This window comes from Saccharopolyspora karakumensis, from assembly GCF_004349225.1.
In the GTDB taxonomy this organism is placed as follows: Bacteria; Actinomycetota; Actinomycetes; order Mycobacteriales; family Pseudonocardiaceae; genus Saccharopolyspora; species Saccharopolyspora endophytica.
Genome location: NZ_SMLA01000013.1, coordinates 1 through 57671 on the forward strand (window position 1 = coordinate 1; position 57671 = coordinate 57671).

Consider the following 57671-nt stretch of genomic DNA (forward strand, 5'->3'; position numbering starts at 1 on the left):
TCCCTGACACCGGCGGTAACAGCGGCTCAATCCGCGCCCACGCGCGATCCGTCAACTCACCACGACCCACCACAACCCAAGATCAAACCAGACCGCGCCGCTAGATCAATTACAGGACAGAACCTAGCCGCAACCCTCTTGATCGCCAGCAACGTCCCACTCGGCGTGGCCCCCAAGACCATGCGCCACTCAACCCTCTCGGTCACCGTCAACATCTACGGCCACCTCGCACGCCACACCGCACACGCAGCCGTCGACGCCATGGCCGACACACTCAACGCGGCCCAAGCCGCTTAGCCCGATCACACCAGAGCACGATCAAACAGGAGGCGACCACATTGCGACCACAACCCCACAAAACGAAACCAGCGGGGTCACCTATCGGTGAACCCGCTGGTCACAGCCGTCGGGACGGCGGGATTCGAACCCACGACCCCTTGACTCCCAGTCCCGCGCCGGTGTTTTCGCTGGTCAGGTGAGCATGAAGGTACAAGGGTTGTGGTTCCGCAAGCCTGACGCGGGGACCGTGCACACCGTGCGGCCCCCGTCTTGTCCCCGGACTCCTGCTCCGCACTGGGACAGGTACTGGCCGCTCGCGACGCGAGACTCGCTCTCTGTCAGCCGCTCTCCCGCTCCCGCTCCGCGACCAGCGTCAGCGCGATGTCGACGATCATGTCCTCCTGGCCACCCACCAGTCCTCGGCGACCCGATTCGAGCAGGAGCGTGCGGACATCGATCCCGTAGCGCGCGGACGCAGCTTCGGCATGACGCAGAAAGCTCGAGTACACCCCGGCGTAGCCCAGCGTGAGAGTCTCCCGGTCGACGCGCACTGGACGGTCCTGGAGCGGGCGGACGACATCGTCCGCGGCGTCCTGAAGGGCGTACAGGTCACATCCGTGGTCCCATCCGTAGATGTCGGCGACCGCGATGAACGCCTCGATGGGGCAGTTCCCAGCACCGGCACCGTGGCCCGCCAAGGACGCATCTACTCGGGTCACACCGTTCTCCACGGCCGTGACGGAGTTCGCCACGGAGAGCGACAGGTTCTCGTGAGCGTGGATGCCGATCTCGGTGCCCGGCCCGAGGACATCGCGGTAGGCCCGCACTCTTTCCGCAACGCCGGCCATGGTGAGCCGCCCGCCTGAATCGGTGATGTAAACGCAGTGCGCTCCGCACGACGCCATCATCTTGGCCTGCTGGGCCAACTCGGCGGCGGGCACCATGTGGCTCATCATCAGAAATCCCGACACATCCATGCCGATCTCACGCGCAGTCTCGATGTGCTGCGCGGCGACATCAGCCTCGGTGCAGTGCGTGGCGATCCGGACCGAGCGGACACCGAGGTCGTACGCCCGCTTGAGGTCGCGCACTGTTCCAACGCCGGGCAGCAGCAGCGTCGTGAGCCGCGCGCGTTCCATCACGTCGGCAGCGGCCTCGATCCATTCCCAGTCGGTGTGCGAGCCAGGACCGTAGTTGAGCGACCCGCCTGCTAGGCCGTCGCCGTGGGAGACCTCGATCGCGCTGACGCCCGCTGCGTCGAGCGAGGCCACGATTCGCTTGATGTCCGATGGCGCGATGCGGTGTCGCATCGCGTGCATCCCATCCCTGAGGGTCACGTCCTGGATGAAAAGCCTGTGCTGGTTCATCGGGCGGCTCCGTTGTGCCGGGCGATGCGCTCGGCGATCTGCAGGCCGGCGGAGGTCATGATGTCGAGGTTGCCTGCATAAGCGGGCAGGTAGTGCGCAGCTCCCTCGACCTCGAGGAAGACCGAGACCTGGTGCGTGGGCCGTGGCACGTCCGCGAACAGCGTCTCGACGGGCTGATCGGTCGGGATCTCGGTGATTTGGACCTGCTGCTTGAGCTGATACCCGGGTACGTACGCCGCGACGTCAGCGACCATCTCCTCAACCGACCGTCGGATGTCCTCGAGCGTCGCGGAGTCCGCAGCCGAGGCCAAGCAGAGGACCGTGTCCCGCATGACGAGCGGGGGTTCTGCGGGATTGAGGATGATGATCGCCTTGCCCCGGTGAGCTCCGCCTACCGACACGATCGCCTCAGAAGTGGTTTCCGTGAACTCGTCGATGTTGGCGCGGGTGCCCGGGCCTGCCGACTTCGATGCGATCGAGGCGATGATCTCCGCGTAGGCCACCGGCGCCACGCGCGATACCGCCGCGACCACAGGAATGGTCGCCTGGCCCCCGCACGTCACCATGTTCACATTGGGCGCGTCCAGATGCTCATCGGTGTTGACAGCCGGCACGACATACGGACCTACGGCCGCTGGTGTCAGATCAATGATGCGCTTGCCCAACGGTGCCAGGCGGGCGTTGTTCGCGACGTGGGCCTTGGCCGAAGTCGCGTCGAAGACGATCTCGATGTCGTCGAATTCCGGCATCTCGACGAGCCCGTCGATCCCCGCCGCGGTGGTGGGCACTCCCAAGCGCGCAGCTCTCGCCAACCCGTCCGACGCCGGGTCGATCCCCACCATCGCACCCATCTCGAGGTGTTCCGAACGGCGCAGCACCTTGATCATGAGGTCGGTGCCGATGTTGCCCGACCCGATGATCGCGACCTTGCACTTGTTCATGTTGTGGCTCCTCGCTCGAAACGGAAGGAGAGCGCTTCGAGTCCTGACACTGCGGCGGCGGCTGCTGCGATGCGTGGGTCGCTCACCGCGGTGATAATCGTGGTCTGGGACATGGCTCCCACTTTCGAGGCACACGCACGCCTCGAACCAGGCGTACGTCCCGCACAGCGGTACGCACATGAACGCCCGTGATCTCTCGGCATGTCCGCAGGATCGGCACGACCGAACGCCCGATCTGCGAAGGGCTTCAACCGCGGAGCGGGATCTGCATGAGATCCCTGCCGATCACCAACTCACCGGTGTAGCCCTCTTGCGCAGCGAGCAGCTTCTCATCGGGGCAATTGCCCGGGACGATGTGCGCGAGCACCAGTGTTCTCGCACCGCAGTCGGCAGCGACTCGGCCCACCTGATCGACGGGGGTGTGCGACTGCAGCAGGTGGTTCCTTCCCGCGGGTGACGATGCCCGGTTGATGTAGTCCCAGCTGATCACCTCGTGCACCAGCAGGTCGCAATCCCGAGCCAGCTCGATCAGGTTCTCGCTGCGGCACGTGTCCCCGGAGAAGACGACGGAGCCGCTGGGGGTGTCGAACCGGAATCCGAACGCGGGGAACATCGGACGGTGGTCGACCAGTGTCGCCGTGACCCGCACGTTCTCGTCCTCGTGCACGAGGAAGGGATCCATCGACGGCGCGGGAGTCTCATTCGGATCGAAGCCCTGCGGAAGCGGCGGATCGATGTCGTGGACGTGCACCAGGTCGCGCAGGTTCGGCTGGCCGCCGTCGCGCATGCGGTCGTTCACGTCAAGCGCGTACGCCTGATACAGGTACTCGGTCATGTCGACCGTTCCCGGTGTCGGGTTCTCCGGATTGATCACGGGCGGCTCAGATGCCTTCTTCCCCGGCGGCGTGAACACCGGTTCGAGCTCGCCACGCCGCCCGGGACCGTAGACGTCGACCGGTGACTCCACATCGCGGAGCCCGTTGAACCAGCCGTAGAGAAAGAGGTTGAAGTAGTCGATCGTGTGGTCGGAGTGCAAATGGGTCAGGAACACCCCTCGGAGTTGCTCCAATCCCCCGGACCGATCGGGCTTCTGCTTCTCCGGAGGCACGAGGTATGCCTGCTTCAGGCGCTCCCCCACTCCCGCGCCGCAATCAATCAGGTAGACCTTCTCGTTGGCGACCACTGCCGCGGCGAAGCCCCTGCGGTCGGTACCGGGCCACCAGATCGGTCCGCCGCCCGTGCCCAGCAACACCAGACGATCCCCTTGCGACCCTGGCGACGCGGGCGCGGTCCCGTCTTCCACCGCAGCACTCTCGGAACCGGTGTCGCAGGAGGCCGCCCAAGCGGATCCAGCGGCGGCGACGGCGATCGTGGAACTCTTGCCGAGCAAGGATCGTCTGCTCAACTTCGTCGAAGCAGAGGTGGTTTCGGACACGGGTCACTCCCTGAGTCATTGACGGTGCGCGGCTCGACGATCCAATCGCGGAGCCATTGCCGAACGGTTTGAGACGAAGAACGGCCCCGCAGAGAGCGGGAGTGGCTCATGCACCGGGTTGCGTCGGCGAGAGTCCTTCCGCGTCATCCACGTCCGACGGGCGGTGCGACGCCGGAATCGGTGGGTAGTTGTAGGGGCCCATCCGCAGAACCAACAAGCTCGAGACGACCAATCCCGCACCGGCGACCATGAAAGCGGCATCGTAGGAACCGGTGAGATCGTAGGACGCTGCGAAGGCGAACGGGCCGAAAGCGTAGCCGAACGCCAGCACGGCCATGAAGATGCCGTAGATCTGCCCGAAGAACCTGACTCCCATGTAACGGGAGGTCATGTAGGAGACCAAGTCGCCCTCACCACCGAGAGCCATCCCGACCAGCAGCGCACCGATCAAGGCGGGGACGAAATCACCGTTGGTGAGCAGGATGAATCCCAGAATGGGGGCTGAGAAGACGACTGCTGCCACTCTAGGAGCGTGCAGGTAGTCCAGGAGGAAGCCGCCGGCCAGGCGGCCGAACATCGTGGCGAGTCCCATCGCGGACACGATCACGATTGCCAGGTCCGTGGACAACCCCTGATCCGTCAGGAGGGGAACCATCTGCACAACCACTCCCGGGACCGCTGAGCCAACCAGCAGCACGGCCACGATGAGTTGCCAGAACTTCCGAGACCGCAACGCTTCTCCCAACTCCATCCCAGGAAGCTCACCGCTTTCGTGGTGAACCTTCAGCTGTGGGAGTTCGTGCCGGTACGGCTCGCGCAGCAGGAACGAGGCGATGGGCAATGTCACGACGACCAGCAGGATGCCGAGCCCGAGGAACGCCAACCGCCAGTTGAAGAGCTCGATGAGAGCTCCGACGTACTGGGGGACCAAGGCGCCGCCAACCGCCCCGCCGGTCCCGATGATCCCCAACGCCAAACCTCGTCGACCATCCAACCACTGAGAGGCGAGTTTGTAGTAGGGAACACCGTTCTGCGGGGTGGAAACGACACCGAGAACACCCATGATGAGGAACCACAGCGCGATCGACGGGGGCACCACCGCGAGCAACGCCAGCAGGATGCCGCTGATGAGCACCCCGGGAACGACCACCCTGCGGAACCCATAGCGGTCGAGCAGCCCACCCATCAGTGGCATCACCAGCGCCGCGGTCAAGGCGAAGAGGCTCAGAGCACCGGTGACGGTGGTGCGCGACCAGCCGAACTCGTCGCCAATGGGTTTGATCATGATTCCGTAGGGCGCCAAGACCAGTCCGTTGACCGAGAGCGTCATGGCCAAGGTGGAGAACCCGACCGTGAACCACGCGCGGCGTTTTCCGATGAGGGAAGGCATAAGCGCTCCTGTGGTAGGCGATGCGCCTCCGCAGTGTGGTCGGTGAGATTCCCCCGAGAGGAGTCCGGCGTTCCGGCAACCGGCACGACGAACCGACTTCCCGCACACCCCCGAGTGGCACCTTCTCAACGAGAACATCACGGTCCGAGGGGCGGAACCGCGAACTGGGCTCGTGCTCACGATCTGCCTAGCGTTGCTGCGTGCCCATGTTCACAACACGGTCAGGAGGTGATCATGTGACCGTCCCCGAAGAACGGACCGGTGTCGACCCGGCGGTGTTTCGCGAGGTCATCGGCCACTACCCCACTGGTGTCGCCGTGGCCACCGGGTTCGATGACGACGAACCGATCGGAATGGTCATCGGTACTTTCAGCGCGGTTTCGCTGGAGCCACCCCTGGTGTCGTTCATGCCGCAGAAGAGCTCACGAACGTATGCTCGGCTGGCCAAGGCTCCCACTCTGTGCATCAACGTCCTCGCTCACGACCAACTCTCGCTGTGCCGCACGATGGCGGTGCCGAGGGGCGACAAGTTCGACCAGGTCTCGTGGCACGTCTCGGATTGGCACGCCCCGGCCCTCGATGGTGCGGTCGCCCACATCCACTGCAGCACACACTCGACGGTGGAGGCCGGCGATCACTTGATCGTGCTCTGCTCGGTGGAGGCGATGGCCGTCAACCGGCCGGTCACCCCGCTGCTGTTCTTCCAAGGAGGTTTCGGCGGCTTCTCCCCCTGCGGGACGGCCACCAGAGGTGACGCCGAGCTGATCGGAGCGCTCCGGCACGCCGACTCGGCGCGAAACCACGTCGAGCGCCTGGCGCACGACCTGCGATGCGAGGCCGCTGCTCTTGTGGCAATCGGCGCCGAAGAGCTCACGACAGCGGTGAGCGCATGCGGCGGCACCGCATCGAGGGTCGCGGCGCTGGGCGAACGAGTACCGCTGACCCCGCCGATCGGTGAGGCCTACGTAGCCGGTGCACGGACAGAGGTGGTCGAACGGTGGCTGGCCAAAGTCTCGCCCGCTGAACCCGATCTGGTGGAGCACTACCGCAGTCGGCTGGCCAGCGTGGAGCGGCACGGTGCGGCTCTGTCCATAGTCGACCCCCAGGAACGCGCTGCCTACGACCGGCTTCTAGACGCACTCCGCGAGTACTCCTCGCGAGAACTGACACCAGCCCGCGAGCGGGCGGTCCGCGAAGCGCTGGCCCAGACGAGGCAGTTCTTCGAAGACGTCGAGTTGCACGAGGATGGGACCTACGACGTCGGCGCCATCGTGGTCCCGGTCCGCAGCCCGGACGGCGACATCTCGATGGTGGTGCGGGTGACTCAATTGCCTTCGGGCGTCGGCGGCCAGCAGGTCAAGGACTGGATCCGAACCGTCAAGGGGGCTGCTGCCGCGGCCGAGCACGACCTCGGGAGGAGCTGCGGTCCCGGAAGCCACAAGGCAGGCCTGCGCGACCAGCTGCTCTGGTACGAGAGCGACTTCCCCCTGTGACCTGGTCGGGCGCCGGTGGTAGCTGACGAAGAGCGCCCTGGAACTCCAGGGCGCTCTTCGCACGTTCGCTCAGACGGCGGCCGAGGCGGATTCGTCCGCTGCCAGATCCTGGGTCGCTCCAGTTTCGGCCGACAGCTGGTGCATGATGCCGGGCGGCCGTGCCTCCGCCCCGGGCTGCAACTGGTGGCCCCAGATCGCCGTCTTGCCGTAGACCCGCGGCACCCACTCGCCGGGCGTCACCTCGAGCCCATCGAATCCGTACTCGATGTGGAACGACGACGGCGTGCTGCAGTAGAAGCTGAACATCTTGTCGTTGGTGTGCCGCCCGAGTCCCAGGGTGAGGGGGACCCCCTTCTCCTCCGCCATGTCGTAGGCGGTGCCGACGTCGTCCATCGAGTTCACCTGCAACATCAGGTGGTTGAGGCCTGCGCTCCCCGGCTGGCACTGTCCCAGCGCGAGCGTGTGGTGGCGAGCATTCGCGTGGTAGAAACGAGCGTTCAGCCGACCCGGCACGATGATCTTGTCCGAGAGCTCGAACCCGAGGACGCCGCTGAAGAAGGCGTGTCCCGCCTCGATGTCAGGCATCATCAGCAGCACGTGGCCCAGGCCTTGGCTCCCGGTGACGAAGCCGGAGATCGGCCGACCCGGGTGGAAGCTCGCCGGGTCGGCGTGCTGGCCCCAGACGACCTCGTGCCGGAACCCCCACGGGTCCTCGAAGGTGATCAGCCGGTTGACGTTGCGCGCGTCGGCGTCCGCCTCTGAGCCGCGTTCGGCGGTGACGCCGGCCGCCGACAACTTCGCGGTGATCGCGTCCAGGTCCTCCTCGTAATCGACCGCCCAGCCGATGTAGGCCACGGCGTCGGCCTCAGCGGGGTGGATTTGGAGCCGCCAAGCCGCGTCATCGACCCGAAGGCGAACTGCGCCGTCGGGCCCTTTTTCGGCGAGTTGGGCACCGAGGAACTCGGTGCCGAAGGAACGCCAGTCGTCGTACCGCGGGGAATTGATCCCCAGGTAGGCGAGCGCCTTGATCATCCGTGCCTCCTTGAGTGGTTCGGTCAGGCGAAAACGGTCTGCGAGGGCTCGCCGCCGAGGTCGTCGGTAGCCCACGCGGCGTAGATGTTGTCCGCGATGTTGCAGATGTGGCTCAACCCTGCTTGCAGGTCACGCCAGTACCGCTGATTGGGGAAGTCGGTGCGGATCCCGCTCGCACCGCTGACCTTGTAGAGCCGGTCGATCGCGTCCACGGCTCGGCGAGACGCTCGCACCTGGTCGCGACGGAAGCTCAGCCGTTGGGTCCGGGAGATGTCGCCACCACTGGACACGTGGTCGAAGAGCTCCGCCATGGAGGCCAGCAGGTGCGATCGGCTGGCCGCGATGTCGGCGGCCGCATCGCCGTAGACCACCAGCTGGGTCGGATCGGTCTTGGCGATGATGCCGTCCGCGGAGACCCGCGAGCACATGTAGGCGTGGTACACGGCCAACGCTCCCTGGGCGATGCCCTGCGTACCTGCTGAGATCGCCGCTGAGAACACCAGCGGGAATTTCAACTTGTAGAGCGCTTTGCCCTGCTGACGGGACTCGTAATGACCGGACAGCATCGGCCCCGCCTCGACGACTCGGTAGTCGGGGACGAAGACGTCCGCCATCCCGACGTCCTTGGAACCGGTGCCCTCCAGGCCCATCACGTTCCAGGAGTCCTCCACGATTTCGTAGTCCTCGCGCGGAATCGCGAAGTGCCGGATGTCGGCGGGATTTCCCACGTCTCCAGCGGCATCGGTGACGATGCCGCCGAGCACCGCCCACTGGGCGTGATCAGTACCCGTGGAGTACGGCCATCGGCCGCTGAAGAGGAATCCGCCGTCGACGGGCTTGGCTCGGCCCATCGGCGCGTAGGGCGAAGCCACCCACGTGTCGGGGTCCTCGCCCCAGATCTCCTCTTGCAACCTAGGGTCCATCATCGCGATCTCCCACGGGTGGACTCCCACGACACCGGCCACCCAGCCGGCCGACGGCGATGCGGCGCCGACGGCCATGACCGCCTCGAGGAAGTCGTTCGGGTGGGCTTCGAAGCCGGAGTGCTCAACAGGCTGCAGCAACCGGATGAGCCCGGTCTCGCGCAGGGTGTTCGCAGCTCGGTCGGTGAGCCTGCACAGCTCATCGCTGGGAACAGCTTCTTCGCGAAAGGTGGTGGCTGCCTTGTGGGCCCTTTCGACGGCCTCGTGCATGGCGCCTTCTTTCCTTGGAGCAATCACTACGGAGACGAGTCAAGGAGAAGATGGGCTCCGGCACCACCTCTGCGTGCTGCGGAGCAGAACGTGTCAACCGTGCAACGGCAAGCCCCGCGCACGTTGGACGCCGAGGGTCCCTACCAGTTAGACATCGTCCTCGTGCGGTCGTCGTCCTGACGGCGAACCCCAAGCAGGGAGTTCCGCAAACATCCCCGCGAAATGCGTCTCAAGCCGCACGTTTAGCCAAGCGATTGCCCACTATCCAGCCCATCCCGAATGCGGAGAGCAGACCGCTGCCCGAGGAGTAGCCATCGGAATGCGGCCCTGCCAGGCCGCAGGCCGCACCACCTCCGGCATACAATCCTGGGATGGGGGCCCCCGCGTGATCCAACACGCGGCCCTGTGCATCGACCACCAAGCCCCCTTGCGTGGTGAGGACACCATGGGTGACCCAGGCGAGGTGGTACGGCGGGCGCAGAACGCGTCGCCCAGGACGGGGAGCGATCGCCGCGCTCGCACGGTTCTCGCTCGTTCCCATGACGTCGGCGAGCTCGGCCAAGGTGGTGAGGTCGCGGATCGCCCCCGCTGCCAGGCAGTCGCGCATCATCTCCGACTCCCGCGTCGCCGCCATCGCGGTTGCGTCGAAGACCATCGCCGCACGCTCACCAGGCTGCCTGCGCAGGATTCCGGCCAGAGCGGAATAGCCAATCGACTCCTCGTCAACGAACCGCTCGCCGCTGGCATTGACGAGCACCGCACCGTTGAACTGAAGCGCCGGGGACACACGAGTTCCGTGGTCGATCACGACCAGACCCGAGCGGAGTGCGGCGCCCATGTTGCGCAGCTGGGCGCCGAGGGGCGCGGTCCAGCGCAGAGCATCCCCAGTGCTGGTGGCCACGCCGGCGTAGAAGGGGTTGCCGAGGTCGCCGAGGTGTTCGGCCCTCAGCGTCGGGTCGGCGGCGAACCCATCGGTGGCCAGCACAACAGCGGCGGCGAGGAACTCCTGCCGCGAACCGTTTTGCTCGACCACGACACCGACGACCGACCCGTTGTCGACGAGCAGGTCCACGACCTTCGCCTCGTCGACGAGCGCGGCGTTGGGCGACCGATCGAGCAGGGCGCGGAGGTGCCGCACCAGCCGAGCACCGCAGAGGCGGCCGGTGTCCGCGTGCAGACGCGGCACGGACATTCCTGCGCGGGGCATGTCCACACCGAGCTCGATCGGGTAACCGGTGTCGGCGATCCACTCCACGAACTCGGGCGCTACCTTGCACAACGCCTCCACGACGGGGCGCAACTCCTCGTCGCCGCTGGCGGCCAGGATGTCGTTGGCGTGTCGCTGCGGGGAATCAACGATTCCAGCCGCGGCCTGGAACCGGGTACCGGCTGCGGCGAGGCTTCCGCTGGAGATGGCTGCGTTGCAACCCTCACGGCTGGACTTCTCCAGGACTGCGATGACGAGATCAGGGTCCGCAGCAGCGCGGAGCGCCGTCATCAGCCCGCAGGCACCACCGCCGACGATCGCGACGTCGACCCGCCGTTTCTCCTCCGGATCCGTTGTCATGGCAGGGTTTCCGGAAATCCGTAGAAATTTCGCGCCTCGTCGACCAGCGGGCGTGACGGTTGCGCACCGTAGAAGCCGGCACGCGACGGCAACAATCCGGTCGCAGCGTGCTGCGCCGCTCGCAACTCCGCCATGCGAACGCACGTGCCGAGCGAGTCGAGCACCGGCACATCGTCGACGCGGCTGATCCCCAGGTCTGCGAGGAACACGTTGAGCGGACCTTCACCTGGGACGATCACATTCGCCCCCCGATCGATGGCTCGGCGTGCCGCCTCGGTGAACGCGTCCACCAGCGGCTGCGGATCGGCGTAGGCCGCCATCACGTCGGTGAAACCCGCAACGACCTGGGTGATCGGACCTACCAACGCGTCGAGGCCGTAGTTGCGCATGTTGCGGCGCAGTTGGGGCTCCAGCTCGGCGATGAAGTTGACGATTCCGACTCGATCTCCGAGCTGGGCCGCCATCAGCACCGAGGTCTGTCCGAAGGCGACCACGGGGATGTCGAGGAGTGTGCGGACCTCTTCGTACGCCGTATCGGGGATGGTGGCGATGAGGAACGCGTCGTAACCCTCGTCCTGCGCTCGCAGAGCCGCCTGCACGAACTGCTCCTTGTGCAGGCCCGCGAGGTAGGTGTGGCCGATGTGCGTGCCCGGGTAGTCGGACGGATAGGTTCCGGGCTTCATCCCGTGCAAGTCGATCTCAGTGCCCGATGAGGCCTGCTCGTGCAGGTGCCGGGCCAGGGCATCGCGGTAGTGCGGAACGTCATCGAGAACCGTGAAGCTCTGGTGCCAGATGCGCATCTCAGGGCCGCCCCTCCGATCCGTCCTCTTCCGGGCTGAGTGCGCTCAGCGCAGCCGCCCGCCCGCCCGCGATCTTGCCGAACGTCGCTCCCCGCAGCACCGACGTCGAGCCGGTGTAGTTCGAGTAGTAGAGCCCGGTCACCTCACCGGCGGCGTAGAGGCCGACGATCGGCCGGCCGTCGCGGTCGACGACCTCGGCGGCTGCGGTGGTCTTGAGGCCACCGAAGGTGAACACTGCGGCAGCCATGATCGGGTAAGCCACGAATGGGCCTTTGACCAGCGGGCGAGCCCAGTTCGACTTGGCCGGTTCAAGCCCTCGCGTTGCCAGTCCATCCGGAACGGTGTGGTCGAACGGCCCGTCCTGGCAGGCGTCGTTGTAAGCGGCGACCGTAGCTTGCAGGCGGTCGACCGGGAGGCCCAGCTTTTCCGCGAGCGCCGCGACGGAGTCAGCACTGACCGGCGCGACTCCGGTGCGAACGCCGGACATGATGTTGGGCACCGCAAGGGACTGCTGGTCGAGCAGAACCCACGCGATGCCGCCGGTCTGGGCATGGATGTCGCGTGTGGTCCTCTCGTACCAGGCATCGATGGGTCCGCGCGCCTCGTCGACGAAACGCTCCCCTTCCTCGTTGACGAGGATCCCGTGGGGGAAGCAGAAGATCGCAGCCTCCGGCTCGCCTGATCTGGGGTCAACCGGTTCGGCGTGGAAGAGGGAGAAGTTGCCGGCCGTCGCGGCGCCCGCGGCCAGGGCCATCTCGATGCCTTCGCCCTTGTTGTAGTTGCCACCCCGGGCGACCGGACGCGTGGTCAAGGCCTTGTCACCGTGGTAGCGGGCCATCATCTCGGCGTTGCCCTGGTAGCCGCCCGAGGCCAGCACGACGCGCCCCCGGAACACGCGCCAGCCACCGGCCGTCTTCGCGGAGACACCGCGGACCTCACCGTCCTCGACGAGCAGCGATCGGGCCGTGGTCTCGAAGAGGAATTCCACGCCGAGACCGCGGGCCGCCTCGCCCATCACCTCGACGATCGCCAGCCCACCGCCGACTGGCGCCATCCGCGAGGTGGAGGTGGTGAGGAACGGTGTGGGCAGGAACTCGAACTTGACGCCGTGGCCCGTCATCCACGCCAACGTCGCAGGGGCGGACGTGCTGAACTCCGCGACGTAGTCGAGGTCGATCACGTGGTGCGCCTTCGAGAGCGAAGGCTGACGGGACTCCGACAGCAGTGCCGCGTCTTGGACGACGCCCGGGTCCGGATGCCCCATGAAATCTTCGACGAGGCTGTCCTCAAGTCCATCGGCGGTCTGCTCCACCGACTTCATGCGGAGGAAAGCCTCGGTGTAACGGGTGTTCCCACCGCTCTCGGACTCAACAGCGCGCTCGAGCAGCGCAACCCGAGCGCCGGCCTCAGCGGCAGCGCACGCCGCGGAGAGCCCGGCGACACCGCCTCCGACCACCACCACGTCGTAGCCGTCCACCTGCTGTCCCATCACATCGCTCCGATCAGCTCGTCGGCCGTCGTCACCGAGCCGAACATCGGCATCAGGTGCTGAATCGAGAATTCGTGCAGGTCCGGCCGGAAGGAGGCGCACATGTCCTCCACCACGGTGACCTGCAGCCCTGAATCGGAGGCGTGCCGAGCGGCCGATTCGACGACGAGGTTGGTCGCGACCCCACCGAGCACGACGTGCTGGACTCCCTCCGCAGCGAGAGCGAGGAGCAGCGGCGTGCCGACGAAGGGGTCCACGCAGCCCTTGTCCACCACGGGCTCCCCCTCAGCCGGCGCCAACGCCTCGACTATCTGCGCTTCGGGGGAATCGGCGAGCATGGCGCACTGGTCCGGGTAGGCGTCGAAGCGCACCAGCCGGTTGGTGCGCAGCACGTAGGTCGGGTCGAAGGCGAGTCGCACGTGGGCGACCAGCCAGTCGACCTCCCGCGCGGACGCCAGCACTTTCTCGGCGTGTGAGATCACCTCGCGCTCCCTGACCTGCTCGGCCAGGGGCGGCATCCGCAGGTGCGGGCCCTCTTCGCACAGCGCGACCTGGTAGTCGAGCAGCAGCAGGGCCGTGCGGCCGCCGGTCATCTGAACTCCCCTCGTTCGTTTCCTTCGATGGGTCGGTAGAACCGGATCACCAGGCGGACCAGCCGCCGTCGACGTAGAGGACCTGCCCGGTCACGTACGAGGACGCGCGACTCGCGAGCAGTAGCAGCGGGCCGGCGAAATCGCTGTCAGGATCACCCAGCCGACCGAGCATCGTGCGCTCGCCGAACCAGGCGAGCCGCTCCGGGTCCGCACCGAGCGCGGCGGTCATCTGCGTCGGGTAGAAGACTCCAGGCGCGAGGCAGTTCACCGTGATACCGCACGGCCCTAGCTCCGCCGCCAAGGAACGCGTCACGTTGGCCACTCCCGCCTTCGAGGCGTAGTACGCCGACTCCGGGACCGGTCCGACGCGTTCCGCGTAAACAGTGGTGAGATTGACGATCCGACCCGCCGTGCCGGACGCGGTCATCGTGATCCCGGCTTGTCGGCCGACGAGCCAGGCGCCCGTCAGGTTCACCCGGACCACGCGCTCGAACTCCTCCAGAGAGGTCTCGTCGTAGGACTTGCGCAGCATGACGCCGGCCGCGTTGACGACCACGTCGATTCGGCCGTGCAAGCTCTGGACCTCGGTGAACAGCGCGGCCACCGCGGTCTCGTCGGTGACGTCGACCGCATGACTCGTGGCACCGGTCGCCTCCGCGGTCCGGGCGAGATCCTCGTTGCGGCCGGCCATGTCGGCCACTGCGAGAGCCGCACCCCGACCCGCCAGCGCACGGGCGGCCCGCTCACCGAGGCCGCCGACGGCGGCTCCCACCACCAGGGCTACCTCTCCGTGCAAGTCGAAGGAACTCACCACTCCCGCTCACTCTCCTCAGCGGCAGCGTGCGTGCCCGCGAGACGACCGAAGATGGCCGCTTTGCCGATCGAGGTGCCGGTCATGTACCCGGCACCGTGGAAGCCGCCGATGACTTCACCGGCCGCGTAGAGCCGCTCGATCGGCTCGCCGAAGACGTCCACCACCTTCAGTCGCGCATCGACGGTGAGCCCGCAATAGGTGGCCAGCACGACCGTGCCCGACGGATGCGCGTAGAACGGCGGCTGTTCCAGGGCGAAGGGCGATCCCACGCCGCCGGAGAGGTGCCTGCGGCCGAGCGGGTCTCGCTCCCCGGCGACGATCCGGTCGTTGTAGTCGGTGACCGCGGCCACCAGCGAGCCCTCGGGAATGCCGAGCTTGGTCTCGAGCTCCGCGACAGTGTCGGCCTTGACGAGCATCCCAGCTCGGTCCCGACCTGCGAAGTCGTAGATCGCCACTTCATCGTTGGTGCGGGCAAGCACTCGCGCGTCGAAAACCTGGTAAGTGGTCGTACCTCCCTGCGCCAGTGCGGCGTCCCCGATCTCCTTGTAGGGCAGAGATTCGTCGACGAAGCGCCGACCTTCGCGATTGACAGCGATAGCGCCTTTGTAGACAGCGAGGACACCGGTGCCGTCCTCGTGCGGATGCGGCTCGAAGTAGTGGCCGTAGGTGCCTTTGATGTGCGGCGTGTCCACGATCCCGGCACCGAGCTGCCAGCCCATCAGCAGACCGTCGCCCGTGCAACCCGATCCGCCAGCTCGGAGCGCATCGTCCATCTGCGGCGCGAACCGGGTCAGTAGCTCGGAGTTCTGCGAGAAGCCGCCCGTTGCCACCACCACCGCGTCGGCGCTCACGCGGCGCAGGCCGTCCGGTGCCTCGACCTCCGCACCGACGATCCGACCGCCTTCGCGCAGCAGCCGGCAGGCCGGTGCCTCCATCACGAGGCGGGCGCCCAACCGCCCGGCGGCGCGGAGGAGGTGGACCAGCATCGCCGTGGTATCGGTCGGGTGCGAGCGGGGCACGGACTGGCCCGAGGCGGCGTGCACTTCCCCGTACCGCACCCCGTGCGATCGCAGCCACCGGTAGGTCTCCAGCTGGTGTTCGCAGTACAAGTCGACCAAGCGCTCGTCGGACAGGTGCCGACCGGTGTTCAGGAGGTCTCCGCGGAGCGACTCGACGGAGTCGGCGATGCCCTGTGCCGACTGCTCCTCGGTGCCGGCGAACGCCGAGAGCCCGGCGGACTTGACCGTGGAGCCCCCGATGTCGGAGGTCTTCTCGAGCATGACGGCGTACTGGCCGGCTTCAGCGGCTGCCAGCAGCGCCGCACAACCAGCGAGCCCAGAACCCAGGACGAGCACACCAACCCGTTCCGGCAACTGCTCCGCGTAGGGCAGGCCCGGGATCATGCCGACCCCCCGGCGCCCCAAGGCCTGTCGAGCAGGGCCTCGGCCTCGCTGAACTGGCGCAGGTGGAACAGCTCCTGCCGTTGCTCCCACGAGACCATCCGGCTCGCACGGCTCGCCGTTTCACCGTGCCTCCTCAGATGGGCGAGCGCCTCGGCGCCCGCCGCCATCATCGACCGCATCAAAAAATTCGCGAAGAGGACGAGTGAGAATCCCAGGTCGGCGTACTCCTTCAACTCCAGCTCCGGGGTCCTGCCACCCTCGACGACGTTGACCACCAGTGGCACACCGGCGAGCTCCCTGCCGACCCGAGCGAGCTCGTCGACGGTGCGAGGCGCCTCCACGAAGATCACGTCGGCACCGGCCTCGACGTAGGCGTGCGCACGCGCGATGGCCTCATCGATGTCGTGGACGCTGCGCGCATCTGTGCGGGCGATCAGCGCCAAGGCGTCGTCGCTGCGCGCCTCGAGCGCGGCCGCGATCTTGGTCTGCATGTGCTCGCGAGGAATGAGCGCATGCCCGTCGAAGTGCCCACAACGCTTCGGCATCTCCTGGTCTTCCAGCTGGATGGCGGCAGCACCGGCTCGTTCGAGCCGCCGAACCGTGCGCATGGCGGTCAGCGGCCCGCCAAATCCGGTGTCCGCGTCCACCACCAGCGGGATCCCCGAACCGCTCGTGAGGCTTCCAACGTGGTCGACGACCTCTGCGGACGAGACGAGCCCGATGTCGGGAAGCCCGTGCTGAGCGTTCGCCAAGCCGGCTCCGGTCGCGTACGCGGCGGGGAACCCCGCGCGCTCCACGAGCCGCATGCCGAGGACATCCGTGACGCCGGGCAAGACCAAGGGCGCGCTCTCGTCGAGCAGCGCGCGCAAGCGCAGCCGCAGTGCGTGCGCATCCTCGGACCAGCCCAGCTCGGGCAGGCCCAGTCCGCTGGGTCGCTCCTCCATCGATGACACCTGTGCCCTCTTTCCCCGCCACCGGGCGGCCACCACGCCAACTCCTCCACGAGGGTGTGGCGTTCTGCCCGTCTGCGGGAGAGACCTGTGCTGGTGGGCGGAACGTGCGCACGGACCACAGCGCTCAGGCCGCCCGCCCGCTCGAGTCCGGCCGCGTGGCCGAGAGCACGACCCGGAGAAGGCGAGCGGCTGAGCGTTCCGCTCTGCAGCACAGCGATGCGAAATTTCAGCAAGAAACACCAGGTGAACGGCACGTCTAACAACTGTGAACGATTCAGTCCCGCCGATTCCCTGTATCGACCACTACACTCCCCTTGGTGATTGGCATCACATCCATGGCAGGCATGTACCGAGGAAGGGGCTCCGCCTATGACCACCGGCACCAACGTGGATCATTCCTCCGCCCACGTCTCCCCCGCTGCGCCTGGGATGCCTCGGCCGGCCGCCTCCCGCGACAGCACCAGCACTTCGGTGACCAAGGCGCTGCAGCTGCTCGAGGCCTTCCGGCAAGGTGGCCCCAACCTGGGAGTCAGTGAACTCGCACGCCGAGCCGGTATCCCGAAGTCAACCGCGTTCCGGTTGCTGGCAGGGCTGGAGCACAGCGGTTACATCGAGCGAGTCGGAACCGACTACCGCATCAGCTCGCTGCTGTTCGAACTCGGCAATCGCGCGCACCACTGCCGACCGCAGGGGTTGCGTGACCTCGCCATGCCCTACCTCAGCGACCTCTACGTCAGCACCGGCAACGTGGTGCACCTGGCCATTCTGGATGGCGTCGACGTCGTCTACCTCGAGAAGATCCACGGCCATCACGCCGTCGAGACCCCCACCGCGGTGGGTGGCCGGATGCCGGCGGCCTGCGTCGGGCTGGGCAAAGCGATCGTTGCCTTCAGCGAGCGGTCGGTGGCACAGCGCGTGGTGACCGCAGGGCTGCAGCGAAGGACGCCGTACTCCATCGCAGAACCCTGGCGCTTCGTGAACGTTCTCGATCGCGTGCGCACCAACGGGATCGCGTTCGACCACGAGGAAGCCGCCCTCGGATTGACGTGCGTGGCCGCACCCATCCTGGTCGACGGCCGTGCGATCGCCGCCATTTCGATCTCCGGTGCGACGACCCGCTTCAACCACAGTGCCAACGCCGCACGCGTGCGTCGTGCCGCCGGGAGGATCTCGGCCGAGTACATCGCAGCGACCGCCCCGTGAACCCCTCGTCGGAGACCTTTGCCCGGCAGCCGGTTCTCCAGCGCAACCGCCTCTCCTTCTGCACCGGGCACGGCCGGGCCGAGGCACGGTGACCGCGAGCACTACCGTGCGCCGCATCGGCATGGGATCCGGCCGCGTTGAACCGGCACGAGGCGGACCACAACATCAAGAGGAGTCAATGCAGAGGAAAACCCAGCGCAGGCACCGCGGGGGCGACGAGTCGCGCCAGCGCATCCTCGATGCGGCCATGGCGATCGCCGTCGAGCGCGGATACTCCGGAACCAGCATCGGGCTGGTCACCGAACGAACGGGGCTTCCCGCGAGCTCCGTGTACTGGCACTTCAAGGACAAGGACGACCTGCTCGCTCAAGCCCTCGAACACAGCTTCCTGATGTGGCGCGCGACCGTGCCGAAATCGTCGCACGCCATCGATGCTGCTGATCGTCTGACGCAAATCCGCCGAAGGATGCGGTCCGTGGCCCACAGCTTCGTGGTGTCACCGGGGTTCTGGAAATTGGGCCTCATGCTGGCGCTGGAGAAGCGGGAACCAGAACCATCGGCCCGCATCCGCTTCCTCTCCGTTCGCCACGACACCCAAGCCGATCTCGCCGACTGGTGGCGGCACATCCTCCCGGCTGGCGTGACAACGCGGGACGCGTCGCTTCCGGCCAGGCTCGCCCGCTACCACCTCGCCGTGGTGGACGGCCTCTACATCGGACTGCAGACCGGTCAGGACTGGGACCACGAGATCCTCATCGAGATGCTCGCGACAGGGCTGAACGCCTTCGCCGAGAGGGCCATTCTCGGCGGCCCCCATCCGGCGCCCGCCGAGATCCGCACACCGTCCCGAAGGCGACAGGAGCCAGCCGATTCCCGGGGGTTGATCCTCGACGCCGCCGCACGCATCGCGGCCGAGTCCGGGTATGAGCCCACCACCATCTCGAAGATCACGAAGCGGTCTGGTCTGCCGGTCAGCTCGGTCTACTGGTACTTCAAGGACAAGGACGAGCTCCTGGCCGAGGTGGTCCGGCACAGCTTCGACGAGTGGCGCGCTCAGCAACCCGCCTTGGCGCCGCTGGCCGCGGGCGTTCCACTCACCGAGGGGCTCGCAGCGGTCCTCTCCACATCGGTGCGGAGCCTTCCCGCTGCACCGGACTTCCTGCGAATAGGCCACATGCTGACCCTGGAGAAACGAGAGACGGAGCCGGCGGCCCGCACGCTGTTCCTGCAGATCCGCGATTCGGTCGAGGGCAATCTCGCGGACTGGTTCGCCCGGGAACTCACTCCGAGCGTGCTCACCACCCGACCTCGGCTCCCCCAACACCTGGCCCAGCTCGTCATCGCCGCGACGGATGGCCTGTTCCTCGCCCACCAGATCCACGAGGCCTGGAACCCCGACGAGTTCGTGGCCCTCATCGTCGACATCGTGCACGCATCCATCGCGGCAACCGGATAACCCGACCAGAGAGCCGTCCTGGCCCAACGGGAACTCCCGGCCAGGACGGCCCGTCGAAGGTTACGGTCGAGGGGCAGAACCCATCACCGCGCGGAGACGAAATCGTCGACAAGCCGGTTGAACTCCTCGGCGTGCTCGAGCTGGAGCCAGTGCCCGCAGCGATTCATCAGCACCAACCGGGAATGCGGGATCAGCGACACCAGTTTCAACGAGTGCTCGTAGTGCACGACTCGGTCGTCACGGCCGTGGAAGAGCAGTGTCGGGAGCTGGATTCGCGCGATTTTCGCCAAGTCCATGAAGGGCAGTCCGCGATCCATCCCTGCGATGAAGTTGGCGAGGTGATCCGGACGGGCGCGGGCGGCGTCGGACCGTTGCCGGATGAGTTCCTCGCTGGCGGAACGCGAATCGAAGGTCATGACATCGACCAACTGACGCATCGTCTCCGGCGACGGGTCCTGATACCCCTTTCGGAGGATCTTCAAGCCCTCGGTCGGCCCGTCGCCGGCACCGAACAGCAGCGGTCCAGGGGAGCCGCTGCCCATCGTGATCAGATGCGACATCCGCTCCGGATGCTCGGTTGCGAACCGGAGCGCGGTCATCCCGCCCATCGAGTTCCCGACGAACGCGGCTTTCTCGATCTCCAGCGCATCGAGAAGCTGGAGCGTCGCCTCGACGTGATCGCGCTCGTCATAGGTGACCGCAGCGGACTCACCCCAGCCGGGCATGTCGGCCGCGATCACCCTGTATCGCGTGGAGAGCGCCTTCAGGTTCGGGCCGAAGTTGCTCCACCCTGTGGCACCGGGCCCACTTCCGTGCAGCATCAGGAGCGGATGCCCCTCGCCCGCCTCGTTGAAGTGGATCTTCCAATCGTTGGTCTGCACCGTCCGGCTGGTAGTCTCGAACGTCAGCTCTTGCGGCATTCGTCTCTCCTTCGAATCGTTTCCGTCGACCTCGCGGGGCCATCCGCCGAGCGCACCGCGGTGCGATCCATTGGTTCGTCCCAGCTTGTTCGAGTTCGATCCCGTGCTCAAAGCAGGTGGTTCCACTCCTCGGCACATGCCAGGAGCAGTGCGTGCACAGCGGAACTGCGACTGACGAACGCACGCGCTCAGGGCGACGCGCCTCGCCGGGGTCATCGTCCGCCCGCACAGGCGGTCACCAGAGGTAGCGTTCCGGCTCACCACCGAAGAGATTCGTGCCGTAGGCCTGGTAGATCGGGTCTGCCACATTGCACACGTGCACCAGGCCCGCGTGGCAGTCCCGCCAGAAGCGCTGCATCGGGCGACTCCGCTGCAACGACCCACCACCGGCCAGGGCGAACAACCGGTCCACCGCATCGATGGCCCGCCGCACCGCACGGACCTCGTTGCGGCGCGTCTCGAGCCGCAGCTCGTCGCTGAGGAACTCGCCGCGCTCCACCACATCCCAGATCCGTCTCCAGTCGTCCAGGAAGTGGGTGCGGCTGGCCGCGATGTCCGCTGCCGCATCACCCAACACCGACAAGTGGGCCGGGTCGGTCGACGTCGCGGTACCCCTCACCGTCACGCGGGCACGGGTGTAGTTGACGAACGCGGCCAACGCGCCCTCGGCCATCGCCAGCGTGCCGGCGTTGATCGCCGCCGGGAAGATCGCCCCGAACGGGATGGCGTAGAGCGGGTTGTCCCGCCCGACCTCCCGAGCCTGAACTCCGCGGTCGAACTTCTCCTGCACCTCCACCCGATATTCCGGGACGAACGCATCGTCGACCGAGACGTCCTTCGATCCGGTACCGCGCAGGCCCACCACCTCCCAGCTGTCGTGGTGGATCGTGTAGTCCTCGCGCGGCAGCACGAAGTGTCGCGGTCTGGGATCGGCGATCTCGCCGTCGTCATCGGTGACCAGGCCTCCGAGGATCGCCCAGTCGCAGTTGTCGGTACCCGAGGAGAACGGCCAGCGGCCACGAAACACGTAGCCACCATCCACCCGCCTCGCCCGTCCCATGGGCGCGTACGGAGAGGCGACCCAGGTATCCGGATCCTCACCCCACAGCTCTTCTTGCAACTTGAGCGGGAACTGACTCAACTGCCACGGATGCACTCCGACCACGCCCGCGATCCACCCCGCAGCGGCGTTGCGGGCACCGACCGCCATGACAGCCTCGAAGAACTCAGCAGGCGTCGACTCGAAACCACCGAAATCCTTAGCCTGCAGCATGCGAATCACACCGGTGTCCCTCAGCTTCTGCGCTGTCTTCCCGGACAACCGTCCTTCGTCTTCAGCTTCCGCCGCGTGGGCTTCAAGGTGGTCGGCGATCTCCTCGACGTGCCTCAGTACCTTGTGCATCGGTTCGTTCCTTCCTGCCAGGCACTTCGGTCGCGATGACCGACGCACCCGATCGTCGCCTCCAGGAAGCAACCGGCAAACGCCGAAGTGCCGCCTGCTGGAACGCACATCGCCGAGAACCCCGGCGTTTCACCGTCGCGGCACTTCCGTCCAGGTCAGAGCCGGGAATCCGGGCGACCACTGATACTCCACCAGCCTCGACCCGGGGTGTTCTCGCGAGCTCCCCGTCCTCTTGCTCCGGGCCACCTTCCAAAACTGCCCATCGTTCCGCTATGAGGAATGCGTGAATGCACGCTGACCGGGAGGTGCCGCGATGCTGCAACCATGCCCACAACGCACACAAGCGATCCCGCCGCGATCCGCTCCGCTGCCGCAGTGCTGCAACACGCGCAGGACACGTGCACGCCGTGTCCACCGGTGCGCGATCTGCTGCCCGACGGCACCACCGCCACCGGTTACGCCGTTCAGGACGTGCTCACCCTGGGCAAGGTCAACGCCGGGAAGCGGATCGTCGGGCGCAAGGTCGGCTTGACCTCATCAGCAGTGCAGGCACAGCTGGGCGTCGACCAACCCGACTTCGGCGTCCTGTTCGACGACATGGCCTGCGCGCAAGATCAGCCCGTCGACAGCGCCCGCCTGCTCCAGCCCAGGATCGAAGCCGAGATCGCCTTCATCCTCGCCGAGGACCTCGATCGTGACGACATCGACAACATCAGCTCCCGCGCCGCCATCGCCGCGGTGGTACCCGCGTTGGAGATCGTCGACAGCCGCATCGCGGGCTGGGACATCTCATTCGTCGACACCGTCGCCGACAACGCCTCCAGCGGGCTCTACGTCCTGGGCGACAACGCAACAGCCCTAGGCGACCGAGACCTCCGGGAACTCGAGATGCGCGTGGTCAACGGGGACGGCACCACCGTCAGCACCGGCACGGGCGCCGCATGCCTCGGGGACCCGATCAACGCGCTCACCTGGCTGGCCCGCACCGCCCGCGAGCACGGCAGGCCACTACGCGCCGGGGACCTCATCCTGTCCGGCGCCATCGGGCCCATGGTTCCCGCAGCGCCCGGCGACGCCTTCACCGCGCACCTGCGTGGAATCGGCAGCGTGCGGGCGGCTTTCAGCAGTTGACCCGGCCTCCCCCGTGAGCGTCGGGGTCCGCTCGATGTGATGTGCTGCTGGTTCCCGCGCCGTGATCTGTCCGGTTCCGCTCAACGCGCGTTCGGCATGACCTCGGGCGGGCCCAGCACGATGAGCACCCATCACCGGCAGTTCCGCTCTCACGACATCAGGGGACTTCCAGGTGGTCGAGCGCCAGGGTGAAGTGCTCAGCGAACAGCTGCGGGTTCTCGGCCATCGGGAAGTGCCCCAGGCGGGGCATCGGCCAGAAGACGGCACCGCGGATCTTGCGTGCCGTCGCCTGCGACATCGCGGGCGTGCACGAGTAGTCGTACTCGCCCGTCATCATGATGACCGGGCACCGTGCCGTATCGATCTCGCTGATCCGGTCACGCCCGTCCCAGTCGCCGCTGTAGAAGTCGATGTCACCGGCGAAGGTGCCGAATCCGCCCTGGGAATAACCCCACCACACCTTGCGCCGGTAGTGCTCGGTGCTGTGCGGAGCCATCAGCCCGTAGACCCATTCCGGGACGAACAGCGACTCGTTGACTAGCGGATGCTTCGCCCAGGGTACCTTTCGGCCGGGCACGTGGTCGCTTGCTTCGCACGCGATGACTCCACCGAGGACGTCCGGGGCTCGATACGCCATTTCCAGGCAGATCTCCCCGCCCATCGAGGAACCGCTGATGATGGGTGAGGCGAGTCCGAGAGCCTCGATGGCGGCGAGGATGGTCGTGGCGTACTGCTCAGTGGTCAGGCTGTGGCCACCGGGAACGATGCCGGGAAGCAGATCGGAACGGCCGTGGCCAGGCAGGTCGAACGCGATCAGCCGGCATCGCGAGGCCAACGCGGTATCGGCCATCAGGTCGCGGTACTGACGGCTGTCAGCTCCCGCGGTGTGCAGGAGCAGGACGTCGGGCCCCGTCCCCGCTGTCTCGTAGAACAGCTCGACCGGCTGGCCACCCACGCTGATGCGCGCGTAGCCCGAGTGCAGGTGCACCTTGCGCCGGACCGGTGGTGCCGCCAGGCCTTCCACGTGCCCCGAGATCGCCTGCCTGCCCAGTTCGAGCACCCGGCGGACGAGGTGCGCGTGCTGGGCCATGGCCAGTTCGCTGCCCTCGATCTGTGCGCTGGGCACTCGCATGCGCATGCCGAAGAAGTTCTGGTACGCCGGTGGCGGTACCGCCTGGAAGAACCTCCCCCAGTCGAGCGGTGCCGCGAACGGCACGAAATCGGTTGTCCCGGTGCTCTCGGTGAACCGTCCCTCGATGAAGCCGAACCGCGCTTCCTGTCCCCCGGAGCGGATTCCCAAGGTGACGGTTGCTGCGGCGGCGAGGGAAGCCAATTCTCCGTCGGTGAGGCATGCCTGCACCCACTGCTCGAGTTCGGTGTCGCGCCAGGTCGAGGTCATTTCTGCGATCCCTCCGCGTTCTGCTCCAGTCCGATCGAGCGCCGCCCCGGCTGGGTGGCGAAGAAGACGCAGATGAAGGTCAGCACGCTCACGACGATCAGGTACGGCGGCAGGGCGACAGCAGCGCCCGCACCGGTGGCCAGGAGCGAGGCCAAGATCAGTGGCGCGAACCCGCCGCCGGCGATCGCGCCGAGTTGGTAGCCCAGGGAGGCTGCGCTGTAGCGGACCTCGGGCGCGAACATCTCCGCGAACAGAGTGGCCATCGGCCCGTACATGAGCGGGTGGATCAGCGACAACCCGACCACAGCGGTGACGCCGAGCACCCAGCTCGAAGCTGCGGACTCGTTGATCAGGAAGAACGGGTAGGCGAACAGCGCGAAGAGCGCTGCCCCGGTGAGGAAGACCTTGCGCCGGCCGATGCGGTCGGACATGGCCGCCGCCAGCGGGATGGTGATGACCTCCAAGCCCGCCGCGATCGCGACGACGCTCAACACCGCCGGCCGTTCCAGCCCCAACGAGGAGGTGCCGTAGGTGAGGATGAACGTCGCGAAGAGGTAGAAGTTGACGAACGGCGCCAGGCAGCACCCCACGGCGAGCAGGATGTTGAGCGGGTGGTTCCTGACGGCGGCGACGATCGGCAGCTTCGACCGGGCACCGGTGCCCTTCACCTCTTGGAACTCAGGTGATTCGATGACGTTCAACCGGATGAACATGCCGACGATGACCAGACCGGCGCTGAGCAAGAACGGCACTCGCCAGCCCCAGCTCATGAACGCGTCTTCCGGGAGCATCGAAAAGGCACCGAACGCGAGGGTGGCCAGGATCAGGCCGGCGGGTGACCCGGCCTGGGTCCAACTCCCCGCCAGTCCCCGCTTGTGCTCCGCGGAATGCTCGACGGACATGAGCACCGCCCCGCCCCATTCTCCGCCGACCGAAAATCCTTGAACGAGACGGCACAGCACGAGCAAGATCGGTGCTAGCACACCGACCTGGGCGTAGGTCGGCAGCAACCCGATCGCGATGGTGGAGATCCCCATCCCGACGAGACTGTAGATGAGCATGGACTTGCGACCGATCCGGTCACCGAAGTGCCCGAACAGGACACCACCGATGGGCCGGGCGATGAACCCTGCGGCGAAGGCTCCGAAAGCGGCGATGGTGCCGGCGAGATCGGAGAACTGCGGGAAGAACAGCCGGTTGAAGACAAGGGCAGATGCGGTCCCGTAGAGAAAGAAGTCGTACCACTCCACGGTGGTGCCGATGAAGCTGGCGGCGCTGACCTTCCGAGCCATCGCGCTGGACCTGGCCGGTGGTGCTTGGATCGTGTTCGGCATCGAATCTCTCCGCGTGGGACGTGTGCAATGGGATGCGGGCCGGGCTGGTGGTTCACCTCGAGCCCGGCCGAGGGTTTCGGGCGGCCGGCTCGGTCCGGTCATCCCAGTCCGAGCACGACGAGCAGAAGCCAGGGGACGACGGATCCGGAGACCAGCATCGCGCCCGCATAGGCCACCAACTGGCGGAAGTAGACCTGCTTGTCGCGGTTGCGGACGTTGGCCATCAACATCGCACCGCTCGGCGAGGTGGGACTGACGTCGACAACGCTGGCCGCCACGCCGAAGCCGGCCACGGCGCCCGGAATGTGCGCGAACCCGGCAGCCTGCAGCGGTGGGATCAGGATGGGGAACGTCGCACCGAGCGTCGCGGTGGTGGAGGCGAACGCCGAGATGACACCACCGATCAGGAACGCCAGGAGTGTGGTCACCACCGGGTTGCCCAGGCTGCCGATGGCATCGGAGGCGTAGTCGATCGCGCCGACCTCCTTCGCGACGCCGACGAAGACGAACAGTCCAGAGGTCAGCAGGATGACGCTCCACGAGATGCCTCTGACCGCTCCGTCGGCCCGGTTCGGGAACAACACGGTGAGCAGCGCACCGAGGCCGAAGGCCGTGATCCCGACGTCCAGCCCGAAGCCCAGCGCCAACACCATCAGGGCAGCGATGGCCAGCAGGGTCACCTTCTGCTCGCCGGAGACCCTGCCGACCATTACCGCGGTGGTGTCGATCTCGTCGACCGCGGGTTCCTGACCGTGACCGTGCCGGATCAGGTGCAGGCCACCGAAGGTGAAGTACACGACCGTCATCAGCAGCGCGTACATCGCCAGGAACAGCGTGAACACCGTCCAGATCGACACGTCCGCCAACCCTGACTTGTCCAAGACGCTCTGCGTCACCGCGCCGTAGGAGTTCAGCGGCGACATCGCCGTCGCGTTGACCCCGTGCAGCACGATCAGACCCATCAGCAGCGGGCTGACGCGGTACTGCGCAGCGAAGGTCATCGCCAGCGGGGCCAGCAGAGCCAGCGCAGCGGAGGGGAACACGCCGAAGGCCACCAGCACGGCGGCGATGACCCCGAAGACCACGGGGATCAACGCGACCTTGCCCGCGACCAGCCGGACCCCCGTTCGAACGATCAGCTCGACCGTGCCGTTCTCCCGGGCGATCGCGAACAGGTAGGTGACGCCGGCGATGAGCACGAAGATGTCAGCGGGGAAGGATTCCAGCACCTGGTCCGCGGACAGTCCACCGACGGTGGCGACGACCAGCGCCGCGACGAACCCGAGCGCGCCGATGTTGACGTTGAAGGCGATCGCCAGGCCGAACATCAAGACCAGGCAACCGACGCTGGTCGCAATCGCAGCGGACATCGTTGTTCCTCTCTGCGGGGAAGGCGCCGAAACACTGGAAACACCTCTGTGCGCGAATGTATGCAGAAGAATACGTTCGGGAGTTTCCGCGTCAAGAGGGTTTTCGTCCTGGTTCTGGCTTAGTCGACGCGTTTACCGAGTGCACTTGACAGGCGATCCGAGACTGTGAGTACTCTTCTGTATACAGTGGCGTACCGCCTTGGATCCCAACCTCCTCCCCGCCCGGGCGGTCACGTCGACGACCACCACGCCTACGGAGTGCGCCGCATGACCAACCCCAGGTATCGGATGCTCATCGATGGGAAGCGCGCAGGGTCATCCACCGGGCAGGAACTGCCCGCGGTCAACCCCTTCACCACTGCCGAATTCGCCACCATCCCGGACGCCTCCGCGCAGGACATCGATGCAGCGGTCGCCGCAGCCCGCACCGCCTTCGACGGGTGCTGGTCGAGCACTCCTGGTGTCCGCCGCGCCGAACTGATGAACCGGCTCGCCGACCTGCTGGACGAGCACGCCGAGGAACTGGGGCGCTTGGAATCCACCGACAACGGCAAGCTCGTCCGCGAGACCACTGGCCAAGCACGTTTCGCCGCCCGCAACTACCGGTTCTTCGCCGGCTACGCCGACAAGCTCTACGGGCGCACCATCCCGCTGGACAACCCGGACGTCCTGGACTACACCGTTGCCGAGCCGATCGGTGTCGCCGCCCTGATCACCGCCTGGAACTCACCGATGCAGCTGTTGGCCAACAAGCTCGCTCCGGCGTTGGCCGCCGGGTGCTGCGTGGTGATCAAACCATCCGAGCACGCCTCTGCGACCACCTTGCGGATGGCAGACCTGGTCGAGCAGGCCGGATTCCCACCCGGCGTCATCAACATCGTTACCGGCGGCCCCCAGGCCGGGATCGCACTGACCGAACACCCCGGACTCGATCGAATCAGCTTCACCGGCAGCGTGCCGACCGGAACCGCGATCGCCACCGCGGCGGCGAAGAACCTGACCCCGGTCACGCTGGAACTGGGAGGGAAATCGCCGAACATCGTCTTCGCTGACGCCGATCTGGGCCGCGCGGTCACCGGCGCCGTCGCCGGGATCTTCGCCGCCGGCGGACAGACGTGCATCGCAGGCAGCAGGCTGCTGGTGCACGAATCGGTCTACGACGAAGTCGTCGCGGCGGTCGCGGCGCGCGCCGCCGAGATCCGCCTCGGCGATCCGATGGATCCCAAGACCCAGATGGGCCCGGTCGCGAACCAGCCGCAGCGCGACAGGATTCAGCACGCCATCGACGCCGGAATGCGATCCGGTGCTCGCGCCGTCGTCGGCGCCGAGCCGATCGACGATCCAGCCCTCGGCGCGGGGCTGTTCGTGCGACCAGCGGTGTTCGCCGACGTCGACAACACCTCGGTACTGGCCCGCGAGGAGATCTTCGGCCCGGTGCTCAGCGCGATCCCGTTCGCAGATGACGAGGACGCCATCGCGATCGCCAACGACAGCGACTTCGGCCTGGCTTCCGGGGTCTGGACCACCGATCTGACCCGTGCGCACCGCGTCGCCAAGCGCCTGCGCGCCGGCACGGTCTGGGTGAACACCTACCGAGCCAGCGCCGCGCAAGCCCCGTTCGGCGGCACCAGAAAATCCGGCTACGGCCGGGAACGCGGTGCCGAGGCACTGCAGGAATACCTCAACACGAAAAACGTGATGGTCGACCTCACCGGTCACACGCCGGACCCCTTCTCGATCCGCCTCTGACCTGCCCGATCGGTCCTCGTTCTGCGCAGCGCTACCGGCAGCGGAACCGCCGACTAGTGCTGATCCCCCAGCCCGACTCGGGCACTACCGGAGAGGAGAACGTCGGTGAGTGACACCGTCTCATTGTGCGGTTTGGGGAACATGGGCGGCGCAGTCGCCGGTCGCCTCGCCGCGCACCGCCCCCTACTGGCTTTCGACCTGGACGCCGAACGCGTCACGCAGGTCACCCAGGATCCCCGCATCACGGCCGCCGGCTCGGTAGCCGATCTGGCGGCGTCCGACATCGTTGTGCTGTCCCTGCCCTCACCGAAGGTCTCTCTGCAGGTGGTCGCCGAGCTCGCGCCGCGGATGCCCGCCGGTGGCGTGATCGTGGAGACCAGCACGGTCAATCCCACAGACATGCACGAGGAGCAAAAGCTCTGCACGGCTCACGGCATCGGCATCGTGGACGCCGCGATCCTTTCCGGCGTCTCGCAGATGGCAGGGGGCTCCGCGACGTTGCTGGTCGGCGGCGATGAGTCCGATGTGGACAAGGTGACCGGGGTGCTGGACGCGATCAGCGCAACCACCACCAGGTTCGGGCCCGTGGGCAGTGGAATGGCCGCGAAGGTGATCAACAACGCTGTCGCGCACGCGGTCATGGTGGTGCTCGCCGAGGCCGCCGCGCTGGCCGCCGCCACCGGAGTATCCGGTTCGGCGCTGGCAGCGCTGCTGTCCGGCCCGGAGGCCGGCCTCACCCGCCCGCTCACACATCGCTTCGTGGAGCGCATCTTGCGCGGCGATTACGACGGCGGGATGCCCACCGAAGCCGCCCGCAAGGACTCCACCCTGGCGCTGGCCATGGCCCAGGACACCGGTGTGCCGCTGTTCGGCATTCAGGGCGCGCACACCGTCTACGAGCTCGGTGTCGCCGAAGGGCTCGGCAGGCTCGACTACGCCTCGATCGCCACGCTCTGGGAGCGCTGGACATCGCGTCCCATGGCAGAAACCTCGAACGACAAGGGAGACGAACGATGACCGACCGGTTCGACGTGGTGGTGGTCGGCGGTGGCAACGCCGGCTTCTCGGCCGCGCACTCGGCCGTCGAGCAGGGCGCGAAGGTGCTGTTGCTGGAAAAGGCATCCGAAGGCGCCGCCGGGGGCAATTCGTTCTACACCGCCGGTGCGTTCCGGTTCGCCTTCGACAGCATCGATGACGTCGCCGACCTGCTCGAACCCGACAAGCGCCACACCAACTCCGTGGTGCCCGCCTACCCGGCGAGTGCCTTCACCGCCGACATGCACCGAGTCACCGGCGGCAAGTGCGACCCCGTGCTGACCGAGGTGCTCGTCTCGCGCTCCACCGACACGGTGCGCTGGCTGGCGACCAAGGGCATCAAGTGGCGGCTGATGTACGAGCGCCAGGCCTACCTCTCCGACGACGAGTGGGTCTTCTCCGGCGGCCTGTACGTCGGCACCGTTGATGGCGGCAAAGGCCTCATCGCCCAGCACACCAAGGCCGCACAGGACGAAGGCGTGGAAATCCGCTACGGGGCGGAGATCACCGCGCTGCACGTCGCCGACAGCAGCGAGCGGGGCGTCACCTACCGCGACACCGACGGTGCCGAACATCGGATCGTCGCCGGTGCAGTGGTGCTGTCAGCCGGCGGCTTCGAGTCCGACCCCCAGCGACGCACCGAGCACCTCGGCGAAGGCTGGGACCGGGCGCTGGTCCGCGGCACGCCCACCAACACCGGCGACGTGCTCGACCTCGCACTTGCCGCAGGCGCCGCCTCGCACGGCGACTGGGGATCCTGCCACAGCGTGGCCTGGGACGCCGACGGCAACCCGAACGGCGGCAACCGAGAGCTGACCAACCAGCTCACCCGGCAGAGCTACCCGATCGGGATCGTGGTCAACGTCGACGGGCAGCGATTCGTCGACGAGGGCGCGGACTTCCGCAACTACACCTACGCCAAGTACGGCCGGGAAATCCTGCGGCAGCCGCAAAGCCGCGGATTCCAACTCTTCGACGCCAAGACGCGCCCGCTGCTGCGCAAGGAGGAGTACGACTCACAGCCGATCGCGAGCGCGCAGGCCAACACGCTCGATGAGCTCGCCGCGAAGCTGGGAATCGACCCCGACGGCCTGCAGCGCACCGTCTCCGAGTTCAACAGCTCCATCGTGGACAAGCCGTTCGACCCCGCGATCAAGGACGGACGAGCCGCGCAGGTCGAGCCGCCGAAGTCGAACTGGGCCCAGGCCTTGGACACCGCGCCCTTCTACGGGTACGCGGTGGGTTGCGGGATCACGTTCACCTTCGGCGGCGTGCACGTCGATGAAACCGCCCAAGTACTCGACGCGACCGGTGCATCCATCAACGGCCTCTACGCAGCAGGCGAGATGGTCGGCGGGCTGTTCTCCGGCAACTACCCCGGAGGATCCGGTTTGACCTCGGGCGCGGTGTTCGGCCGCTTGGCCGGGGCAAGCGCCGGGAGGTGGGCACGCCATGGCTGAAGATTTCGAGGTCTACGCGATCAAGTTCGCCCAACGCGACGCCTCAGTACGTGGCGAGCACTTCTACGGACACGATCCGTGCGCGATGGAGGCCTGCCCGATCTCGTACTACGTGTGGCTGGCGGTGTCCGACAACCACAGCGTGCTCGTCGACGCCGGATACACTCCGGAAACGGCTGCGCGACGGGGAAACCGCGACTACCTGCAGTCCCCGATGGACACCATCCGCGCGCTGGGAGTGGACCCGGACCGCATCGACCACCTGGTGATCAGCCATCTGCACTACGACCACACCGGTCACGTTTCGGACTTCCCGCAGGCCGAGATCGTGTTGCAGGAATCTGAGATGGCGTTCTGGACATCCAGGCACGCGGGCCGAGAGCAGCTGGCGCACTTCGTGGAGCCGTCGGACGTCGCCTACCTGGTGGAGCAGAACTTCGCCGGCCGGGTGCGCATGGTCGACGGTGTCCACGAGGTGGTTCCAGGTGTGACCGCGCACCGGGTCGGTGGGCACACGCCGGGCCTTCAGGTGGTGCAAGTTCGCACTGCTGCGGGCCGGGTCGTGCTGGCCGCCGACGCGGCGCACTTCTACGAGAACGTGGAGCGGGAGAAGCCCTACGGGGTGGTCACCTACCTGCCGACCATGTACGACGCGTTCGACGCCCTGCGCGCGCTCTCCGACCGCCCGGAACTGATCGTCCCGGGACACGATCCGCTGGTGTTGCAGCGATTCCCGGCCGTGCCCGGCCTCGAGGGTTTGGCGATCCGCATCGCCTGAGCCAGCAATGCATACCGCTGTATACTATGTTCGGGCCAGGTAGGGGCACTTTCATCCCCACCTGGCCCGAACGAGAGGTGGGCCGAGGTCGGCATGCACGAGTACGTGGTGATTCTGCGTTAGAGGAGGCGGAGCTGTCCGAGGTGTACGACGAGCTGCGCGGCGACATCGTCGCGGGCACGTTCGAGACCGGGGCGCAACTGATCGAGTTGGCGCTGGCCGAGAAGTACGGCACAAGCCGCACACCTGTGCGCGAGGCGCTGCGCCAGCTGGAGCAAGACGGCCTGGTGGAACGCGGCGACCGCGGCATGCGGGTGCGCACCCGCAGCCCGGAAGAGATCCTGGAGATCTACGAGGTCCGCATCTCCCTGGAAGCCACTGCCGCGGCCGCGGCCGCTCAACGGCACAGCGACTTCGACCTGATCCGCATCCACCGCGCACAAACGGCCATGGACAACACTTCAACCGACGACCCACCCGCAATGGCGGCGGCCAATCGCGCTGTGCACGAGGCGATCTGGGTAGCCAGCCACAACGGAACCATCGTCGACCTGCTGACGCGGCTGAACAACCATCTCACACGCTACCCTGCAACCACCCTGAAGCTCCCCGGCCGCTGGTCGGAGGCCTTGGCTGAACACCACGCCCTCATCGATGCGATCGACCAACGCGACCCTGCCCGGGCCCAGGACATCGCCAGGAACCACATGACCAAAGCCCGCGACCTCCGCCTCCAGATCTACCGAGACGAACCCGCCGACTGACGGTCTCCACGCTTCTAGACCTTGCTCGTAGCTTCCCCAGCAAGCCGGGACCCGCGAGTGACCTCGAGAAGGTCACCAAAACGTACAATTCGGTCCCCGCCTGGTCCCCGCCCAATCGCAGTACACTGGCAGCACAGGGCTGAGATCCCGCAAGTTCCAGGTGTGGACCGTGCGTACCGGGAGGTCCTCCCCTGACCCCCGAAGGAAACGACCTAATCACCCCAGTCGCACCCTCGGGGGTCTTTCTGTGCCTGCAATCCCGACTCGCATTGTTATCGGCTGGCGTCCAGTCAGGAACGATGTGCGGCTACGCCGCCCGCCCGTGAACCCCGGCGAGCGCGCATTCGAGCACGTCGCGAACCTGCTACGGCGCGGCGTGTCAGGGCCCCTTTCGAAGGTGAGCGCCACCCACGAGCGGATCGTCAGCAGCCAATGTCGCGCGCTCGCTGGAGCGGACGTGGTCACGCATGGCGAACTCGGCGCCGAAGCCGTCCTTCGCCTTGATCATTTCCAGCACGTGCCGGTGTTCGGATAGCGAGGCACCGAGCCGTCCCGGGCGAGTCAGTGATGCCGACACCAACCGGTGGTAGGCGAGCTGGTTCATCAGCGTCCTGTAGTGCGTGTCCAGCTGGGTGCTGTCGGCGCCGCGCACCAACAGCTCGTGGAACTCGTGAACCAGACCTGCGTATCCTTCGGCGTCCTTCTTGGCGACCGCGCGGCCCGAACGTTCGATGTTGTCCTCAAGCTCGTCCAAGATCGGAACCGAGCCCCGGGATGCGAGCAGCCGAGCCGCCATCCCTTCGAGCATCTCCTTGAGTTCAAACAGTTCCACAATCTCGCGACGACTTGGCCGACGGACGAAAGTACCGACCCGCGGACGGATTTCAACCAAGCCCTCGATCTGCAGCTGCTTGAGCGCTTCACGAACCGGGGTCCGAGAGACGTCGTACTCGAAGGCCAGCGCCGTCTCCGACAGCGGCTCACCCGGCAGGTGACGACCTTCAATGATGCCGCTGCGAACTCCTGCGACAACGCGTTCCTGCGCTCCACCGCGGCCGGACCGAACACCCTGCTGTTGCATGCAAGAAACGCTAGGTCGACCGGGCTCAGTTTGCAACCGGAGGCTGCACCCTCGTTCAACTAAGAACCGATTAAGCGCAGGTCCAGGCCGAGTACTGCTCGCTCGGCCTCATCGATTGAGCGCAAATCTGGGTATTGACCGCCACTGCTGTTGCATGCAACGGTTCCTTCCAACACCCCTGCCTGACCCTGCTGGCACAACGCACTTCCACTGTTCTTTCAGGCCAGTTCACGGAGACAACGATGTCTGATTCACCCACCGCGTCGCCGGAACACCGGCGGCCCGGGCCCGTCCTGCTCGTCTCGCTCACCCTGGCTGTCGCGATCGCCGTGTGGGGCACCGCCGCCGGTGACTCTCTGTCCCGGGTGGGCTCGGCCGCGCTCGACGGCATCACCCGCAGCTTCGGCTGGGCGTACCTGCTGGTCTCGCTCGGGTTCCTGATCTTCCTGGTGTTCCTCGCCTGCAGCCGCTACGGCCGCCTGCGGCTCGGCCGCGACGACGAACGCCCCGCCTTCCGCAGAATCACCTGGTACGCGATGATCCTGTCCGCGGTGATGGGCATCGGCTTGATCTCCTACGGAGTCGCCGAGCCGATCACCCACCTCGCCGAACCACCGCACGGCATGGCCGCACCGATGACGCCGGCCGCCGCGGTGACGGCGATGCAGTTCTCGTTCTTCGACTGGGGCCTGCACGCCTGGGGCATCTTCGCCGTCGTCGGACTGGCCATGTCCTGGTCGATGTTCCGCCGCGGACGCCCCGGGCTGGTCAGCGCCCTGTTCCGGCCGCTGCTCGGCAAGCGCACCGAAGGGCCGGTGGGGGGCGCGATCGACGTGTTCGCGGTCTTGGCAACGCTGTTCGGCACCACCACCTCCCTCGGGCTCGGCGCCCTGCAGATCAACGGCGGGTTCACCGCGCTGTTCGGCATCCCCGACTCGCCGCCCGTGCAGTTCGCGATCATCGGGGTCATCACCCTGCTGTTCACCGCCTCGGCCCTGACCGGAGTGGCGCGCGGCATCCGGTTCCTGTCCGAGACGAGCATGGGTCTGGGCGCGCTGCTGTTCGTGTTCGTGCTCGTCGTCGGCCCCACCCTGTACCTGGTGGACCTCTACGTGCAGACCATCGGCCGCTACGTCAGCGAGCTGGTGTCGGCGAGCCTGATCACCCCGGCCAGCGGCGATCTGGACTTCATGCAGTCCTGGACCTACTTCATGCTCGCCTGGTGGTTGTCGTGGGCGGCGTTCGTGGGCGTGTTCCTGGCGCGCATCTCGCGCGGCCGCACGATCCGCGAGTTCGTCACCGGCGTGCTGGTCGTGCCCAGCGCGGTGTTCTCCATCTGGTTCACCGCCTTCGGCGGCACCGCGATCCACAGCGACCTCGCGGGCAGCACCCGCATCGCGGTGGCGGCCGCGGCCGATGAGAACTCGGCGTTCTTCGCCACCCTCCAGTCCCTCCCGCTGTCCACGCTGACCTCGATCGTCACGATCGTGCTCGTCGTGCTGTTCTTCGTCTCCGGCGCCGACGCCAACACATTCGTGCTCGGGATGCTCACCAGCCGGGGCACCGAAGAGCCTCCACAGTGGATCCTCGGGCTGTGGGGCCTGGTGACCGGCGCCGCCGCCATCGCCCTGCTCGCCGCAGGTGGCCTGGAATCCCTGCAGCAGACGGTGATCGTCAGCTCCGCCCCCTTCCTGCTCATCCTCATCGGCGTCGCCGTCGGCTTCTGGAGAGACCTCAGGACTGAATTCGTCCCACATGACACTCCCCTGATCGGGGACGGTGTGACACCCACAGCCACCGACAGCACAGTGGCGCTGCCTGCGTCGGCGAACTCCGGCGGCTCCAGCGACAGCGAGCAGCTCGACGACCCCATCCCCGCATCACTCCCGGCTGAACCGAGGACCTGACCCGCCCTCACGATGCCGGCGAGTTCCCGCACCTACCTATTTCGATTCACTACCAGGCGGCTCTGCCGGGCACGGCTCCAAGGCTGTGCCCGACAGAGCCGCGCCCGCCGATAGCAACATGCTTCGCTACGCGATAATTGTTGCGGCTCGGCAGCGGAGATCTGCCGATGTGAGATGCACCCCGTGGCGCAGGAGCTGCAATTTCGGGCGCCATTCGACTATTTTGGACGCATGAGCCCACACCTCGGACCAGCACGTTTTCCACGGGTCTCTCAACGCATTTCCGCAATCGGCGAGTCGGTCACTCTCGCGGTGGATGCCAAGGCGAAGGCGATGCGAGCTGCCGGAGAGTCGGTTGTGGTTTTCGGCGCTGGCGAACCGGATTTCCCCACTCCCGACTACATCGTCGAAGCCGCTGTTCGAGCGTGCCGCGAGCCGCGGTTTCACCGCTACTCCCCCGCGGCTGGACTTCCCGAGCTCCGCGAAGCGATCGCGGAAAAGACCAAGCGGGACTCGGGATTCCAGATAGACCCGTCTCAGGTCCTCGTCACCAATGGTGGGAAGCAAGCGATTTACGAGGCGTTTGCCGCTATCCTGGATCCCGGCGACGAAGTGATCGTCCCGACTCCCTATTGGACGACGTACCCGGAGTCGATCGCACTCGCCGGCGGTGTCCCGGTCAACGTGACCGCGGACGAGTCGACCGGATACCGCGTTTCCGTCGAACAAATCGAGGCTGCCCGAACGGAACGCACGAAGGTCTTGTTGTTCGTCTCTCCGAACAACCCCACGGGCTCGGTCTATACCCGTGAAGAAGTCGAGACTATCGGGCGCTGGGCCGCCGACCACGGGCTCTGGGTCGTGACAGACGAGATCTACGAGCACCTCGTCTACGGATCGGCCGAGTTCCACTCGCTGCCGGTGGTCGTCCCGGAGATCGCCCATCGGTGCATCGTCATCAACGGAGTGGCGAAGACCTTTGCCATGACGGGCTGGCGCGTGGGATGGATGGTCGGGCCCACCGATGTCGTCAAGGCGGCGTCGAACTTGCAGTCGCACACCACGTCCAACGTGTCCAACGTGGCGCAGGCCGCAGCACTGACCGCGGTATCCGGCGACCTGTCCGCGGTTGCTGAGATGAAGTCGGCCTTCGATACCCGCCGACAGACCATCGTGCGCATGCTGAATGAGATCGACGGCGTCGTGTGCCCCGAGCCGGAGGGGGCCTTCTACGCCTATCCTTCAGTGCAGTCCCTCCTGGGCAGGGACTTCGGGGGTGTCCGTCCGAGCACGACGGTCGAGCTCGCCGAACTACTGCTGGACAAGGCAGGGGTGGCAGTCGTCCCGGGAGAGGCCTTCGGGACTCCAGGGTATCTCCGCCTGTCGTACGCACTCGGACTCGACGAGCTCACCACGGGCGTTTCCCGCATGTCCGAGTTCGTCTCCGGCGCATAAGCGAGGACACCGGAAGCCTTGCGACGCAGCCAGTCGCAAGGCTTTCGGGTCTCAACTCACCTTTGCGCGCCCCACGCGGCGTCCAGCCCCAGCTGTGGGCCAGACAAGGCAAAGCCCGCATCCCGAACGAGATGCGGGCTCGACCATCAGCGGAGCGACACGCCTGCCTCACACGGCACCTGGGCGTGCCACGTCGCATTGGCGAGATACGTCCTGCCACTCGTCGTCCACTGTCGCGATCTGACCTTGCGTCTGGACGTCGGCCAGGATCCAGTCCGCTACGGGGGACAGATCGTTGGTGCGCGAGCCGCACGAGCGGGCCTCGCCGCGCAGGTACACCACTACGCCTTCGCCCTGTGAGGCGAATCGGCGCATCGCCTCGTTGAGCTCACGACCGCACCCGCACGCCTGGCTACGCAGGATGTCGCCTTCGAGGCATTCGTGGTGAACGTGCACCGGAGTGGTCGTGCTAACGCGGTGCTCGTCGCCCGCAATGAGCGCCAGGTGCTCGGCGTGATCTCGCCCCGAATAGCCAACAACGTGAAATGGTCCGTGCTCGGTGGGAAGCGAGGTCGACACCACTCGTTGCACGAGCGGTTCCGTGCTCTGCCGGTAGCGGACGAGATCATCGATGGACAGCACGACGAGGTCATGCTCTGCAGCGAAGCGCTCCAGTTCCGGGCCGCGCGCCATGGCGCGGATCTGTTCGGTGGAGACGATCTCGCAGAGCGCACCTGCCGGATGCAGGCCGGCCATGCGCGCGAGGTCGACTGCGGCTTCGGTATGTCCTCGACGGGCGAGCACGCCATCGTCCTGGGCGCACAGCGGAACGACGTGTCCTGGTCGCTGGAAATCGTCCGCGGCCATCGCCGGATCCGCCAGGCTCGCGATCGTCGCAGCGCGAGCCCTGGCGGATATTCCGGTGCCGTTGTCGCAGAGATCGACAGCGACGCGATAGGCCGTTCGATACGGATCGTCGTTGTCGTGGTGCATGGGTGGCAGGTGCAGCCGTGCGCAGTCCGAGCCGGTCAGGGCCACGCAGATGAACCCCGATGTGTGCCGCACCATGAACGCCAGGAGCTCCGGAGTCGCGTGCTCGGCAGCGAAGATGAGGTCGCCCTCGTTCTCGCGGTCGAAGTCATCGACCACGACGACCGGGCGTCTTTCGGCGATCGCCGACAATGCCGCCTGAACACGGGCAACGCTGCGATCAGTGAGAAACGACGTCATCAGAGGATCCATTCAGATTGCTGTGAGGCTCACCCGCTGGGCGAACTCGCGCATCGCCTGACGGTTGTCGGGCGATGCGTGGACGCGGTAGCGGCTCGCGTTATTGGAACGATGGCACCACTTCGTCGATGAAGCGCTTCAGGGAAGCGCGCTTGTCCTCGTGGGACATGCCGTTGTCGGTCCAGAAGCTGAACTCGTCAATGCCGAGCGCCTCGTACTCCTTGAGCCTGGTGATGACCTCCGCAGGAGTGCCGATCATCGCGGTGCGGTGCAGCGATTCCGGCTCGAACTCAGGGCGGTCGGCGAATTTCGACTTCGGACTAGGCTCGAGGAAACCGTTGGTGGGCGCGGTCTTGTTACCGAACCACGCGTCGAAGGTGCGGTAGAACTTCGAGAGCGCCTCAGCAGCGGGGCGCCAACCCTCGGGCTCATCCGGCGAGTGCACGTAGGTGTGGCGCAACACCATGATCTCCGGTGTGGCCACTTCCGGGTGGTTGGCGACGGCGGTGTCGAACTTCTCCTTGAGGGCGGCGACCTCCTCGTAGCCCTTCATCAGTGGGGTGACCATCACGTTGCATCCCTGCTCCACCGCGAAGTCATGCGATGCGGGGTCGCGCGCCGCGATCCACATCGGCGGCGTCGGCTGCTGGACCGGCTTCGGAACACTGGTCGCGGTGGGGAACTGCCAGATCTCGCCGTCGTGGGCGTAGTCGCCCTGCCACAGCGCTCGCACCGCGGGGACGAGTTCTCGGAGGTGGGTTGCGCCGTCGGTGGCTTTGGTGCCGGGTACCATGCGGTCGAACTCGACCTGGTAAGCACCGCGTGCCAGCCCGACCTCCGCCCGTCCATTGCTGATGACGTCGAGGAGCGCGGACTCCCCCGCCGCGCGAATGGGGTTCCAGAAGGGAGCGATCAGCGTTCCCGCTCCGAGGCGGATACTGCTGGTCTTGGCCGCGAGATAGGAGAGCACCGGGTAGGGGTTCGGCGAGATCGTGTATTCCATGGCGTGGTGTTCGCCGACCCAAACTGTGCCGAATCCGCCGGCCTCGGCCATGAGCGCCAGCTCGGCGAGGTTTTCGAACTGTTCGCGGTGGGTGGTCTGCTCGTCCCAGCGTTCCATGTGGACGAAGAGGGAAAACCTCATTGTTAATCCTCCGGTGGTGTTTCAAACATCTCCGCGATGGTGCGATCCCCCGTGGCCCAGTGCGTTCTGGGAACCTCACGCACGATGACGCGGATGTGTTCGGGGCGCGTGCCGACGGTGGCGAGCACCGCCTCGTGCACAGCGGTCATCATCGAGCGGATCTGCTCATCCGAACGTCCGTGTGCAAGAGTCACTTCGACGAGCGGCATCTCAGCTCCGCATCACGAACGGGTCCGGAACGGGACCCTCGTCGGTGTTGATCCAGACGCTCTTGAGCCTGGTGTATTCCTTGATGGTCTCAGCGCCGTGCTCGACCCCGACGCCGCTGCTCTTGAAGCCCTGGCGGGGCGACATAGGCGACATGGCCCGGTAGGTGTTGACCCAGACGGTGCCGGCGTCGAGCCGGTCGGCCATCCGGTGTGCGCGGGCGAGATTCGTGGTCCACACGCCCGCGGCGAGGCCGTAATCCGTGTCGTTGGCCAGCGCGACGACCTCGTCCTCGGTGTCGAAGGGCATGATCGCCGCGACTGGGCCGAAGATCTCCTCGCGCACGACCCGCATCCCGTTGTCGACGTCGACCAGGACGGTCGGCTCGTAGAAGAAGCCGCCCATGCCACCATCGCTGGACTGACCACCGGTGAGCACCCGCGCGCCTTCGCTGCGGCCGAGCTCGACATAGGACGCGACCTTGTCCCGCTGGTCCTCGAACGCGAGGGGGCCGAGTTCGGTGTCGTCGGCCAGCGGGTCGCCCATTCGGATGCTGCGGGCACGTTCGGCCACCCGCTCGAGCAATTCGTCGTAGACCGCCCGGTGAGCGAACACACGGCTACCCGCGATGCAGGTCTGACCGGCGGCCGCGAAGATCCCGGCTACCACCCCGGTGGCGGCGTTCGCAACGTTGGCGTCGTCGAACACGATGTTCGGCGACTTGCCGCCCAGTTCGAGCGTGGATCCGACGAACCGACCTGCCGTGGCGGCCGCGATCCGCGAACCGGTAGCGGTGCTGCCGGTGAAGGAGATCTTCGCCAGCCCAGGGTGGTCGACGAGGGGTTGTCCTGCCTCCGCGCCGTACCCGGTGACGACGTTGACCGCCCCCGGTGGGAATCCGGCCTCCAGGGCGAGTTCGGCCAGGCGCAGGACCGTGGCCGAGGTGTACTCGGACGGCTTGATCACGGCCGTGTTCCCGACGCACAACGCCGGGGCGAGCTTGCTGCTGGTGAGCGTGAGCGGGGAGTTCCACGGTGTGATGGCGCCGATCACGCCCAGCGGTTCACGCATCGTGTAGTTGATGACGCGACGATCGGACGTGGGGATGACGTCACCCTGGACCTTGTCCGCGAGACCGGCGTAATAGTAGTAGTACTCGGGCAGCGTCGCGAGCTGACCTCGCATCTCCCGCAACAGTTTTCCGTTGTCGAGGCTCTCAGAGCGGGCCAGTTCCTCAGCGTTCTCGCCGATCAGATCGCCGAGCCGGCGCAGCAAGTGGCCGCGGCGGGTCTGGCTGAGCGCCTGCCACCGAGGTCCCTCGAACGCCGCGCGCGCGGATCGGACGGCGGCCTCGACATCGCGGGCGTCGCCACGCGCCGCTTCGTACACGGTCTCGCCGGTGGCGGGGTTGGTGCTGGTGAAGTACTCCCCCGAGTGCGGTGGTGTCGGCTCACCGCCGATGAAGTGGTGGAGCCGTCGGATCTCAGACATGGGCATACCTTCTGAGGAAGTCGGACACGCTGGTGACGAGTTCGCGGGGTTTCTGGATAGGAAGCATGTGCCGGGCGCCCGGGATCACCTCCGCGGTGCAGTCCGGGATCGCCCGCACGAGACGGTGGGTCATCTCCGGCGTGGAGCCCGGATCGAGCTCACCGGTCACCGCCAGCGACGGAACGCGGATCTCGGGCAGGTGCGCAGCGATCTCAGCGTCTCCGGTCGCGAACACCCGGTAGCAGTGCACGAAGCTGTCCGGATCGTTGGCCAACAGGATTGCCTCGGTCGCATGGACCCACTCCTGCGATACGTCGGTGCCGTCGTACCAGCGGTGCAGGGAGGCCTCTGTGCTGGCCGCGAGATCCTGCGTGGCGGAGTCCAAACGGCGCAGCACCGCTGCGCGCTCCGCCTCGGTGCGCTGACAGACGGAGCTGACCGAGGTCAAGGTGGCAACCAGCTCAGGGCGATGCACCGCCAGGTGCTGCGCCACGAGCGCACCGAGAGAGAAGCCCACCAGGTGCGAGCCGGGCGGGATCTCCTCGGCGACCCCGTCTGCCAGACCAGCTAGGGTCGTGCCGGCCAGCGCCGGCGGCCGAGTGCCGTGACCTGGAAGGTCAGGCGCGACGATCCGGAAGTCGGCCCGGAGCAGCCCGGCGACGGGCTCCCACACGGTGTGGTCGAGCCCCACCCCGTGCAGGAGGACGAGTGTCGGCGCCGCCATGGGTGACTACTGCTCGGTCTTCAGCGAGGCGAGACGCTGCTGCGGGCGCCCCTGCGAGGCAGCGGCGAGCGCCACGACGATCTCATCGGCATGCGGTGCATCGGCGATGCGAACCTCGATGGTCTGGTGGTGCGAGCGGATCGTCGCGTCGGTGATGTGCTTGAGCGGAATGTCGAAGACGACCCCGGCGGGGGCCCGCTTCTCCACCGCGGGCAGCAGGGTCGTGGCGTCGGCCGCCTTGCGGAAGTGGTCGCCGAACTTCAGCGTGTGGATCAGCGCCGAGCCGTGCTCGACCTCGCCGTCCAACCCCACGATGGCCGCCTTGCCATAGGCTTCAGCCGGTTCTCCCAGCGCGTCCAGCACGCGGGGTGCCAGCAGGGCTCCCAGGTCCGAGGCGTTCGCATCGATACCGGGCGCGAGGTCCTCGACGAAGCCCTGGCCGTTCCACGGGTTCTCGATGATGGCGGCCACGACAGCCACGCGGGCCGCGGGCTCGACCGGACGGCCACCCTCCGCCTGGGTCTCCTCGACCACGGTGACGATCTTGCGCAGGTTCATGACAGGGAACTCTCCAGCTTCTGTGCGGTGACGGCGGGGTCGGTGGTGCGATCCCCGATTCGAGGATGCGGGCGGGGCCCGGTCGAGGCAGCGGCGATGATGACCAGCTCGTCGGACCGCGGCGCATCAGGGATGCGAGCGGTCACGGTCTGGTAGTGGCTCCTGGTCGCCGCGTGGGTCTTGTGCCACAGCGGAACGACCAACGTCGTGCCCGCCTCCGCGCGGGCGTCGGCGAAGCAGATGATCGACTCGCCGTCGAGGAACTCGCGCATCAAATTGCCGAAGTACGGGGTGTGGATCAATGCACCCCCGTGTTCGATCTCGCCGGCATTGCCCACCACCGCGGCCTTCCCGAAGGCCTCGATGGCATCGACGCTGCCGAGGGTCTCGATCAGGTGGCCTGTAAGGACTCGCGCCAGGCCCGGTGCAACGCGGAGCACCTCGGGCGAGAGGTCTCGCGACGGGCACGTACCCAGCCACGGATTCCGCAGCACCGCCGCGACGCTTGCCTGAGCAGCAGGGGCCGCCGGCCGCTCGCCGGCTTCTGTGAGGACCTCCTCCCGGTAGACGACCACCTTGCGTAGATCGAGTTCGTCGACCTTCAATGCCTCTTGCATGCCACAGAAGGTAGCTTCGGTCAGCCCAGTGGTCAATAAGAGGAAGCGTCACCAGACGCCCACGGAGTCGCCTGGAGGCAGATTGAGCGGCCCATTTTGCACTAAAATACCAGCTAGATCGCCCGCCACAGGTGTTCAGCCATGAGGCCGTTGGGTCTTTAGCCGGCCCATCATCAGCCAATCCGTTGACATACAAGCGTCGCCCGGCCTACGTTCTCTTGCATGCCACAGGCGTGGTCTAGAAGGCGGTGTCCGAGTACCCGACGACCCCTTGCCCTGCCATGCCACGGGCCACGACGACGTCGAGCCTCCGAAGAACGAGCACGGCCTCGCCCGCACCGACGCAATCGCCTGACTGAAAGGAGACATCGCATGTCCGACTCCGACGCGCGACGGGAACGGATCCAGCGCGCCTGGGAAGCCGCATGGGACCGTGGCGACGTCAACTTTCTCGACGATCTGCTCAGCCCCGACTACCGTCGGCTCGAGAGTGCCGGGGCGGTGCGCAGCCTCGACCAGTTCAAGGCCTCCATCTTGTCGACCCGATCCGCGTTCCCAGACCTGAGGACCGTCATCGACGAGATCGTCGCCGAGGACGACCGCGTCGCCATCCGCTGGCACAGCACCGGTACGCACGCACACCCGTTTCTCGACGTGCCGGCAACCCGCCGTTCTGTCGCGGCCAACGGAGTCAACTTCGCCCGCTTCGACGGCGAGCTGATCGTCGAGGAGTCCGTGACCTGGGATCCGCGCGCCCTGCTGACCGCGCTCGGCATCATCTCCGTCGGCCAGGACGGGTGAGCACCATGACCATCAGCACGAGGACCACCGCGATGACCATTCCCGACCTGGACCTGATGAAGCAGGTCAACCGCCAGTTCGTCAGCGGCGTCACCGTCGTCACCGCGCTCGATGACGACACGCCCCGCGGACTCGCGGTGAACGCCTTCTCCAGCATCTCGCTCGAGCCGCCGACGGTCATGGTCGCCGTCCAACACACGTCCTCCACGCACGACTGCCTGTTCCGGACCGACCACCTCGCGATCAACATCCTCTCCACGGCGCAGCTCGACGTGGTGAAGACCTTCGCCACCAAATCCGCCGACAAGTTCGCCGGCCTGGACTGGAGCCCCGGCCCCCACGGCAGCCCTCTGATCGAGCGCAGCGCTGCACAGATGGAGGTGGAGATCCGCGAGCGCCTGCGAGCCAGCACGCACACCGTGTTCATCTGTCGCGTGGAGCACGCCACCGTCACGGACTTCCCTCCGATGGTCTACAGCGCGGGTAAGTTCTTCGACGGAAGTGCGCTCGACCCCCTCGCATGACCCCGGGGCTTCGGTCCGAGTCGGCAGGCTTGAAGAGGAGACGTGCAGTGGGCGGGAACGACGGTGCGAGCACAGGCTCGATCCAGGCCCGGCTGATCGCCGAGATTCGACGCCGGATCATCGACGGCGAGGTGCAGCCTGGGATGAGCTTGTCCGAGCTGGCGCTCGCGGAGGAGTTCGACGTCAGCCGGACTCCCGTGCGCGAAACGTTCAAGCAGCTCCAGACCGAGGGCCTCGTCGAGATCCGGCCCAGAGTGGGCACCTTCGTGACCGCCCCTTCACGGCGCGAGATCACCGAACTGTTCGAGATGAAGGAGCTCCTCGAAGGCGCTGCCGCCAGGCTGCTCGCTCAACGCGGACGCGTGCCCGAGCTGGACCAGCTGGAAGAGAACCTCAAGCAGGCCGACATCGCCGTCGCGGCAGACGACCGGAAACGCTACGCCGAGCTCGTCGAAGAATTCCACGAACTCATCATCGTGGGCGCCGACAACCGAAAACTCGAAGGCCACTACCGCACCCTGATGAACCAGCTGGCCTATTCCCGCCTCGTCACCACCTCACTGAGCCAACCCGGCCGCCCCAGCCAATCAGACCGCGAACATCACAACGTCGTCGAGCTGATCATGGCCAAGGACGGCGACAGCGCCGAGCAAGTCATGCGAGAACACGTACGAGCCAGCCGACGAGCACTCCTCGCAGGACTCAGGACCTGACTTCTCGAGGAAGGGGCGCGGGCTGGCCCGAACTAGCCTGCCACACGAATCAGAGCCCGCGTCTGTGCGTATCGCGGAAAAGCCCCCTGCGACCCACCTGGAGTCGTCGATTCTCGTGGTCGCCGAACAGCACGACGAACCGAGCAAGATCCTGGATGGGTTCCCGTTCGGAGGGACTAGCACGAATCGCGTAGCGGCGTCGCCACTGGAACGATGATGCACGCAGCGGCCTGTTCGACGCGCCGAACCTCGACGCGGGTACGGCAGACGGGCTATTCCTCGGTGTTCCTCGGCGCGTCGCTGGCCTCGGGACTACGTGATGTACGAAATTCGACACGGCCAACTCCCTCGGCGAGGAGATAGTCGATCCCAGACGCACCACCCCTCCCGTCACCCTCCGGGCATTTCGTCCCGCGCATTCCGGCGGGATCGCCGCTGGGCATCGCTCAGTCGTGTTTCGGCGACGTTCCGGGTGCCTCCCCCGCTTCGTTCACCGTGCGCGGCAGCCCGAGCGGGTTCGCGTCGCGCAGTGCGGCCGGAAGCAGCGCTTCCGGGCAGTTCTGGTAGCTGACCGGCCGCAGGAAGCGATCGATCGCCGCCGTTCCGACGGAGGTGTGCGACACCGCGGTCGTGGCCGGGTACGGGCCACCGTGCTGCTGGGCCGGCGTGACGGCCACCCCGGTCGGCCACTGGTTGAAGATGACCCGTCCCGCGCGCTTGCCTGCGAGGGCGACGAGGTTTGCCAACCGGTCCTGTTCGGCGGGACCGGGTTCTCCGGAAGTCTGGAGGGTGACGGTCAAGGAGCCCTCGACGGCCGACAAGGCCCGGTGCAGGTCGCCCTCGGACTCGTACTCCGCGATCACCGCGGCCGGCCCGAAGGTCTCCTCGAGCAGTGCTGCCCGGTGTTCGAGGAGGTTCGCGACCGAACCGGCGTGCAGCACGGTGGGGGTGAAAGCGGGGACATCACCGTCGGCGGCGTGCTCGGTGCCGGTGGTGATGACCTCGACGCCGGGAAGCTCCGAGACCTCCGCGATGCGCTCCCGATACCCGTCGGCGATCTTCGCGGTGAGCATGCGAGCGGCAGAGACCTCGCCGGCGAGTTCAGCGATCTGCTTGGGCAGTTCGGAGCCGCCAGGCAGCAGCAGGACACCGGGCTTGGTGCAGAACTGCCCTGCCCCGAGGGTGAACGAACCGACGAAACCGGCGGCGACGTCCTCTTCCCGCTCATGATCGGCCTCGCTGGTAACGACGGCGGGGTTGATGCTTCCGAGCTCGCCGAAGAACGGGATCGGGTTCGGCCGCGCGGCGGCGATGTCGAACAGCGCCCGGCCCCCGGAGACCGAGCCGGTGAACGCTCCGGCCGTGATCCGCGGATCTTGCAATGCGCGGATGCCGGCCTGCCGTCCCGCGATGGCTGCGAAGGTCCCTTCCGGTGCGCCTGCGCGGGTCAGCGCAGACCGCACGATCTCGACCGTTCTGCGGGAGGTTTCGGGGTGTCCGGGGTGGGTTTTGAGGACCACCGGGCATCCTGCTGCCAGCGCGGAGGCGGTGTCGCCGCCGGCGACGGAGAAGGCGAACGGGAAGTTGCTGGCGGCGTAGACCACCACCGGCCCGGTGGGCGTCAGCCAGCGCCGCAGGTCCGGCCGGGCGCCCAGGACGAAGTCCGGGTCCTGCCGGTCGATGACGATGCGCAGGTAGGAGCCATCGCGGAGCAGGTCGGCGAACATGCGCAGCTGCACGGTGGTTCGCTTCACCTCACCGGTGAGTCGACCTTCGGACAGCCCCGTCTCCGCAGCGGCCTGCTCGACGAGCGCGGAGGTTTCGTCATCGAGCGCGTCGGCAACGGTCTCGAGTGCGGCGGCCCGCTCCTTCGGTGCGAGGTCGCCCCAGCTCTCCGCCGCATCGGCAGCGGCCTGCAGGCAGCGGTCGAGCTCCTCCTCTGTCGTTTCGGAGATTTCGGTGTTGAGCGTGGTCATGCGGAGTGTGCTCCTGTTCGAGGTGATCTCGTGGGGGCTCAGGCGGCTTGGCGGTACGCGCCGAGGCGGCCGCGGTGGAAGATCAGCGGTTGCCCCGTGCCCGCATGCAGGCGGAGGACTTCAGCGATGACGATGACGTGGTCGCCGCCTTCGAGTTCGTGGACTGTCTTGCAGTCGATCCAGGCGTGGGCACCGGTGATCTGCGGGCTACCCTCGGCCGATTCAGACCAGTCGAGTCCGGCGAACTTGTCGGATTGTTTGCTCGAGAGGGCCTGGCAGACGTGGGACTGGTCATCGGCCAGCACGCTGGCGCTGAAGTGGGTGGCGGGGCGAATCTTGGGCCAGCTGCTGGAAGTGGTGGCAACGCTGAAGGTGACCAGCGGCGGTTCCAGCGACAGCGATTGGAAGGTGCCCACCACCAGGCCGGCGGGGGCACCGGTGGCGGGTTCGCGGCCGGCCACGACCGTGACGCCGGTGGGCAGGTGACCGATGACGTCGCGGAAGTAGCGGGGCTCGATCGTCGGGGTCGACAGTGTCATGATCGCGTTCCCTCCCAGTCAGATGCCGACTGTCGTTGGTGTCAGGTCAGGTCGGTGGTGATCTCGCGGGCCACGCGGTGGCCGCTCTCGATGGCGCCGTCGATGAAGCCCGCCCAGACGTTGGCGTAGTCGCTGCCGGCGAAGTGCAGGACGCCTTCGGCCCGCTGCTGCGCGGCGAAGTAGCGGGTGAGCTGGTGGGGCTGCTGCATCAGCCAGGTCTCGCGCGAGTAGGGGTCGGCCATCCAGTCGTGCCCGGTGACCTCCAGGACCTCCAGGTCGTCGCGCCACACCCGCAGCGCCTCGGCCACGGCGTCGCGGTCGTTCGAGGAGATCCGGCGGGAATCGGCGCCGAAGGACACCAGCACCGCGTCATCGTCGCCGAGGAACTCGGTGCGCACCACCGACAACGGATGCGAGGCAGAGGAGTAGGCGAAGAAGGGCTTGATCGGGCCACGCACCCGGATCCAGACCTTCACTCCCTTCGAGGCGGTGCCCTCCTTGGTCGCGGCCCGCTTCTCCGAGCACAGCCCGGGCGAGACGTCCAGGTCGCCGAGGAGGTTCTGCGGCAGCGTCAGCACTACCCGCTTCGTGTGGATCTGGTCACCGGCCGTGGTGGTGACAACGGCGCCGTCGGTGTCATGCTCGACCCTGGCCGCCTCCGTGGAGGTGCGGATGTCGGCGTCGGTGTCGGCCACGATCGCCCTGACCAGCGACCGCGTACCCGAAGCGAGCCGGAAGACCGCCGACGCCTCGTGCATCAGGTGCCAGGAACCGGCGGTGGCGGAGGTCCAGCGCAGCGCGCTGGCGAACGCCCCGTCCTCCAGCGGGGCGTTGAAGTGCCCGACCCAAGCGGCCTCGTTCGCGCGGTACTCCTCGACCGGCAGGTCGAGCTCGTCGAGCTTGTCCTGCACGCTGAATCCGTCCACTGAAGACAACTCGGGATTGGACAACGGCTTGTCCGGGCGCGGAATCCACTCCATCGTGCCCTCTAGCAGGCGGCGCATGCCCGGGTCGATGAGCTCCATGAACCCGTCCAGCGTCCCGGTGCGGACCTCGTCGCCGGCCAGCCAGTACGCCTCCTCCGGGCGCGGTCCGCGGGTGACCTCCAAGCCGTAGCGGGTCACCTCGGCCCACGCGTGCGGCTGGACCCAGTGCAGCCACGTCCCGCCGATCTCCAGGTCCCGGCCCAACCGGTGATCGGTCCACACCCGGCCCCCGAGCCGGTCCCGCGCCTCCAGCACCGTCACCCGCAATCCCTTGCGGCCGAGCTCGCGGGCGGTGATCAGGCCCGCGACCCCACCGCCGACGATGACGACATCGGTTTCCTCAGACACAGCGTCCCTCCTAGGTATTCGTCTTCTCCGTCGATTCGCAGCGGTCAGGCGAAGGCCGGCACCGCGAGCGCGCCGGCGCCTTCACGCGCGGTGGTGGCCGGGTGGCCGGGCAGCGTCAACCGGCTGCCCGATCCGTAGAACTTCTCCCGAAGCGTGGCGGCACTGCCGTCGTAACCGTCCTGGGCGAGTCCCTGGCGGCGGAGCTCGGGCAGCGCGAGGTCGATGAATTCCTGCCAGCTGGTCGGTTTGCTGGTGTAGCTGAGGTTGAACCCGTCGATGTCGGCCACGTCCCGCCAGCGGCGCAGCTCCCGGGCGACGGTTTGCGGGGAGCCGACGACGACTGCGCCGGTCCCTCCGATGCCGAGGAACTCGGCGATCTGACGCGGGGTCCACGCCCGGTCCGGGTCGGCCTTGGAGAACATCTCGACGATCGAGCGCACACCTTCGGTCTCGGCGTAGCGCAACGGCATGTCGGGGTCGTAGCCGGACAGGTCGATGCCGGTCCACCCGGCGAAGCGCGCCAGGGCGCCCTCGTAGCTCACCGACCGCAGGTAGGCCTCGTACTTGTCCTGCGCCTGCTCGTCGGTCGGAGCCACCACGACCGTGATCAGCGCCAGGACCTGCACACTGCGGGGATCACGCCCGGCGTCCGCAGCCGCCTGGCGCACCTTCGCCACGCTGCGCTGGGAGAGCTCGGGGGTCATGGTGTTGATGAACACCGCCTCGGCGTGCGACCCCGCGAAGGACACCCCGCGCGAGGAGGCTCCGGCCTGGAACAGCACCGGCGTGCGCTGCGGCGAGGGCTCGCAGAGGTGGAAGCCCGGGACCTGGAAGTACCGCCCGCTGTGGTTGATCTCCCGGATCCGGCTCGGCTCGATGTAGGTCGCCGAATCGCGGTCGCGCACCACCGCATCGTCCCGCCAGGAGTGCTCCCACAGCTTGTAGCAGACCTCCATGTACTCCTCGGCCAGGTCGTAGCGCTGGTCGTGCGGCATCTGCTTGCCCATGCCGAAGTTGCGCGCCGCGGACTCGGAGTAGGAGGTGACGATGTTCCAGCCCACCCGGCCACCGGTGAGGTGGTCCAGGGTGCTGAACTTGCGCGCCATCGAGTAGGGCTGCTCGTAGGTCAGCGAGCTGGTGACGCCGAAGCCCAGGTGCTCGGTGACCGCGGCCATCCCCGACACCAGCAGAGCCGGGTCGTTGATCGGGAACTGCGCGGCGTCCCGCATCGCCGCCTCCGGCCCACCCGCGTACACGTCGTGGTAGCCGACGGTGTCGGCGAGGAAGAGCCCGTCGAAGCACGCCTCTTCGAGCAGCTTCGCCGTGTCGGTCCAGTAGGTCAGCTCCGTGTAGCGGCTCCCCTGGTCGTCCTCGTTGCGCCACGAACCGGCGGTCAGGTGCGCCGGCGCCTGCACATCGAAAGCGAACAGCTTGAACGGACGGTCGCCCATCACGCCTCCTTTGGCGGTGATCCGCCTCCATGGCGGCTCAAAAATGAATAGCTCATTCACATATTGGATGCAGTGGAGCTGAGTGTGGCGACGGATACAACGCTGCGTCAAGGGCCGAATTGGGCCGATTGTGGTCAACTTCCCGCGTTGAAGCCATGTTCGACCGGTCGGACGAGCCCGGCGCGGCTTCCCCCTTGACAAGGGAGGTGACCGCTGCCACCGTCCATTTTTTTAAATAAGCAGTCCAGTTAGTGAATAACCGGTTTGCTTGCTCTCAGGCTCCGCAGCGGCGGCGACCGCTGAACGGCCCAGTCCCTTCAGGAGAAGATCGATGCCAGTCTCGAAGATCACCGAAGCTCTCGACGCGCTCGCCGGTGGCGGCATGGTCCTCGTCATGGACGACGAGGACCGGGAGAACGAAGGCGACCTGATCATGGCCGCCGAGCACGCCACCACCGACCAGGTCGCGTTCTTCCTCGAGCACACCTCGGGCTTCCTGTGCGTGGCGATCGACGACTACCGCGCGGCCTCGCTCGATCTCGATCTGATGGTCTCCACCAACACCGAGTGCCAGGGCACGGCCTTCCTGGTCAGCGTCGACCACAAGCACGGCTCGACCACAGGCATCAGCGCCGCGGACCGGGCGGCCACCACACGCGCGCTCGCCGATCCGCGCACCCTGCCGCAGGATCTGGCCCGCCCCGGGCACATCATGCCGCTGCGAGCCAAGAGCGGCGGCGTGCTGGCACGAGCGGGCCACACCGAGGCAGGGGTCGACCTGTGCCGCATGGCGGGCTTGAGCGGCGCTGCCCTGCTCTGCGAAATCGTGACCCCGGACCGGCGCGCGATGATGCGCCGGCCCGAGCTGGAGAAGTTCGCCGCGCGCCAGGGCATTCCGATGATCACGATCCGCGATCTCATCGAGTGGGTGCGGCCGGCGCCGGCGGCACCGAGGCGCACCGGACGAGCCACGATCCCCACCGACCTCGGCATCTTCGAGGCGATCAGCTACGCCTCCGGGGACACCGAGCACCTGGTGCTGACGATGGGCGAGCTCGACGGCCAGCAGGAACCGCTGGTCCGCCTGCACAGCGAGTGCCTCACCGGAGACCTGGCCGGTTCACTGCGCTGCGATTGCGGAGCGCAGCTGCGCATGGCCATGAGCGCGATCGCGGAGGAGGGCCGCGGCGCGCTGGTCTACTTGCGCAAGCACGAAGGACGGGGCATCGGGTTGGGTCCCAAGCTGCAGGCCTACGAGCTCCAGCAGCTCCGCGGGATGGACACGATCGAGGCCAACGTGGAGCTCGGACTTCCGGTGGACGGGCGCGACTACGCCGATGCCGCGCACATCCTCGCCGACCTCGGGGTCGTCTGGGCGCGGCTGATGACCAACAACCCCGACAAGTGCAGCGCTCTCGCCGAACGCGGCATCACCGTCACCGAACGCATCGCCCTCGAGGTACCGGCCACCGAGCACAACCTCGCCTACTTGACGACCAAGCGCGACCGCATGGGCCACCTCTTCGAGCGGTCGTCCTGAGCCTCACCACCACTGACCGCGACAACGGTCGCGGCTTTCCCGGCTGCCCGCGGCCGACTCGCGGGTCTGATCACGAACGCACCACGCGGAGAGGAGAACTGCGTCCCGTTGCTCTGAACTCGACCAGCACGAAAGGCTTCACAGCATGACAACGTCCACCCCTGCACAGCGCGAGGACGTCAACGTAGTCGACCCCCGGCAGGTGAAGCGGGCGATCACGGCCGCCACGATCGGCAACCTCACCGAGTGGTACGACTTCGGCGTCTACGCCTATCTGGCGACCACGATCGGGAAGGTGTTCTTCCCGAGTTCCAGCACGACGACACAACTGCTGGCCACGTTCGGCACCTTCGCGGTGGCGTTCCTCGTCCGGCCGCTGGGAGGCATGTTCTTCGGTCCACTCGGCGATCGAGTGGGGCGCACGAAGGTGCTCGCCGCGACGATGATCATGATGGCGATCGGGACCTTCTGCATCGGTATCATTCCCAGCTACGAGACGATCGGCATTGCCGCACCCGCTCTGCTGCTGCTGGCCCGCCTGGTTCAGGGCTTCTCCACCGGTGGCGAGTACGGCGGTGCCATGACCTTCATCGCGGAGTACACGCCGGACAGACGACGCGGTTTTTTCGGCAGCTTCCTGGAATTCGGCACGCTCGTCGGTTTCATCCTGGGTGCGGGCACCGTCGCCCTGCTGACCGCGGCGCTGTCCGAGCAGGACATGCTCTCCTGGGGCTGGCGCATCCCCTTCCTGGTCGCGCTCCCGATGGGCCTGATCGGCCTGTACCTGCGGCTCAAGCTCGGCGAGACCCCGGCCTTCGCCAAGCACTCCGAGGAACGCGCCCAGGACGAGAAGCGGACGAAGCGGGAGGAGTTCCGCTTCATCTTCGTCGAGAACTGGCGGGCGATGGTCGCCTGCGTCGGGCTGGTGCTCACCTACAACGTGGCCTGCTACATGTTCTTCTCCTACATGCCCACCTACATGTCCGTGGAGCTCAAGAGCGACATCAGCGATACCGAGTCGAACCTGCTGCAGGTCGGGGTCATGTCGGCGATGCTGCTGGTCATCACGTTCATCGGCAGGCTCTCCGACCGGGTGGGCCGCCGTCCTGTGCTCCTGGCCGGTGCGGGCTCGATGGTCGTGCTGGCCTTCCCGGCGCTGCTGCTGATCCAGGTCGGCACCACGGCTTCGGCCTTCGCCGGACTGCTGCTGATGGGGCTCATGGTGGTCTTCTTCGCCGCCACGATGACGTCGGCGCTGCCGGCGCTGTTCCCCACCGAGGTGCGCCAGGGCGCCCTGTCGATCTCGTTCAACGTGTCGGTCTCGTTGTTCGGCGGCACCACGGCCTCGGTCATGACTGCGTTGATCGCGGTCAGCGGGGACCTCATGTGGCCCGCCTACTACCTGGTGGCAGCAGGTGTGATCGGGGGCCTCGCCGTCTGGCGGATCGCCGAGTCGGCGAACAAGCCCCTCAAGGGCGCGCCACCGGCGGTTGAAATGGGAGAGGAGCCGGCCAGCGAGCGCTGACGTGGGAAGTGCTGGGCCGAGCACGCCTCCGGCGCCCGGCCCAGCACCGCCGACGTCGGCACCGCTCAGGTCGAGGCGTCCGGTTCGCTCCAGAGGAGCTCGGTGATCCGCCCGGCGGTCTTCTCCATGCTCTGCAGGGCCCCCGGGATCCGGTCCCGTCCGAAGCGGTAGCGCGGGCCGTCGACGGTCAGCACCGCAGCCAGCGTGCCCGCCTCATCGCGCACCGGGCGGGACAGGGACAGCAGTTCCTCTTCGAGCTCGTTGTCGAGGACCGAGTAACCCTGTTCGCGCACTTCCTCCAGCTCCCGCAGCAGGACCGTGCGGTCGACGATCGTGCGGGAGGTGAACGCCTCCAGCTTCTCGGGGAGCAGCTCCCGGACCCGATCGGACGGAAGCTCCGCCAGCAGGATTTTGCCGGTCGAGCTCGCGTGCAACGGGAAGCGCTTGCCCACGACGTTGCGCACGGCGGCACCGACCACGTGCGGGCCGATGGCCTCCGCGATCACGTCGAAGTCGTGGCGCGAGTTCGGAACCGCCAGCGTCACGGTCTCGCTCAGCTCGGCGGCCAGCTCGTCCAGCGCGGGCTGCACGCGCGAGACCAGCCCCCCGTAGGGGTCGGCGAGCCTGCCCAGCCGCGCCATCTCCCAGCCGAGCAGGTAGTTGTTGTCGGTGCGGTCGACCAGGCCCTCCTGCTCGAGCGTCGCCAACAAGCGGAACGCGGTCGGCTGCGGAATTCCGGCCTCGGCCGCGATCGCCGACGCCGACGCCCCACCGCTGTGACGTCCGAGGATCCGAAGCAACCGCGCAGCCTTGACCACCGATTTGTTGGTCAAGGGCGCCGGATCGCTCGGCTCGCCCATCATCCACTCCTCACCCCTGGCCGCTGCGAAACGAGCGGCTCGTGCGTTACCCCATGGTAGGGAATCAGCTGAACCGATCCCTGTCCGACCCGCGACCTCGGCAAATTCCCCGGCCGAGCTCGTTCCAGCTGCGGCCGAATCCACCTCTCCAGCGATGCGGTCGGTCCGCGTTTTCGATCAGGAAGCGGATTTGCACGGTTTTACTCAGGAACGTTTGCTTTTGCGCAACGGTCGGTTCAGCCAAGCTGTGGACGTGTTGCCGAGAGAGCTCTCCCCTGACCGCGGCGCCGGTGTGTCCGGCGAGTGCTCCGCGCGACGGCGGGACCGCGCACGGCGACCTACCTGCTGATGGCGCTCACGGTCGGAGCACGTCCCCGTCTGCTCCGCGGCCCTCGACCTCGGCACCGATAGCGCGGGCCGCGGCACGTGCAACCACGTCAGCAGTCGCCCACCGCACTCCCAGCTGCCGGGTCGACTGACCGTGAGGCGCCCTGAACACCCACCGAGCTGGGTCTACCGGTTACCGACGGCCGGATCCGGCGTGCGCGCGAAGTGGCCGAGCACGCGGTTCCGACCTTGTCGCTACCGACATCGAGAACGAAAGGAGGGGCGCCGCTCCACGGCGCCGCAACCTGTGTCGAACAAACCTGGACACAAGCAATTCGCACCACTAGCAGAGGGAGGAGGAGCCCACGCCGCCTACCAGCTGTTCTTCGACGCCGGTCGCTGCCCCCACCGTCGTCGGCCCGTTGATCCACGTTCGGATTCGCGCTGAGAACCAGGCTTCCGGTGCTCAGCGACCGACCGATCCTCGACCTCAGCGCGAGGCAAGCCGTAGTGGCCGGCGGAGCGGGGTGGTAACCGGTGCGCCGCTGTTGGCGCTTCGAGACCCATCGAAGCCCGCGTTCGCGCCGAGCGACGAGTGGTACGAATTCCGATGCCCGATGGATTCACGCCACGAGCCCGAAAAGGCCGTCCCCAGATCGCCGAGGACTGCGGGCCCGGCAGCGCCGTGACGACGCGCCGGACCTTCTTGGCCATGTTCGAGGTCGCCCCCTCGCGAAACCCCGACGCCCCACGCGGACGCGAACTGTTCGACCCGGCGCTGGGACTTCCCCGTTGCTCCCAGATCGCCCTTAGTCGCTGCTCTTGGGGATCGGACGGTCCCACTCGGTGATCTCGACTCGCACGGCGGTGCGCGGGCGGCGGATGCGGTAGCGGTCCCCGGTGTGCACCGCGGACATGCGGTCGACGAGTTCGAGGTCGGCGTCGTCGAAGAACTCGACCGCTCTGCCCTGGACGGTGACGGCGTCGTACCAGCTCTTGCGGCCCAGCGCGGTGATCGAGATGAGCGGGTGGGCGCGCAGGTGGGCCAACCGATCGCCTCGGGCGTTGGTGGCGTCGATGCTCAGCAGCAGGTGCCGGTCGTCCTCGACGAGGTACCAGGTCGGGACGGTGACCGGCTGGCCGTCGGGTCGGACCGTGGCGATCACGGCGTGGACCGGTTCGGCGAGCGCGGCCTGAACTTGGGGCGTCAACGGCGGATTCGGCATCAGTTCTCCTCGCTGAGCGGCAGGGTCAGGCGGACGTCACCGAGTCCCCGGGCGATCAGCAGCTCGGTGTTCGGCAGCGGGCTCCAGGCCCGCGTGTCGGGATCCCATCGGCGTTGAGTTCGCTGGTCGCAGGGCACGGCGACGGTCGCGGTCCGTCCGGGCTCGACAATGGCTCCAGCCCAGCCGACGAGTCGGATCGGTTCGTCGGGATCGGCGGGACGGGCGTAGACCTGGACGATCTCGCGGGAGGTGCGGTCGCCGGTGTTGGTGACCTGGACCCGCGCGTTGGTCGCAATGCCGTGTTCGGCCACGGGTTCGACGGTCTCGTAGCGCCAGGTGCCGTAGCCCAGTCCGTGGCCGAACCAGAACAGCGGGTCCCGGCCGCGCCAGCCCCGGTAGCCGACCGCGCCTCCTTCGGCGTAGGTCAGCACGCCGTCGGTGGGCGTGGTGTTCCAGCCCGGGCCGTCACGATCCGCGGCGGGGAACGTGGTGACCAGGCGGCCTGCCGGTTCGACCTCGCCGAGCAGTGCGGCGGCCACGGCATCGCCCGCCTCCTGGCCCGGTAGCCCGGCCCACAGCACGGCGTCGACCTCGTCGATCCACGGCATGAGCGCCGGTGTCGCCGCGTTGACCACGACCACGGTGCGCTCGGCCACTGCTACCACGGCGAGCACCAGTTCGTCCTGGCGTCCCGGCAGCGCGAGCGTGGTCTTGTCGACGCCCTCGGTCTCCTGTTCCTGGGTGTAGCCGACGACGACCACCGCCACCTCGGACTCGCGTGCCGCGGCGGTGGCAGCCTGGATCGCCTCGTCGTCGGTGGGCGGGGCCGGGGCGGCGACCAGGCCGATGATCCGCATGCCCGAATCCGCTCGCGTGACAGCGCTGATCCGCGCACCCGATGACTGCTCGACGTCGAAACCGCGCGCAGGTGGGCGGTGCAGCCCGCCACCGGGCCCGGGTGCCCGGTGCAGCTCCAGCTCCTCGCGCAGGCCGGGTGCGGTGAGTTCCCACCGCCCGGGGCCGCGCACGCCGATGCGCGTGCGCGCGGGCTCGTCGAGGACGAGTTCGGCGGACAGCTCGATGCTCGCGGCGGAGCCGAGCCAGCCGTCTTCGACGGCCTCGATCTCGGTGCCGTCGACGTGCCGGGACTCCAGCACCGCACCGGCGGCGTCCCAGGCCGTCACGCGCATGCCGCTCTCCCCCGTGTGCGGGTCGCGCACGGCACCGGGTTCGGCCGCGAGGGGACGGGTCCGCACCTCGACGCCGTCCACAGCGGACACCCGCTCAGTGCCCAGGGCACCGGTGAGCCCGTCGGCGATGCTGACCACGTGCGGCGGGCGGATCTGCGCGGACCCGCCGCCCTGCGCGACGGTGTCGAACGCGTGCCGCCCGATCACCGCGACCCGACCGCCCGAGGTGGCCAGCGGGAGGGTGTTGTCCCGGTTGACCAGGACCGTCATCCCGCCCGCCGCCAGGTGGCGCAGGCGTTCTCGGGTCTGCGGGCTGTCCGGGCTCGCGCTCGTGGTCTTCGACGCGGGTTCGCCCGGGAAGCAGCCGACGCGGGCGGCGAAGCGCAGCAGGCGCCGGAGGTGCTCGTCGATCGTCTCTTCAGCGACGTCCCCGGCTTCAACGGCGGCGACGAGCTTCTCGCCCCATGGACCGTCGGGCCCGGGCATCACCAGGTCGAGGCC

49 protein-coding genes and 1 pseudogene (1 of these 50 running past the window's edge) are annotated in these 57671 nt (G+C 67.2%); 17 read left to right on the forward strand and 33 right to left on the reverse strand.

Annotated features, from left to right (window positions below):
- A pseudogene (locus E1202_RS31780) lies at window positions 1–297 on the forward strand (hypothetical protein); the annotation flags it as partial.
- Between the two features lie 320 nt (window positions 298–617).
- Here E1202_RS31780 and dmpG read toward each other — a convergent pair.
- The 4 genes from dmpG to E1202_RS11605 form a co-directional block, all read right to left on the reverse strand.
- Window positions 618–1646: a 4-hydroxy-2-oxovalerate aldolase gene (gene dmpG, locus E1202_RS11590; RefSeq protein WP_132682869.1), complete on the reverse strand. Its 1029-nt coding sequence runs from the start codon at window positions 1644–1646 to the stop codon at window positions 618–620.
- The gene (locus tag E1202_RS11595; protein ID WP_132683004.1) at window positions 1643–2587 is read right to left on the reverse strand and encodes an acetaldehyde dehydrogenase (acetylating); all 945 of its coding nucleotides are present in this window, start codon (window positions 2585–2587) and stop codon (window positions 1643–1645) included. The genes dmpG and E1202_RS11595 overlap by 4 nt, the downstream gene beginning before the upstream one ends.
- Window positions 2588–2834: 247 nt before the next feature.
- Complete coding sequence (locus tag E1202_RS11600; RefSeq protein WP_132682871.1) at window positions 2835–4022, reverse strand: MBL fold metallo-hydrolase; 1188 nt, start codon at window positions 4020–4022, stop codon at window positions 2835–2837.
- Between the two features lie 106 nt (window positions 4023–4128).
- Complete coding sequence (locus E1202_RS11605) at window positions 4129–5412, reverse strand: MFS transporter (RefSeq protein WP_165943830.1); 1284 nt, start codon at window positions 5410–5412, stop codon at window positions 4129–4131.
- Between the two features lie 236 nt (window positions 5413–5648).
- Here E1202_RS11605 and E1202_RS11610 point away from each other — a divergent pair, with 236 nt between their 5' ends.
- A complete protein-coding gene (locus tag E1202_RS11610) occupies window positions 5649–6905 on the forward strand; it encodes a flavin reductase family protein (protein ID WP_165943831.1) in 1257 nt (418 codons plus the stop codon).
- 69 nt (window positions 6906–6974) lie between these two features.
- Here E1202_RS11610 and E1202_RS11615 read toward each other — a convergent pair whose 3' ends face one another.
- From E1202_RS11615 to E1202_RS11655, 9 genes are all read right to left on the reverse strand, one after another.
- Window positions 6975–7937: a VOC family protein gene (locus E1202_RS11615; protein WP_132682875.1), complete on the reverse strand. Its 963-nt coding sequence runs from the start codon at window positions 7935–7937 to the stop codon at window positions 6975–6977.
- A gap of 23 nt (window positions 7938–7960) precedes the next feature.
- Window positions 7961–9130 carry an acyl-CoA dehydrogenase family protein gene (locus E1202_RS11620; protein WP_132682877.1) on the reverse strand — a complete coding sequence of 390 codons (1170 nt, stop codon included), beginning with the start codon at window positions 9128–9130 and terminating at the stop codon, window positions 7961–7963.
- A gap of 229 nt (window positions 9131–9359) precedes the next feature.
- The gene (locus tag E1202_RS11625; RefSeq protein WP_132682879.1) at window positions 9360–10697 is read right to left on the reverse strand and encodes an FAD-dependent oxidoreductase; all 1338 of its coding nucleotides are present in this window, start codon (window positions 10695–10697) and stop codon (window positions 9360–9362) included.
- Window positions 10694–11497 (reverse strand): aspartate/glutamate racemase family protein, encoded by an 804-nt coding sequence (locus E1202_RS32130; RefSeq protein WP_132682881.1) that lies wholly within the window; start codon window positions 11495–11497, stop codon window positions 10694–10696. The genes E1202_RS11625 and E1202_RS32130 overlap by 4 nt, the downstream gene beginning before the upstream one ends.
- A 1-nt stretch (window position 11498) precedes the next feature.
- Window positions 11499–12986 carry an FAD-dependent oxidoreductase gene (locus E1202_RS11635; protein ID WP_132682882.1) on the reverse strand — a complete coding sequence of 496 codons (1488 nt, stop codon included), beginning with the start codon at window positions 12984–12986 and terminating at the stop codon, window positions 11499–11501.
- A complete protein-coding gene (locus E1202_RS11640; RefSeq protein WP_132682884.1) occupies window positions 12986–13579 on the reverse strand; it encodes a cysteine hydrolase family protein in 594 nt (197 codons plus the stop codon). The genes E1202_RS11635 and E1202_RS11640 overlap by 1 nt, the downstream gene beginning before the upstream one ends.
- Before the next feature lie 46 nt (window positions 13580–13625).
- A complete protein-coding gene (locus E1202_RS11645) occupies window positions 13626–14390 on the reverse strand; it encodes an SDR family oxidoreductase (protein ID WP_207918572.1) in 765 nt (254 codons plus the stop codon).
- A complete protein-coding gene (locus E1202_RS11650; RefSeq protein WP_132682886.1) occupies window positions 14387–15796 on the reverse strand; it encodes an FAD-dependent oxidoreductase in 1410 nt (469 codons plus the stop codon). Before E1202_RS11650 ends, E1202_RS11645 begins: the two co-directional genes overlap by 4 nt.
- Window positions 15793–16740, reverse strand: coding sequence for an isocitrate lyase/PEP mutase family protein (locus E1202_RS11655; protein ID WP_132682888.1), 948 nt, complete (start codon window positions 16738–16740; stop codon window positions 15793–15795). Before E1202_RS11655 ends, E1202_RS11650 begins: the two co-directional genes overlap by 4 nt.
- Before the next feature lie 480 nt (window positions 16741–17220).
- On the opposite strand from E1202_RS11655, the gene E1202_RS11660 reads away from it, so the two are divergent.
- Together E1202_RS11660 and E1202_RS31785 are read left to right on the forward strand one after the other, a co-directional pair.
- Window positions 17221–17952: an IclR family transcriptional regulator gene (locus E1202_RS11660; RefSeq protein WP_165943832.1), complete on the forward strand. Its 732-nt coding sequence runs from the start codon at window positions 17221–17223 to the stop codon at window positions 17950–17952.
- A 178-nt stretch (window positions 17953–18130) separates the two neighbouring features.
- Window positions 18131–19408, forward strand: a complete 1278-nt coding sequence (locus E1202_RS31785) for a TetR/AcrR family transcriptional regulator (protein ID WP_207918573.1) — start codon at window positions 18131–18133, stop codon at window positions 19406–19408.
- Between the two features lie 83 nt (window positions 19409–19491).
- On the opposite strand, the gene E1202_RS11670 is transcribed toward E1202_RS31785, so the two are convergent.
- On the reverse strand, window positions 19492–20328 hold the full coding sequence (locus tag E1202_RS11670) for an alpha/beta fold hydrolase (protein WP_132682891.1): 837 nt from the start codon (window positions 20326–20328) through the stop codon (window positions 19492–19494).
- 235 nt (window positions 20329–20563) lie between these two features.
- Window positions 20564–21730, reverse strand: a complete 1167-nt coding sequence (locus tag E1202_RS11675) for an acyl-CoA dehydrogenase family protein (RefSeq protein ID WP_132682892.1) — start codon at window positions 21728–21730, stop codon at window positions 20564–20566.
- Window positions 21731–22054: 324 nt separating this feature from the next.
- On the opposite strand from E1202_RS11675, the gene E1202_RS11680 reads away from it, so the two are divergent.
- Window positions 22055–22861, forward strand: coding sequence for a 2-keto-4-pentenoate hydratase (locus tag E1202_RS11680; RefSeq protein ID WP_132682894.1), 807 nt, complete (start codon window positions 22055–22057; stop codon window positions 22859–22861).
- A 157-nt stretch (window positions 22862–23018) separates the two neighbouring features.
- Here the strand turns inward: E1202_RS11680 and E1202_RS11685 are convergent, their stop codons facing one another.
- The 3 genes from E1202_RS11685 to E1202_RS11695 form a co-directional block, all read right to left on the reverse strand.
- Window positions 23019–24260, reverse strand: a complete 1242-nt coding sequence (locus tag E1202_RS11685) for an alpha/beta fold hydrolase (RefSeq protein WP_207918574.1) — start codon at window positions 24258–24260, stop codon at window positions 23019–23021.
- Window positions 24257–25594, reverse strand: a complete 1338-nt coding sequence (locus tag E1202_RS11690) for an MFS transporter (RefSeq protein WP_132682895.1) — start codon at window positions 25592–25594, stop codon at window positions 24257–24259. The genes E1202_RS11685 and E1202_RS11690 overlap by 4 nt, the downstream gene beginning before the upstream one ends.
- 98 nt (window positions 25595–25692) lie before the next feature.
- On the reverse strand, window positions 25693–26964 hold the full coding sequence (locus E1202_RS11695) for an SLC13 family permease (RefSeq protein WP_132682897.1): 1272 nt from the start codon (window positions 26962–26964) through the stop codon (window positions 25693–25695).
- 267 nt (window positions 26965–27231) lie between these two features.
- Between E1202_RS11695 and E1202_RS11700 the strand changes: the two genes are divergently transcribed.
- The 5 genes from E1202_RS11700 (at window position 27232) to E1202_RS11720 (ending at window position 32750) form a co-directional block, all read left to right on the forward strand.
- The gene (locus tag E1202_RS11700) at window positions 27232–28713 is read left to right on the forward strand and encodes an aldehyde dehydrogenase (RefSeq protein WP_132682898.1); all 1482 of its coding nucleotides are present in this window, start codon (window positions 27232–27234) and stop codon (window positions 28711–28713) included.
- A 105-nt stretch (window positions 28714–28818) separates the two neighbouring features.
- A complete protein-coding gene (locus E1202_RS11705; protein WP_207918575.1) occupies window positions 28819–29730 on the forward strand; it encodes an NAD(P)-dependent oxidoreductase in 912 nt (303 codons plus the stop codon).
- Window positions 29727–31208, forward strand: a complete 1482-nt coding sequence (tcuA, locus tag E1202_RS11710; RefSeq protein WP_132682900.1) for an FAD-dependent tricarballylate dehydrogenase TcuA — start codon at window positions 29727–29729, stop codon at window positions 31206–31208. The genes E1202_RS11705 and tcuA overlap by 4 nt, the downstream gene beginning before the upstream one ends.
- On the forward strand, window positions 31201–31986 hold the full coding sequence (locus tag E1202_RS11715; RefSeq protein WP_132682901.1) for an N-acyl homoserine lactonase family protein: 786 nt from the start codon (window positions 31201–31203) through the stop codon (window positions 31984–31986). The genes tcuA and E1202_RS11715 overlap by 8 nt, the downstream gene beginning before the upstream one ends.
- Window positions 31987–32129: 143 nt before the next feature.
- The gene (locus tag E1202_RS11720; protein WP_207918576.1) at window positions 32130–32750 is read left to right on the forward strand and encodes a GntR family transcriptional regulator; all 621 of its coding nucleotides are present in this window, start codon (window positions 32130–32132) and stop codon (window positions 32748–32750) included.
- A 379-nt stretch (window positions 32751–33129) separates the two neighbouring features.
- Here E1202_RS11720 and E1202_RS11725 read toward each other — a convergent pair whose 3' ends face one another.
- Window positions 33130–33831: a GntR family transcriptional regulator gene (locus tag E1202_RS11725; protein WP_132682904.1), complete on the reverse strand. Its 702-nt coding sequence runs from the start codon at window positions 33829–33831 to the stop codon at window positions 33130–33132.
- Window positions 33832–34073: 242 nt separating this feature from the next.
- Between E1202_RS11725 and E1202_RS11730 the strand changes: the two genes are divergently transcribed.
- Entirely contained in the window at window positions 34074–35738 is a 1665-nt protein-coding gene (locus E1202_RS11730; protein WP_132682906.1) for a BCCT family transporter, read from the forward strand.
- 231 nt (window positions 35739–35969) lie between these two features.
- Window positions 35970–37193: a pyridoxal phosphate-dependent aminotransferase gene (locus E1202_RS11735; RefSeq protein WP_132683011.1), complete on the forward strand. Its 1224-nt coding sequence runs from the start codon at window positions 35970–35972 to the stop codon at window positions 37191–37193.
- A 168-nt stretch (window positions 37194–37361) separates the two neighbouring features.
- Here E1202_RS11735 and ribB (E1202_RS11740) read toward each other — a convergent pair whose 3' ends face one another.
- From ribB (E1202_RS11740) to E1202_RS11770, 7 genes are all read right to left on the reverse strand, one after another.
- Window positions 37362–38423 (reverse strand): 3,4-dihydroxy-2-butanone-4-phosphate synthase, encoded by a 1062-nt coding sequence (gene ribB, locus E1202_RS11740; RefSeq protein ID WP_207918577.1) that lies wholly within the window; start codon window positions 38421–38423, stop codon window positions 37362–37364.
- A gap of 100 nt (window positions 38424–38523) precedes the next feature.
- Window positions 38524–39567 carry an LLM class flavin-dependent oxidoreductase gene (locus E1202_RS11745; protein WP_132682909.1) on the reverse strand — a complete coding sequence of 348 codons (1044 nt, stop codon included), beginning with the start codon at window positions 39565–39567 and terminating at the stop codon, window positions 38524–38526.
- A 2-nt stretch (window positions 39568–39569) separates the two neighbouring features.
- On the reverse strand, window positions 39570–39776 hold the full coding sequence (locus E1202_RS11750; protein ID WP_132682911.1) for a tautomerase family protein: 207 nt from the start codon (window positions 39774–39776) through the stop codon (window positions 39570–39572).
- 1 nt (window position 39777) lies between these two features.
- On the reverse strand, window positions 39778–41265 hold the full coding sequence (locus tag E1202_RS11755) for an aldehyde dehydrogenase (protein ID WP_132682912.1): 1488 nt from the start codon (window positions 41263–41265) through the stop codon (window positions 39778–39780).
- Entirely contained in the window at window positions 41258–41989 is a 732-nt protein-coding gene (locus tag E1202_RS11760; protein WP_132682914.1) for an alpha/beta fold hydrolase, read from the reverse strand. Before E1202_RS11760 ends, E1202_RS11755 begins: the two co-directional genes overlap by 8 nt.
- 6 nt (window positions 41990–41995) lie before the next feature.
- The gene (locus tag E1202_RS11765; RefSeq protein ID WP_132682915.1) at window positions 41996–42547 is read right to left on the reverse strand and encodes an amino acid synthesis family protein; all 552 of its coding nucleotides are present in this window, start codon (window positions 42545–42547) and stop codon (window positions 41996–41998) included.
- Window positions 42544–43164 carry an amino acid synthesis family protein gene (locus E1202_RS11770; protein WP_132682917.1) on the reverse strand — a complete coding sequence of 207 codons (621 nt, stop codon included), beginning with the start codon at window positions 43162–43164 and terminating at the stop codon, window positions 42544–42546. Before E1202_RS11770 ends, E1202_RS11765 begins: the two co-directional genes overlap by 4 nt.
- A 372-nt stretch (window positions 43165–43536) precedes the next feature.
- Between E1202_RS11770 and E1202_RS11775 the strand changes: the two genes are divergently transcribed.
- From E1202_RS11775 to E1202_RS11785, 3 genes are read left to right on the forward strand one after another with little or no spacing between them, the layout of a single operon-like run.
- On the forward strand, window positions 43537–43965 hold the full coding sequence (locus E1202_RS11775) for an ester cyclase (RefSeq protein WP_132682918.1): 429 nt from the start codon (window positions 43537–43539) through the stop codon (window positions 43963–43965).
- 5 nt (window positions 43966–43970) lie between these two features.
- The gene (locus E1202_RS11780; protein ID WP_235878083.1) at window positions 43971–44489 is read left to right on the forward strand and encodes a flavin reductase family protein; all 519 of its coding nucleotides are present in this window, start codon (window positions 43971–43973) and stop codon (window positions 44487–44489) included.
- A gap of 47 nt (window positions 44490–44536) precedes the next feature.
- Window positions 44537–45202 carry a GntR family transcriptional regulator gene (locus E1202_RS11785; RefSeq protein ID WP_132682920.1) on the forward strand — a complete coding sequence of 222 codons (666 nt, stop codon included), beginning with the start codon at window positions 44537–44539 and terminating at the stop codon, window positions 45200–45202.
- Window positions 45203–45648: 446 nt separating this feature from the next.
- On the opposite strand, the gene E1202_RS11790 is transcribed toward E1202_RS11785, so the two are convergent.
- From E1202_RS11790 to E1202_RS11805, 4 genes are read right to left on the reverse strand one after another with little or no spacing between them, the layout of a single operon-like run.
- Window positions 45649–47178 carry an aldehyde dehydrogenase (NADP(+)) gene (locus E1202_RS11790; RefSeq protein WP_132682922.1) on the reverse strand — a complete coding sequence of 510 codons (1530 nt, stop codon included), beginning with the start codon at window positions 47176–47178 and terminating at the stop codon, window positions 45649–45651.
- 38 nt (window positions 47179–47216) lie between these two features.
- The gene (locus E1202_RS11795) at window positions 47217–47717 is read right to left on the reverse strand and encodes a flavin reductase family protein (protein ID WP_132682923.1); all 501 of its coding nucleotides are present in this window, start codon (window positions 47715–47717) and stop codon (window positions 47217–47219) included.
- Between the two features lie 41 nt (window positions 47718–47758).
- Window positions 47759–49051 carry a flavin monoamine oxidase family protein gene (locus E1202_RS11800; RefSeq protein WP_132682925.1) on the reverse strand — a complete coding sequence of 431 codons (1293 nt, stop codon included), beginning with the start codon at window positions 49049–49051 and terminating at the stop codon, window positions 47759–47761.
- A gap of 44 nt (window positions 49052–49095) precedes the next feature.
- Window positions 49096–50502: an LLM class flavin-dependent oxidoreductase gene (locus E1202_RS11805; RefSeq protein ID WP_132682926.1), complete on the reverse strand. Its 1407-nt coding sequence runs from the start codon at window positions 50500–50502 to the stop codon at window positions 49096–49098.
- A 331-nt stretch (window positions 50503–50833) separates the two neighbouring features.
- Between E1202_RS11805 and ribB (E1202_RS11810) the strand changes: the two genes are divergently transcribed.
- Together ribB (E1202_RS11810) and E1202_RS11815 are read left to right on the forward strand one after the other, a co-directional pair.
- The gene (ribB, locus tag E1202_RS11810) at window positions 50834–52042 is read left to right on the forward strand and encodes a 3,4-dihydroxy-2-butanone-4-phosphate synthase (protein ID WP_132682928.1); all 1209 of its coding nucleotides are present in this window, start codon (window positions 50834–50836) and stop codon (window positions 52040–52042) included.
- Window positions 52043–52187: 145 nt separating this feature from the next.
- Window positions 52188–53567 (forward strand): MFS transporter, encoded by a 1380-nt coding sequence (locus E1202_RS11815; protein ID WP_132682929.1) that lies wholly within the window; start codon window positions 52188–52190, stop codon window positions 53565–53567.
- Window positions 53568–53632: 65 nt separating this feature from the next.
- Here the strand turns inward: E1202_RS11815 and E1202_RS11820 are convergent, their stop codons facing one another.
- The 3 genes from E1202_RS11820 to E1202_RS11830 all read right to left on the reverse strand — a co-directional run.
- Entirely contained in the window at window positions 53633–54427 is a 795-nt protein-coding gene (locus E1202_RS11820) for an IclR family transcriptional regulator (RefSeq protein ID WP_132682931.1), read from the reverse strand.
- 1136 nt (window positions 54428–55563) lie between these two features.
- The gene (locus E1202_RS11825; protein WP_132682933.1) at window positions 55564–55980 is read right to left on the reverse strand and encodes a pyridoxamine 5'-phosphate oxidase family protein; all 417 of its coding nucleotides are present in this window, start codon (window positions 55978–55980) and stop codon (window positions 55564–55566) included.
- Window positions 55980–57671 carry the 3' portion of a glycoside hydrolase family 3 protein gene (locus E1202_RS11830; protein ID WP_132682935.1) on the reverse strand. It continues 735 nt past the right edge of the window, so 1692 of the gene's 2427 nt are visible here — the last part of the coding sequence; its start codon lies beyond the right edge, outside the window; it ends in the stop codon at window positions 55980–55982. Before E1202_RS11830 ends, E1202_RS11825 begins: the two co-directional genes overlap by 1 nt.

Coding starts and splice junctions, on each gene's coding strand:
- E1202_RS11770 (WP_132682917.1), bottom strand. CDS start 43,164: ATGCAAGAGGCATTGAAGGTCGACGAACTCGATCTACGCAAGGTGGTC.
- E1202_RS11595 (WP_132683004.1), bottom strand. CDS start 2,587: ATGAACAAGTGCAAGGTCGCGATCATCGGGTCGGGCAACATCGGCACC.
- E1202_RS11735 (WP_132683011.1), top strand. CDS start 35,970: ATGAGCCCACACCTCGGACCAGCACGTTTTCCACGGGTCTCTCAACGC.
- E1202_RS11700 (WP_132682898.1), top strand. CDS start 27,232: ATGACCAACCCCAGGTATCGGATGCTCATCGATGGGAAGCGCGCAGGG.
- E1202_RS11725 (WP_132682904.1), bottom strand. CDS start 33,831: ATGCAACAGCAGGGTGTTCGGTCCGGCCGCGGTGGAGCGCAGGAACGC.
- E1202_RS11605 (WP_165943830.1), bottom strand. CDS start 5,412: ATGCCTTCCCTCATCGGAAAACGCCGCGCGTGGTTCACGGTCGGGTTC.
- E1202_RS11755 (WP_132682912.1), bottom strand. CDS start 41,265: ATGTCTGAGATCCGACGGCTCCACCACTTCATCGGCGGTGAGCCGACA.
- E1202_RS11680 (WP_132682894.1), top strand. CDS start 22,055: ATGCCCACAACGCACACAAGCGATCCCGCCGCGATCCGCTCCGCTGCC.
- E1202_RS11695 (WP_132682897.1), bottom strand. CDS start 26,964: ATGTCCGCTGCGATTGCGACCAGCGTCGGTTGCCTGGTCTTGATGTTC.
- E1202_RS11635 (WP_132682882.1), bottom strand. CDS start 12,986: ATGGGACAGCAGGTGGACGGCTACGACGTGGTGGTGGTCGGAGGCGGT.
- E1202_RS11690 (WP_132682895.1), bottom strand. CDS start 25,594: ATGCCGAACACGATCCAAGCACCACCGGCCAGGTCCAGCGCGATGGCT.
- E1202_RS11615 (WP_132682875.1), bottom strand. CDS start 7,937: ATGATCAAGGCGCTCGCCTACCTGGGGATCAATTCCCCGCGGTACGAC.
- E1202_RS11675 (WP_132682892.1), bottom strand. CDS start 21,730: ATGCACAAGGTACTGAGGCACGTCGAGGAGATCGCCGACCACCTTGAA.
- E1202_RS11820 (WP_132682931.1), bottom strand. CDS start 54,427: ATGGGCGAGCCGAGCGATCCGGCGCCCTTGACCAACAAATCGGTGGTC.
- dmpG (WP_132682869.1), bottom strand. CDS start 1,646: ATGAACCAGCACAGGCTTTTCATCCAGGACGTGACCCTCAGGGATGGG.
- E1202_RS11790 (WP_132682922.1), bottom strand. CDS start 47,178: ATGACCACGCTCAACACCGAAATCTCCGAAACGACAGAGGAGGAGCTC.
- E1202_RS11760 (WP_132682914.1), bottom strand. CDS start 41,989: ATGGCGGCGCCGACACTCGTCCTCCTGCACGGGGTGGGGCTCGACCAC.
- E1202_RS11795 (WP_132682923.1), bottom strand. CDS start 47,717: ATGACACTGTCGACCCCGACGATCGAGCCCCGCTACTTCCGCGACGTC.
- E1202_RS11650 (WP_132682886.1), bottom strand. CDS start 15,796: ATGATCCCGGGCCTGCCCTACGCGGAGCAGTTGCCGGAACGGGTTGGT.
- E1202_RS11640 (WP_132682884.1), bottom strand. CDS start 13,579: ATGACCGGCGGCCGCACGGCCCTGCTGCTGCTCGACTACCAGGTCGCG.
- ribB (WP_207918577.1), bottom strand. CDS start 38,423: ATGACGTCGTTTCTCACTGATCGCAGCGTTGCCCGTGTTCAGGCGGCA.
- E1202_RS11670 (WP_132682891.1), bottom strand. CDS start 20,328: ATGCCGCAAGAGCTGACGTTCGAGACTACCAGCCGGACGGTGCAGACC.
- E1202_RS11805 (WP_132682926.1), bottom strand. CDS start 50,502: ATGGGCGACCGTCCGTTCAAGCTGTTCGCTTTCGATGTGCAGGCGCCG.
- E1202_RS32130 (WP_132682881.1), bottom strand. CDS start 11,497: ATGCGCATCTGGCACCAGAGCTTCACGGTTCTCGATGACGTTCCGCAC.
- tcuA (WP_132682900.1), top strand. CDS start 29,727: ATGACCGACCGGTTCGACGTGGTGGTGGTCGGCGGTGGCAACGCCGGC.
- E1202_RS11825 (WP_132682933.1), bottom strand. CDS start 55,980: ATGCCGAATCCGCCGTTGACGCCCCAAGTTCAGGCCGCGCTCGCCGAA.
- E1202_RS11655 (WP_132682888.1), bottom strand. CDS start 16,740: ATGGAGGAGCGACCCAGCGGACTGGGCCTGCCCGAGCTGGGCTGGTCC.
- E1202_RS11745 (WP_132682909.1), bottom strand. CDS start 39,567: ATGAGGTTTTCCCTCTTCGTCCACATGGAACGCTGGGACGAGCAGACC.
- E1202_RS11730 (WP_132682906.1), top strand. CDS start 34,074: ATGTCTGATTCACCCACCGCGTCGCCGGAACACCGGCGGCCCGGGCCC.
- E1202_RS11775 (WP_132682918.1), top strand. CDS start 43,537: ATGTCCGACTCCGACGCGCGACGGGAACGGATCCAGCGCGCCTGGGAA.
- E1202_RS11685 (WP_207918574.1), bottom strand. CDS start 24,260: ATGACCTCGACCTGGCGCGACACCGAACTCGAGCAGTGGGTGCAGGCA.
- E1202_RS11620 (WP_132682877.1), bottom strand. CDS start 9,130: ATGCACGAGGCCGTCGAAAGGGCCCACAAGGCAGCCACCACCTTTCGC.
- E1202_RS11780 (WP_235878083.1), top strand. CDS start 43,971: ATGACCATCAGCACGAGGACCACCGCGATGACCATTCCCGACCTGGAC.
- E1202_RS11765 (WP_132682915.1), bottom strand. CDS start 42,547: ATGAACCTGCGCAAGATCGTCACCGTGGTCGAGGAGACCCAGGCGGAG.
- E1202_RS11815 (WP_132682929.1), top strand. CDS start 52,188: ATGACAACGTCCACCCCTGCACAGCGCGAGGACGTCAACGTAGTCGAC.
- E1202_RS11750 (WP_132682911.1), bottom strand. CDS start 39,776: ATGCCGCTCGTCGAAGTGACTCTTGCACACGGACGTTCGGATGAGCAG.
- E1202_RS11625 (WP_132682879.1), bottom strand. CDS start 10,697: ATGACAACGGATCCGGAGGAGAAACGGCGGGTCGACGTCGCGATCGTC.
- ribB (WP_132682928.1), top strand. CDS start 50,834: ATGCCAGTCTCGAAGATCACCGAAGCTCTCGACGCGCTCGCCGGTGGC.
- E1202_RS11715 (WP_132682901.1), top strand. CDS start 31,201: ATGGCTGAAGATTTCGAGGTCTACGCGATCAAGTTCGCCCAACGCGAC.
- E1202_RS31785 (WP_207918573.1), top strand. CDS start 18,131: ATGCAGAGGAAAACCCAGCGCAGGCACCGCGGGGGCGACGAGTCGCGC.